Consider the following 57,671-nt stretch of genomic DNA (forward strand, 5'->3'; position numbering starts at 1 on the left):
AATGGGACCATTTTTGCTCCTAGCGATTCATGTACTTCAGTTAAGGCTGTATTTTTCATTTTTATTATAGTTCTTTTGGTTACACAAATGTATGAAAAGGTGGCAGTTTGCGAGGTAAATAAAAAGTAAATTATCGATGTAATACCTCAATAAACGACGTCTGTGGCAATATGGGCATTAAGCATATATAGCATCTTCTGTTATTTAATTAATAATTAAATTTGATGGTTATGCTACAGTAATGATTATGAGAAATATAACCGTTCTTTTTTTACTTGTCTTGATACCAGTTCTTGCGTGGTCACAAGAAGGAGTTATATGGGAGAAAAGACTTGATACTTACCCTGTAGATAGAACAACAGAGGCTCAATTAACTACAGACGGTGGTTACATTATAGGTGGGCATACTAATAAAAAAACCACATTAGATCAGTATGCAACTGCAGAGACCGATGTCTGGATGGTCAAGCTAGATGGAGAAGGCGCTGTAGACTGGGAGAGACTCGTAGCTTCAAGAAATAAAGCCGTTCTTAAAAGAATTTTTCAATCGGCAGAAGAGGCTAGGCTTATTAGATCCACAGTAATAAACGCAGATAGTATAGCATCCATAAATACAGACGAATTTGCTATTTCTCAAAATCCTGAACCACCACAAAAGATTCAATCTAGAATGGTGCGTTCAAGTAGATCAAGTTATAAAACGCTAGAAGATAGCTACAGTGACCCTACATTTTTAGAACAAGAAGTTACAGAGATTAAAATCACAGCATCTCAAGATGACTTGTGGAGACTACATCTTGACCCAGCTTTACAGATGAATTGGAATAAAAATAAGCTTGCTGGTACAGAGCGTAAATTGCGTAGTGTTACCATCTCGGCAGCCGGAAGTACACTAGCTGCAGGATATACGACCAAAGCTATAACTGACGACGCTACTACCTTAGGTGATAAAGATTTTTATGTAGCAAGTTACGGGAAGACAGGAAATCTAGAATGGTCTACCACTATAGGTGGAGCAAAAGACGATCAGATTGTTAAAACCATTGCCACTCAAGATGGAGGTTTTATACTGGGTGGTATCTCTGAGTCTGGAATAGGTGGAACAAAAACAACTAAAAATTTAGGAGGAACAGACTGGTGGGTTGTTAAGATAGATAGTCATGGTAATATATTGTGGCAGCGTAGTTTTGGAAATTTTACAGATGATAAGCTTACCTCCCTACAGGAGCTAGATAATGGCGATATTCTACTAGGAGGTACAAAAGCAATTATAGCAAAAAATCAATACCGAACTACTCAAAATGGCGGAGTTACCGAAGACTTTTCTATCATTAAAATTAATAAAGTAGGTATCGTAAGATGGGAGCTAGAACTGGGTGGCTCTGGTAAAGAATATCTCACAAGTGCTTTACAAAAAGAAAATAACGAAGTAATCATCTCAGGGATGAGCTATGCCGACTTAGACAGTGGTGATGGACAAGAAGAGGAGGTAAGTGATATCTGGGTGATTAATTATGGAATTAAGAACCTCGAATCTTTTGATGAAATTTTAAAGAAACGATTTGGAAAAAAGCGTACAGTGTTTAGATCAAATGCTGCAAAACGTTTCAACCGACTTGAATACTATGATGAGCAAGGTAATCTTCTAGATACAAGATATACCTATAAAATTAAGCGTCTTGCCCTTAAACACGCAGAGATCGTAAAGGGCACAAAATACATACGAGTACTCTCTGGGAATACAGCAGCCATTGTAGATTGGGATTAATAACCTAGTCCGCTTATGATTTTATAAGACGTTTGCATGACTGTCGTGAGAACGCTTCAATATTGATGCTATTGGCTATAATTATTTTAAAAGATAGTGTTCTTCTTTAATTGATATTAGATTATTAATGCTTCCTGAAAAGAATTCTGGACGATTTTCGCGAAAGCGAACTATTCCAACAAATACGTCTTTAACTCTTCATAATGCTTCACGGGGATGGTATCCATCTTTTTATTCATTAACTCTTTGATTTGTTCGGGGAGATCAATGTTACCTACTACAGGCGTAACTGCTGGTAAAAACTTTACGGGATGTGCGGTTTCTAAAAAGACTCCATAAGCTTCTGGATGATCTTTTAAATAGGCCTTGACTCCTAAGTATCCCACGGCGCCGTGAGGATCTGCTATGTAATTATGATTTTCATGCAAATCGAGCATCGCACCACGTGTTGCATTATCACAATAGGAGTATGATGAAAACTTTTGAGACAATAACTGTCTGTCGTTTTCAAATAACTGTAGTACTCTAATAAAATTGCTAGGGTCACTTACATCCATGGCATTACTTATCGTTGCAACCGTTGCCGTAGGAGTATACTTTCCACTTTGCATAAACCTAGGAATCGTAGTATTACTATTTACCGCTGCTACAAATTGGTGCACCGGCATTCCCATCATATGCGCTACCATACCGGCACATATATTACCAAAGTTCCCGCTAGGAACAGAAAACACGAGGGAATCTGCTTTTCCTTGCTTTTTTAATTCTTTATAAGCAAATAAATAATACAATGACTGCGGAAGCCATCTTGCGACATTAATACTATTTGCAGAGGTGAGTTGTTTTGTACTTGTAATTTCTTGATCTATAAATGCCTTCTTCACCATTGCCTGGCAATCATCAAAAGTACCATCAACTTCAAGTGCGGTGATATTTTCTCCTAAGGTGGTGAGCTGTCGCTCTTGCACATCAGATACTTTACCAGAAGGGTAGAGGATTACCACTTTTATACCTGGCACTTTATAAAAACCTCTAGCAACAGCTCCACCGGTGTCACCGCTGGTAGCTACTAGTACGGTAACTTCTTCTTGTTGATTACGTTCTTTTAAGAAGTGACCTAGACATCGCGCCATAAAGCGAGCTCCTACATCTTTAAAGGCCATAGTAGGTCCATGAAAAAGTTCTAGCGTTGCCACATTATCTTCTATAGGAACTAGCGGGAAATCAAAAGAAAGTACATCTGCTACAATTTCTGTAAGCGTAGCCTCGTCCATACTATCACCTACAAAAGGTTTCATAACTTCTACAGCGATCTCTTCTTTAGATAAATGCTCAAGATGTTCCCAAAAGGTAGCAGGAAGTACTGGGATGTTTTCAGGAAAGTAAAGTCCTTTATCTGGAGCAATTCCTCGTATTACTGCTTCATCAAAAGTGACCGTTTGCGCTTGCTTATTAAGGCTGTAGTATTTCATATATAGATAACTAGCTAACTAACATTATGCATTTTGTTTGTAAAGTAAATCTAATAGATTTTAATCAGAAATAGGACTAAATAGCACTAAGATGCAGTATGCTGATAGTAATAGATTAGGGTTTTTGGTTTTGATAATCAGTAAGTTGTGGTAAAAATAAAACGCCATTCATTTAGAATGGCGTTTGTTTATATTTTGTATAAGATGATTATCTACTCTACAAGTACTCCACCTTCAGGCTTTGAAAAAGTAGCAATATCTAGTTTAGTCGCAGTTGCTGTAGGATTTGTAAAATTCATAGCATTTCTCATTTCTGTAGGCTTGCCATCTACTACCTTGTACCATTGTAGTTCGCTAGGTAACTTAAGACCATTTACATTTTGCCATGTTGCATATTTAATAAAGCTGTAACGTTCACTTGGTCCATCACTACCTGCTGTCACTGTATACGCTAGCCATGCCATTTCATTCGTAGTAGGATCATTATATAGGATGTAATTATCATCAGGACTATCCCCTACGTCGCTACCAAAGCTAATTTTAGTCCCAGGGTAGCTTACACCATCCATTTCTAAAGCAGGAACCTCTGAGTATGTGATTCCTTCATCACTTAGTACAAATGGCATTGCATAAAAATAAAACATCAAATTATGATAAAAACGAGCTCTCTCTGGTTGGAAAGCGATGGTATCTTGTTTTAACCATAAGTCTTTACCATCATATCCTAGTACAAAATCTTTAGTCTCAATACGTATTTTACGAGATTTAAGATCAACCGTGTGTATTTCGTTTATGTCTCCTTTAGGTAAGGTAAAACATAAGTTATTCATGTTATTCCAAGTGTCAATACCTCCGTGCGCTTCAAAAACTTTAGAAATTTGATCTGGGTACACTCTTGATGGAGTTTCTACGACAGCAACTTCTTCGGTGTTTACGGTTGGTTCATTTTTACAACTTGCAAAAGCAATAAGTCCAGCAAGCAATAGGATAGATTTGTTCATAATATATTAATTGGTTAGAATTTGTAAGGTAGTCGTATGGAATTTATAGTCTTACAAAACTCGTCAATCATTTTCAGATAAAGAGAAAAATTCATTTACCGGTTTTTCAAATAACTCAGAAAGTTTTAGAGCAAGTACCGTAGAGGGAACATAGCGATTTTTTTCTATCGAATTAATGGTTTGCCTTGAGACACCTATTTTTTTGGCAAGATCATCTTGAGTGAGGTTAAGAATGGCACGTTCTACTTTAAGTGTATTATTCATCTGCACCACTTTTAAATAAATGAAAAAATAGAATCTGACAGAACAACAACACCCATAATACAAAGAAGTCATTCACAGGCTTGAGAGATGAGCCACCATTTATTAAAGCATCTGCTCCTAGATTTATAAAAGGCATCACAAGCGTTTGTAGCACGCCTACAATAAAAGCAATCATATAATAAGACCTCATACGTATACTTCTTATAAACTCATCTTCTATAGGTTCTTTTGATAGCGATACTACAAGAAGACCTATGAGCATTGTATATTTTACAATAACAATAATGGTAGACTTTAGGGAATCATCTGTTACGATAATACTTGTTGCAATTAGAGAGACAAAAGAAGCAATAAACAAAACCCAGCCTATTCTTTTGAATTTATGTGGTAATTGAAATTTACTAAGCTTCTCAAGGCTCTTGCGCTCGCAGGCAATTATTTTTTTAAAATTCATAATAATAACGTTTAAGTGAAAACAACCTAGCTTTACTTTATGGAAAGTTAATTTGTTATAATGTCAAATATACTTTACATTATTGAAAGCGGAACTATTTTCTTCTAGTTTTTCTCTAATCTTCAGAATATTCTACATTTGTGCTATGTCAAAATATATTTCTAGTATCCAGAATCCAGCTGTAAAAAGGCTGTTACAACTTCAAGATAAGTCACGCGCACGTAAGAAGGAGGGTGGTTTTATTATAGAAGGTGTGAGGGAGATAGAACTTGCTATTGCCGCAGGATACGAGATTACAGAGGTTTATTTTAATGAAGCTGTAATTTCAGAAGATGAGGTTGCTGGGATGGTAAATGGCACAGCGATGATGACAAGTTTATCTACCGAGGTATACCAGAAAGTTGCTTATAGAGCAGGAACGGAGGGAATTATCGCTTTCGCGAAAGCGGAAACTAAAACCTTACAAGAGTTGGCGCTACCTGAAAATCCGCTACTATTAATTGCCGAAGCACCAGAGAAACCAGGAAATATAGGCGCACTACTAAGAACAGCAGACGCAGCTGGGGTAGATGCAGTAATTATCGCAAATCCCAAAACAGATTTATACAATCCTAATATCATACGATCAAGCGTGGGCTGTGTGTTTACCACACAAATTGCAACAGGAACAACTGCTGAGGTGATTTCATTTTTACAAGAAAAAGGAATAGCGGTTTACAGTGCTATTTTACAAGAGGCGGTAGATTATGCAGCACAAGATTATACAACGCCTACAGCAATAGTGGTAGGAACAGAAGCTACAGGGTTATCTCAAGAATGGCGCACTGTAGGTACAAATATTAAAATCCCGATGAGAGGTAAAATAGACTCTATGAATGTCTCAGTTGCTGCGGGAATCTTAGTTTTTGAAGCACGGAGGCAACGCGGATAGAATGTGTGTAAAGAAGAAAAAGACGCTTAATCAATAAGGGCAATTTTCATATATACATTTGCAACTGGCCACTCGCTGCCGTCCACTTTTAACTTATTAATTTCATCCACAACATCCATTCCCTTAGTCACTCTGCCAAAAACAGTGTGATCCCCATCAAGGTGATGCGCTCCACGTTCTGGTTGCACAATAAAAAACTCAAAAGGAGCAGTCGCATTACTCACATTTTGCTCGGTATACTTAGCCGATGAAAATGCTCCTCGCGTGTGCGTATGGCTAGGATTTGCTTCATTTGGTATTAAATAACTCCCAAAACTCGCTCTGTTGCGCGCAGTGCCTTGCGTATCATTATTACCTCCTTGTACCACAAAATTAGGTGACACTCGGTGGAACTGCGTCGTATTAAAATAGCCGTTTTTTACGAGCATGATAAAGTTTGCTCTGTGTAGCGGAGTATCTGTAAAAAGCTCCACTTCTATTTCTCCAAAACGGGTGGTAATCTTAACCTTAGTCTCAGGATTCTCTTCTCCATAAGCCGTAAGAAAATCAATGACCATTTCTTGACCAGAAATTGTAGGCTCTTTTATAGTACCCATTACCAGTGATGGATCTACTTTTTTGATGTCTTTTTGTTGTAGTGCTAGCGTGTCTTTTTTTGCCACTTCTTCCTTTACAGAATTAGGTGCAGATTTCTTATCTTGACAACTTGTGCTCGCTAGCAGCGCTATAATAATCCAGAGATACGTACGCATAAATGAAATTTGAATCATTTTTAGAATTAGCTTCAAAAATAGGAAATCTCCCGCTTCCAGGGCGCGATGTGCAACTAGAGATGGCACCCACAGAACGACTTAAAGAACTCGAGGAACTAGAAATCACAAAGCGCAACCCAAGACAAGCTGGTGTGATGTGCTTATTTTATCCTACGCCAGATGGTGATACGGAGTTTATACTCATCTTACGTAAGACCTATGAAGGTGTACATTCTAATCAAGTAGGCTTTCCTGGAGGAAAGGTAGAACTTACAGATAGAGACCTCGCACATACAGCGTTACGAGAGACAGAAGAGGAGGTGGGCGTACCCCAATCTCGCGTTGCAATCACTCGCGAACTCACAAATATTTATATACCACCTAGTAATTTCTGGGTACAATCTTTCATAGGACATCTAGATCATACTCCTGCATTTATTGCTCAAGAAAGCGAGGTTGAGTCTTTGATCCCCGTGCCACTATCTGAGTTCCTCTCTGACGATTGTATAACAACGCAAAAACTCTCTACCTCCTATATGGATGATATGGAGGTACCAGCATATAAATTGCAAGGTCATATTGTTTGGGGAGCTACAGCAATGATGCTCAGTGAGGTACGATCGCTTCTTAACACTTCTTTAAAATTGTAACGCCTTTTGTATCTTTACAGGCTGTTTGTAACCAAGTACGCTTTCGCGAAAGCGCACTCAAACGCATCCAACTTTAAACTAAATAATGGGGATATTTAAAAAAAATCCATTTGGACATATACTATTCTTAAAACGCTGGCTCATAAGAATTGCTGGTGCAATGACGCATAGACGTTATCGCGGGTTTAATGAATTACAGATAGTAGGTTCTGAAATACTGACTAATCTTCCAGATAGGAACGTATTATTTGTTTCAAATCACCAGACATATTTTGCAGACGTGGTTTCCATGTTTCACGTCTTTAACGCGAGTTTAAGTGGTCGTACAGATTCTATAAAAAATATAGGATATCTGTGGGATCCAAAACTTAACCTATACTACGTTGCCGCTGGAGAAACGATGAAGGCTGGTTTACTACCGCGCATACTGGCTTATGCAGGAGCAATTACAGTAAGTCGTACCTGGAGAGAAAAAGGTAAAGAAATAGATCGCCAGGTAAACCTTAAGGATACTGAGAATATAGGAATAGCGCTAGATGATGGCTGGGTAATTACGTTCCCGCAAGGAACTACAAAACCATGGAAACCCATTAGAAAAGGAACTGCTCACATTATTAAGAACTATAAACCTATCGTTGTGCCTATTGTGATAGATGGTTTTAGAAGGAGTTTTGACAAGAAAGGATTACGTATTAAAAAACGTGGTATTCTTCAATCTTTTGAAGTAAAAGAACCGCTAGTAATAGATTACGAAAACGACTCTGTAGAGAAAATTGTAGAGCAACTAGAATATGCAATCGAGCAACATCCATCTTTCTTAAAGGTCATCCCAACGGAAGAGATAGAAGCAGAAGAAGAACTTAATAAAAAGAGAAAGTGGGAGTATTAATATGCTCACCTTACTAAGAAAAAAAAGCGAGAGCGACCGTAAGGTCGCTCTCGCTTTTTATATGCTTAAAAGGCAACAGCTTGACCTATTGCCTTAATCAGAATTCAAACCCCCTAGATTTAAAGTTCCAATTTTTTAAGTTGATTGTAATTTGCTTTGAGCCTCCTTAAAAGACGACCATATAGTAGTCTATATATAATAAGGAGAATGCCAATCGCTAAAGCGAGCATAATAATCAAACTTATTACAGCTAGAAAGAGACTATCTGTAGAAAGGAACTCTGGATGCGTTGCCTCTATCAAAACAAATGCACCTACAGTCCCAAGTACAAGAAACGCAAGGTTAAACCATATATAATATTTTACGGTTTTACGTGTGTTTAAAATATTTTGCATTAGTACTCTTGGAGAGTCCGTGTTTTCAATTTTTTTATAATTTTTATAAAACCAGCCAATGAAGAATATAAGCGCTGCTAGGTGAATTCCTGTTGAAATATATTCTACTGAATCTCCTATTACAGTTTTTACGTTTGAGGCGTCGTCTCCAGAAATTTTAATTCCGAAGCTGAGTAATATCCATACCGCAAACTCTGCAATACTTATAAAAAGTATCCACTTCACTACTGAAGAAGACTTCTTAAGTAGCATAGGGTACAAGTCTGCCTTCGTATATTTAGGAAGTGATCCTTCCTGCTTTTGCCAATCTTTCTTTAGCATTTCTAGTTCATCTACCATAGCTTATGGATTTAATATTTTTTTGAGCTTTTTCTTCACTCTGTTCATCTTCACTCTTGCATTTACCTCTGATATACCTAGGGTTTCAGAGATTTCACTGTAGTTTTTATCTTCTAGATATAAAAAGACGAGTGCCTTATCTATATCATTAAGCTCTTTTACTGCACTATACATCAACTTTAATTGCTGCTCCACGGTATCATCATATTCTTCTGATGATATACGAAACATGACAGAATCAAAATCTTGAGTCTGCACCGTTCTCTTAGATTTACGATATAAAGTGATGGCGGTATTTAATCCCACGCGGTACATCCACGTACTGAACTTTGAGTCTCCTCTAAACTTAGGGAAGGCACGCCATAATTGTATCGTAATCTCTTGAAAAAGATCATTGTGTTGATCCCGATTGTTGGTATACAAACGGCATATCTTATGCACAATGTTCTGGTTCTCTTCCAGAAGGTTTACAAAATTATCTTCGACTGTTTTATCCAATGGTTGGTGGCTTAGTTAATGGTAAGTAGAGATTTCTTACAAAGTGTTACAGAATAATTCTAAAAGTTTTAGTCTATTTCTGGTAACGTCCAAGTTACTCTATATAATTGACGCTTGAGATGATCAATTAGTAGATGCCTAAAAGAAAAAAACCTCTGCTCCCTAATTGCAGAGGTTTTTTCTTACTTGTTAAATTCTTGAACTTTCAACGGGATAAATATAGATATAATAGTTGTGTAAGCACATCCTCATATGTTACGTTTTAGTAAAATCAATCACTAAATATTGCTTGTTGTAGCTTTAGTAAACACGTTTATAGTTCATTAAATAATTAATTTTAGTTTGATTTTTTTTTGAAATTTTTTACTTCTCAGATAAAATCAAATGTTATGGTCATTACGCAAACGTTATAAATATTTTTCTTGCTTTAAAACCTTCTTAAACTTCTATGTGAAAAAAATTTTTTTAGGACTTCAACCTTATGATTTACAACTGGGAACTCTAAAATGACGGTTGGGAGTATTACGCTTTCGCGAAAGCGTAGTTCGCTCCATATTTGCTCAACAATCAATCAACCGAACTATTTATGAAATCACTCTTACACATTCTCGTTTGCCTATTATGTTATCAATTAGCTGCCCAGACCGTCGTCTCGGGAAAAGTCACAGACTCGAAAGGAATTCCCATAGAAGGTGCAAACATTTTTATAGATGGCACTTATGATGGAGCCAGTACCACAGCAGATGGATCATTCTCTTTTACCACAAGTGAAGAGGGAACGAAGTTACTTAAAGTCACCTTCTTATCATACGAACCGTATGAGTCATTTATGGAAGTAACGACTTTTAAAGACCTTAAAATCACATTGCAGGAAGATGTAAACTCACTAGATACAGTTGTACTTTCGGCAGGGACCTTTGAGGCTAGTGATAATAGTAAAGTCTCTGTGCTCAAGCCGCTGGATGTTGTGACTACGGCAAGTGCGCTAGGAGATTTTGTAGGTGCTTTACAAACGCTACCTGGTACAACTACCGTTGCAGAGGATGGTAGACTCTTTGTGCGTGGAGGAGATGCCGGAGAAACACAGATATTTATAGATGGCATACGTGTCTTTACTCCGTATACACCAACCGCAAATAATACGCCTACTCGAGGCAGATATAGTCCTTTTCTTTTTGACGGGATTACGTTTTCCACGGGAGGATACTCGGCCGAGTATGGAGAGGCTTTGTCAAGTGTTTTATTACTGAATACCATAGATGAGCCAGATCAAAATAAGACAGATATCTCCCTAATGTCTGTGGGCGGCGGACTAGGAATTACTAGAAAATGGGAGAAGAGTTCCCTCAGTGTAAGTACGTCCTACATAAATCTTGCTCCCTATGTGGCATTGTTTTCTAATCGTAATAATTTTAATAAGCCTTTTCAGACCTTTTCTGGAGAAGCGGTCTATCGCTACAGGACAGAAAATGGTTTGTTTAAATTATATGCAGCAGGAGACAAGACAAGTTTTGACATTACGCAAGAAGATATTAATAATCCAGAAGGATTCACGCTAGGCTTAAAAAATACAAATGTCTACATAAACACGAATTATACTGGAATGTTAAGTGACACCTGGAGTATACAAACGGGAGGAAGTTATACGAGTGCACAAAATGATACATCCCTACAATCGGCTACTAACATCGATAACAAAGAAAATAGCGCACATCTTAAAGTAAAAATTAAAAAGCGTTTTTCAAACAGACTTAAATTAGCATTTGGCGCAGAACATTTTATAACAGATTTTCAGGAGGATTTTAATGGAGTCTTTGATGATCAGAACATTGTAGCTGCCTACGATTTTAAGAGTAATATTACTGCGGCTTTTGTTGAAAGTGATATCATCTTCTCTCGCAATTTTGCAGTGAAGCTGGGCGCTAGGGCGAGTTATACAGATTATATGGAAGGAGTCACATTTTCGCCTAGAGCGAGCGTAGCCTATAAAACAGGTAAAAACAGTCAGTTTTCTTTGGCTTATGGTGACTTTTATCAAAATCCGCTTAATGACTTTTTAAAATTTAGTCTTGATCTTGATGCTCAAAAGACTACGCATTACATAGCAAACTATCAGTATAGCAACAATGGTCGGATCTTTAGAGCAGAGGCGTATCGTAAGAGTTATAGTGATTTGATTACTTCTAATACTGTGTTTAATAGTCCAGAGAGCGTTTTTGCAAATGAGGGAAAAGGTTATGCGCAGGGAGTGGATGTTTTTTGGAGAGATAATACCAGTATAAAAAATATGGATTACTGGGTGAGCTATTCCTACTTAGATTCAGAAAGGAAATATCTCAATTTTGAGGAACAGGCAAGACCATCTTTCGCGAGTCCTCATAATATATCTGTGGTGGGAAAGTATTTTGTAGAAGATTGGAAATCGCAAGTGGGTGTAAGTTTTCAGCATAGTTCTGGGCGTACCTATACAGATAAGAATAGCGCTGGCTTCTTACAAGCAAACGCAAAGTCCTTTAATAGTTTAAGTATAAACTGGGCGTATTTATTATCGCAGCAAAAGATCCTGTATTTTTCTGTAAACAATGTACTTGGATTAAGAAACGTAAATGGATATCAATATGCAGATGCTCCTAATCCTGCAGGTACCTTTGACCGTAGAGCATTACGCCCAGCGACTGATCAGTTCTTTTTTGTGGGCTTTTTCTGGACAATAAGTGATGATAAAAACAGCAACCAGCTAGATAATCTATAGTGCACATATTCATTTTGAAGTAGTAAAGAAGTATCTTAGTATAAAATAATTAGAGTCTATGAAATATTTACTTGTTATATGCTGTCTAGTAATGTTTATTTCCTGTGGTGATGACGATTCACCTAGTCCAGCAGAGGTAATTTGTACTACTGAGGTGGTCCCTTCTTTTAGAATTACGGTTAGAAATACAGAAGATAATTCTTTATTAGAAGGAGTAAGTATCGTTGCTAAGGATCAACAGTTTGAAGCTGCGCTTACAGAAGAAAGTTCTGGAGTGTACGTAGGACCAGATGAGCGAGCGGGGAGTTATTTTTTAATTATTCAAAAAGAGAATTTCCAGACCATTATAACAGAGACTTTTAATGTTGAAGAAGATGAGTGTCATGTAATCACAGTTTCTAGGTTATATACTTTACAATCCTTGTAATTAAAAATTATTTTAAAATTAGGCCCGAAGATATCTTTGGGCTTTTTCTTTTTTAAATCAGTGTAACAAGATTGGGTTTATAGCTACCTATAGCTACAATCAAAAAATCAAAAAGAATGAACGCACATGAAATAGACTACGAGATCTTTGGAGAAGAGATGCAATATGTAGAGGTAGAGTTAGATCCGCAGGAAGGTGTTATTGCAGAGGCTGGTAGCTTTATGATGATGGAAGATGGTATCCGCATGGAAACCATTTTTGGCGATGGCTCTGCAAAGGATACAGGTTTAATGGGTAAAATTTTTGGAGCAGGAAAGCGTTTACTTACTGGAGAAAGTTTATTCATGACAGCTTTTTATAATGATGTAATAGGTAAGAAGAAAGTAAGCTTTGCTTCTCCATATCCAGGTAAAATAATTCCTATAGATCTTGATAAAATAGGAGGGAAGTTTATCTGCCAGAAAGATGCGTTTCTTTGCGCAGCAAAAGGTGTTTCTGTTGGAATAGAATTTTCGCGTAAGCTAGGTAGGGGCCTTTTTGGTGGAGAAGGATTTATCATGCAGCGTCTAGAAGGCGATGGTATTGCATTTGTACACGCAGGAGGAACAACTCTTAAAAAAGAACTTGCTCCTGGGGAGCGTTTAAAAGTAGATACTGGATGTATCATAGGTTTTGATAGTACGGTAACGTATGATATAGAATTTGTAGGAGGTATTAAGAACACCATTTTTGGTGGAGAAGGGTTGTTTTTTGCCACATTAAGTGGTCCTGGAACTGTTTATATACAGTCACTTCCTTTTAGTCGTCTTGCAAACCGTGTGCTAGCAATGGCTCCAAAGGCAGGAGGCAAACAAAGGGGTGAGGGCTCTATACTAGGAGGCTTAGGAGATTTACTTGACGGTGATAATCGATTTTGAGAAATCTTGCAACTACTTATTTAACAAGTATTTAACTTTAATTTAAGATGTTAAAAAGTAGTATGATAGAGGTTGTATTACTCTTTATATCTTATATTTATAGAGTTCAAAAATTTAAATCATAGCCTATAGCATCAAACTACTTTTAATAATCTAACCCTATAAAACCCTTCGAATATGGCGAGAGCAATGTTTGAATACACAAAAACTATTTTAGATAAGGTAAGTTTTGATAGCACACTATTTTGTAAAGAACTAGAGAAAGCAATTAAACGACTATTACCTTATGAAATAGATGAACTTAGAATCTGGATTAATGCTTTGGTAAAAACCAATCCTGATCTTGGTCATTGTCTAATTTATTTAAAACAATAAAAAAAGCCCCAGTAATGGGGCTTTTTTAGTGTTAAATGAGCGCTTATTTTGAAATAGGGCTTATTATTTGCACATTTTGAAATGTAATTGCACCTTTTACCACTCCAGCGATTGTAGATCTTAAGGCCTCTATAATTTGTATTTTAAGTTCGCTCTTATGATAGATAATACTTATTTCTCTAGCAGGAGAAGGTTCTTTAAATGATTTAAAAAGTTGTTTTTCTTTTACAGGTATATCAAGTGTATGTAGATACGGTAAAAGCGTCATGCCTAAACCTTCATTTGCTAGTTTTACGAGCGTTTCAAAACTTCCGCTTTCTAATGAGAATTTCTCATTATTCATATTTCTAGGTGTTGCACAGAGATTAATCACACCATCTCTAAAACAATGTCCGTCCTCTAGCACGAGCATATCTTGCATGTCTAAATCTGTAGTTTCCAAAATATCCTTACTACTCAGTCTATGGTTTTGTGGAACGTATGCTACAAAAGGTTCGTAATAAAGAGGTCTCTCTTTAATCATAGGGTTCTCAAGAGGAGTTGCCGCGATAGCGGCGTCTAGATGTCCTTCCTCAAGTTTTTCCATGATTTGATCTGTATTGAGCTCTTCAATTTTGAGCTTAACCTTAGGGTATTTTTTTATAAAATTAGTAAGAAACATCGGGAGTAGCGTAGGCATTACCGTTGGAATAACTCCTAGTTTAAACTCACCTCCTATATACCCCTTCTGTTGATCTACAATATCTGTAATACGGTTTGCTTCGTTTACAATATTACGGGCTTGGTGTACAATTTTTGACCCTATTTCTGTAAGTTCAATAGGCTTCTTGCTACGGTCAAAAATAAGGATGTCTAGCTCATCTTCAAGCTTTTGTATTTGCATACTAAGCGTAGGCTGAGTAACAAATGTCTTTTGAGCTGCTCTTGTAAAATTTTGGTGCTCTGCCACCGCAAGCACATATTTAAGTTGAGTAATAGTCATGTTCTAATATATAACACAAAAGTAAGAAAATCATTGAGTGTAACTATGTACAACATCAATTTATAAGTTTTTTCTTATAGCAAAAAAGCCAGCAGATTACTGCTGGCTTTGTAATATGTAGAAAGTAATATTACATTTTAATTTCTAGTTGAACATCTTCTGTACCTACTGTAAATTTTGCATTGTTCCAGCTAGGCGGTCCAAAACCTGTACCACTACCAGAAGTTGCATAATCCTCCTTAGGCATCCCGTTTGCTTCAAAATCCATGCGGTTATTTCCATTTTGATCATGTAGCGTTATAATCCCATAATCTCCAGGCGCTACATTTTCAAAAACTAAGGTAACCATATTGTTTTCTGGCGTTGCTGCCTGAGAATCTATTGGGGCAGCTTTCATAAAGGTCGCCTCATTATATAGCGCTGCAGAGGCAGAACCATCATTATTAGTTAAGTTAGGAATGGTTACCGTGATGGTAACTCCTTTTGTTTCTTGTCCAAAAGAAATTGTTGAAACAGCTGCGAGTAATAAAAAGATAATTGTTCTCATAATTGATAGTATTAGATAGTTATTGTTTTTTGTTGATGATGTAAATATATCATCACGCTTTCGCGAAAAAAATCTTCCATTACCCAACTGTAAAAATCAATGACCGAACTGTGATAATTTGTAATCTAAATCCGTTTGTAGTTTTTTATCAGTACACTAACCCAATGTTTTTTCTAATGGTATCTAGCATTTTAATAAGATCTGTACTCTTATCAAAAGTCATAATATCACTTTCCGTCTTATTGTTTTCAAGCATTTTCTGGCAGTGCAGTATCTCATAATGATACCCATTCACACCTTCCGGAACTGGGAAATCATATGTTTTTGAAGTACCATTGGTAATGATTGTCACATTAGTTGGCTCATGAAAACGGCTGTTTATCAGTATTTCTCCATGTTCTAAAGTGATGTGACAAGTAGTGTCTGTTTTTTCATCAATAGCCGAAAATAAATTTGCTTCTACTTGATTAGGATATTCTAATTTCATGGAGCAATGATGATCTACACCTGTGGGACCCAATAGAGCCCGAGCACTTATATTTTCAGTATATCCCAAAAGTGTTAGTGCTGCAAACACTGGATAAATACCAACGTCTAGTAAACTACCGCCACCGAGTGACTTATTATATAAGCGTGCATTTACATCGTAAACTGCGTCAAAACCAAAGTTTGCACTGAGATTTGTGATCTCTCCGAAATCTCCACTATGAACAGTTTCCAATACAAATTGATAATGAGGTAAGAAGTGCGTCCACAGTGCTTCCATTAAAAAGGTTTGTTGCGCTTTCGCGAAAGCAATCATTTCCTCAACTTCCTCAAGATTCATAGCAAAAGCTTTCTCGCAAAGAACTGCTTTTTTATGTGTGAGACATAAAAGCGTTTGCTCTTTATGAAACATGTGAGGTGTAGCAATGTAAACAATATCTACTTTAGGGTCTTGAAGCATCTCTTCATAGCTACCATATGCAACAATAGCATTATGAGTATCCTTAAAAGCTGCTGCATTGTCAAGATTTCTACTTGCTACAGCATAAAGTTGTGCTCCTTCAGTAAGTTGCACATCATTTGCAAATTTGTCAGCTATCTTTCCGCAGCCTAGTATTGCCCAGTTAGTTTCTTTAGTCATGTAGATCGTATTTAATTATAGCGATACTAATTAGTTGTTTCACATTTTCGCGAAAGCGTAATAACCCATTATTAATCATCCTGAGAACCTCCAAAGCTTACTTGTAGTAACAGGGCTAGTCCCATTACGAGGGCGCATCCTACCACGTTGAGCCATAGATATGGGAATTCTATAATCTCAAAATGTATGAGTCCGTAAACGATGATAATGATTACTTGCGTAATGAGTGCTGCTATGAACACGGCATTACTTTTTACAAATTTGATAAAGAATGCAAGTAAAAATATCCCAAGAATATTACCGTAAAAAATAGAACCTATGATATTTACAAGCTGGATTAAGTTTTCAAATAGACTTGCCGTACAAGCTACAATTATGGCGAGCACTCCCCACATAAGTGTAAAGCCTTTGGTGCTGCGCACGTAATGTCTGTCTGTCATAGTTCCTTTATAATTACGTTTATAAAGATCTACAGAGGTAGTTGCGCCTAGCGCATTAAGTTCTGACGCAGTAGATGACATTGCAGCGCTCAGTATTACAGCAAGTAATAAGCCTATTAGTCCGTTAGGAAGGTTATTGAGTATAAAGTGGATAAAGACGTAATCTTTGTCATTATTTTCTACCTCTGGAGCTGCTTTTGCAATGAGCACTTTACCCACAGATCTTATTTCCTTGTCAATACCTTCGTATTTATCTATTAAAGATTTTTGAGCTCCATTCTCTTCATAAATATCGAGTGTAGGATCTTTAGCATAATTAAAGGCAGCTTCTTTTTGGTTGTTTTGGTTTTGAGCGAGTTGTTGTTCGAGGGATTCAAATTCGCTCGCATATATAGAAGTCTTCACGGCTTCTGTCGCGGCAGGATTAAAGTGTAGCGGCGCACTATTAAACTGATAAAAAACAAAAACCATCACTCCCACAAGGAGGATGAAAAACTGCATCGGGATTTTTAAGGCTCCGTTAAAGAGAAGACCCATTTGCATTTCCTTTACATTCTTCCCAGAAAGGTAGCGTTGCACTTGACTTTGATCTGTACCAAAGTAGGAAAGCATTAAAAAAGTTCCTCCTAGTAAGCCTGTCCATACCGTGTATCTATTGCTTAAATCAAAAGAGAAATCTAACAGATTCATTTTTTCGCCAGCACCTGCGATACTCAAGGCATCTGTAAAACTGATGTTCTCCGGAAGTTTATCAAGAATAAGGTAAAAGGCAATTGCCATACCAGCAAAAATCACCGCCATTTGCTGTTTCTGAGTAATGCTTACGGCTTTTGTACCACCAGAAACGGTATATATAATCACCACAATCCCTATAATAATATTGAGCGTAGTGAGGTCCCAACCCAATACTGCCGAGAGAATAATAGCTGGTGCATAAATGGTAATCCCTGCAGCGAGACTACGTTGTATTAAAAATAAGATAGCTGCGAGTGATCTCGTTTTTAAATCAAAACGACTTTCTAGATATTCATAGGCTGTAAACACCTTTAGCCTGTGATAAATAGGTATAAACACCAAACAAATCACAATCATCGCAATAGGAAGCCCAAAATAAAACTGGACAAATCCCATACCGTCATAAAATCCCTGACCTGTGGTAGATAAAAAAGTGATGGCACTTGCTTGTGTAGCCATTACAGAAAGGCCTACCGTCCACCATTTTGAGGTATTACCACCTCTTATATATTCTTCTGCATTCTTACTTCCTTGTGTTTTATAGGTTCCGTAAACAACTATAAAAATGAGCGTAAATGCTAGTACTGCCCAATCTATTATTTCCATATTAAGAGAATGAGGTCATTAATAGATAAAACACGATAATGTAAGCTAGATTGACCAGCAATACTATGGTATACTTCTTTTTCCATGGGTATTTGGATACATTTTTCATTGCTTTATCTCGCTCTTTTCTTGCTTTCCTATACTTAGCATATTTGCAAATAATTTATAAGCTCCAGACACTCCTGCTGGTAGTTCTCTAAAAAAGCTTAACCCTGTATATATGTAGTGCCCGTCACCATATGGAGCGACTAGCAAACTACCATCCTTTGCCGTTTCTCCTTTATCATTCATAGAGAGAATAGGAGTATAGGCATCATCCCACTTGTTTGGAAAATAAAGGCCACGTTCTTGCGTCCAGCCTTTAAAATCCTTTTGAGTGAGCTTATTTGGGAAATTCATGATTGGATGATTTTCGGCAAGGATTCTCACTTCGCTATTCTCATCGGTTACACGGTCTCTACTAAGTTGCATCTCATAAGGAGCTCCTATTTTTGTATCACCCCAGCGACCCGAAGTATTGTACTGCGCGATAAGCGTACCGCCGGACTTTACGTAATCGAGTAAAAGTGGCTGCTTTGCTTGCATCTCATCCACTACATTATAAGCTCTTATTCCTACTACCACCGCGTCAAATTGTGCAAGCAGTTCTGGTGTGATAGTGCTAGGTTCTATAATAGCTACTTGGTAGCCTATCTGTGCGAGATTATCTGGCACTGCATCTCCAGCACCTTGAATGTACCCTATATAATCCCCTTTACGCTCGATGTCAAGTCTTACAATTTTTGCTTTGTTAGGCAAGAAAAGTGATTGCAAAGGAATATGCGCATAATCTATTGTTACAAGCTCCTTGGTGTACGCTTTATTTCCGGCGGTCACTACGGGAGTGAGATCTCCTTCACTATCAGTGCTAGGAGGTGTTACTGAGAATATGACTTTCTGTTCTGTACCTTTTGATGCTATGGATACGTTTACACTTTTCGGTGTGATGGTCCATCCACTAGGAGCAGTGAGAGATACGTTTCCGCTAAAATTATCTTTATGTGCTGTTACCGTTACGGGAATGTTTTTTGATTCCGCTTTCGCGAAAATTATAACCTTCGAGTCTAGCTTTGATGAAACTGCTGGTACTATTTCAAAAGGCTCATACACTTCGCCTTTCACACGATCATTGTATTTAAAAACAATTGGTTTTTCTATCGAAATAGGTACTCCAGCAATGGTAAGATCAAACTTTACCGTGTTTTGTTGTGGAGTTTCTGGCTTTCCTATCATGGTAGGATCGTCTACACGGTACATTCCCAAAGTTCCTTCCTCACGTAACCAGTATGCAGAGGTATCTTTAAAAGAATCATCTATGGTAACTGTTGCTTCTGTAGTAAGTATGGTGTTGTTAGTTAGCGATTGGTTGCTAGCTAGTCGCTGATTGCTTGATGTGATAAATGCGCTGTTGAGTACAACAGATTGCATACTCCTGTTTATCGCTTCAATTTTTAAGGTTACTTCGCTTCCTAAAGTTGCATATCCAGTATTTGCAGCTGCTTCTAAGTATATTCCTGCACAGGCAGTGATGATATCTTGTAGTTCTTTGGTTTTGATTGTTTTCCAGTGGGCATCTTCTAATTGTTGTACAAGTGCATACGCTTTAGCTAGCTCAGGAATACTTTTTTCTGGAGCAGTAAAATCATAGTCGGCAACGACCTGATCTAATATTGCTTTAATGGCTTCACCTCCCTTTACACGTGTCCAAGTAGTATTGATTCCTTGAAAAACGTCGTTATTAGTTGGCATCTCACCGCGTAATAATTCAAAATAGGTGTCTTCTGTACCGCGGCTTCCCGTATTTCCAAATCCTTGAGACTTGTGCTGACTTCTACTAAGGGAAGAGATTTCTGTATTAGAGAGTCCGAGACTAGGGTAGTAGGTACCTACGTCTACTTGAACCAATTTAGATTTATCTGCCTCATCAAATTTTTCTTTGCTTCCGTAAAACCACCAAGAGGTATTAAAAAACTGTCTGCTAGGCTTCCAGGTGTCTGTGTATCGTAACTGGTCTGTATATTTTGAGGTATCACTCGCAAGATCAAAAGCTTCTACAGAAAGCATGGCGCTTGATGTATGATGACCATGTGTACTTCCCGGTGTTCTGTGATTAAAGCGGTTAATAATCACATCTGGTTTAAAAGTTCGTATTGCCCAGACTACATCTCCCAGCACTTCTTCTTTGTTCCAGATAGCGAGCGTTTCATCTGGATGTTTTGAATATCCAAAATCGTTTGCTCTTGTAAAGCGCTGTTCTCCACCATCTGTTGCACGAGCAGCTAGAAGCTCATTAGTACGTATTACTCCTAGTAATTCTCGTAATTCTGGACCTATAATATTCTGACCACCATCACCTCTCGTAAGCGATAAATAGGCAGTTCTTGCCTTGACAGTGTTTGCGAAATAGGAAATAGCCGTAGTATTCTCATCATCTGGATGTGCAGCGACGTAGAGTACGGAGCCAAGAAAGTTGAGTTTTTGAAGGTCTTGATATATTTCGCTAGCTGTTGGTTTAACAGGTTGAACGGTAAAACCTTGAGCATATATTTTCGCGAAAGCGAAGACAAATAAAAAGGCTAAAATCGCATAGGATTTACGCATAATAATGAGGAGTTTGATACTTCTCAAATATACCGATTATGAAAGGTAGCCTAAGTCCTTTAAGGTTTCTTTAACAACCTAAACCGCTTTATTAAAGGGATCATCCTCGTCCATTTGTTGATTTTGCTCTAAGATATTTGTAGAGATTCCTTCCTCTACAAGTGTGATTCCTTTTTGAAGAATTAAACTGTTAGGGTAGGTGTGTAGTCCGCCATCAGAAGTACGTAGATTAGTGTGAAAAGCCTTAATGTCCTCTATAATTGCAATAATAGGAAAGTCTTTATCATGAATTTTGATACGATCGCCTATTTTATATGGGAGTGTAAAAAATATGATTACTCCAGAGGTAAGATTACTTAGCACTGACCACTGCGCAAAAAATGCAACACCTATAATAGCAAAGACAGAGCTAGCAATGACTCCAATATCCTTTATTTTAATTCCCCAGATGAGTATACTTATAATAAATGCAATTATTAAAAGCACTGCATCTACATATTTCATAATTAGGTTTGCACGTTTCTTTACTTTGTTTTTACGCTCAGAAAAACGACGTACAAAATAAGAAGTGATGATACGTAAAACGATAAGAATCCCTAGCGTTACAGCACTGTGTATGATTTCTGGTCTAAATAATTCCATAGCTTACAACCATTTTTTGCGCTTAAAATAAACAAGAGAGGCAACAAAAATAACAATCATAGCTCCCCAGAAATAATAATAACCATCCTTGATAGCTAGTTCTGGTATATGCTCAAAATTCATCCCATAAATTCCTGCAAGAAAGGTCATAGGTATAAAAATGGTAGCGATGATGGTAAGCACCTTCATCACTTCATTCATACGGTTTGCAATGTTTGTCGAGTTCATATCCATTAACCCAGCAATCGTATCTCGGTATACCTCTACGGTCTCAATTACTTGGATTGTGTGATCATATAAGTCTCTTACAAATACCTGTGTTTTCTTAAGAACAAGGTGATTTTCTACTTTTTCGAGCTTGTTTACTACCTCTCTGAGAGGAAATATAGATCGTCTTACTTGTATCACCTCTTTTTTGAGAGTTTGAATTTCTTGAGAGTAATTTTGAGAGTTGTCTGTATAAATTTTATCTTCAAGCTCTTCAATTTTGTTACTTAGTTGCTCGATGATTATAAAGTAATGGTCAATCACGGCATCCATAATTGCATAGGTAAGGTAGTCTGCGCCATTAGAGCGCACTCTTCCTTTTGCATGCCTTATGCGTTCACGCACTCCGTCAAAAACGTCACCATCATATTCTTGTAAACATATCAAATAGGTCTTACCTAAAATTAAACTTATGTGCTCAACATTCAGCTGATTTTGATCATCATAATAGAGCATTTTAAAAACGATAAATAAGTGGTCGCTATACTCGTCTAGTTTAGGTCGCTGGCTAGTGTTTGCAACGTCTTCCATTACTAGTGGGTGCAATTTGTAACGCTCTGCAATTTGTGTAAGAGCAACAGTATCACTTAGACCATTAATATTAATCCAGGTTACTGTTTTCTCGTCGGTATCTTTATGGTATTCTTCTAGTCGGGCTAGCGTTTCTTCATCCAGATAGTCGTCGTTGTAATCAAAGACGTCAATACTTACAGCCTTTTGCGCTTTATTACCTGTGTAGATTACATGACCAGGAGCGTGAGAGAGTTTTTCTTTTACGGTCTCCTTGGTGATATTATTTCTCACTAAAGCGTTTACTTTACTTTTAATTTTTTTTCTGATCATTATAAGCCAAGTTCTGTGCGTAATGCTTCGTCTTCTTTAGTTTTTTTACCCCAGTATGCACTTTTGATTGTTTTCATTTTTGAAGCTGTTGTGGTCATTTTCTCTCCGCCACGACCGTCTGGATAGGTCTCTTCCCAACCTTCAATCTGGTGTGGAAAATCATTAGAAAAGTTTATTGTAAGTGTTCTGTCTAATGACGGATAGTATAGTGTGTATGAGTTGGCAGACAAGCTTCCTGTGACTTCATAAGCTTTTATAGGTGTATGCGTCATCGCTGCATAAGAAACATCTGGAATGCTTGTAAAACTTCCAGTAGGTAACAAGGTAGGATCTATGCGCAATAGTGCCCATAGTTCATTTTCCAATACTACTTTTTCTAAGGTATATTCCTCATCTGCTCTGCTTTCAAAATAAGAGTGAATCTGCACTTCAAATTGATCTCTGTTATTGAGTTGCGTGTACGTATTACCACACCATTCTTGCATACTTTGTGAGACCTTAATAGCGTGCAACTCCTCATTTACTGGTAAAAATGTGCTACTCATGATGGAATACGGATAAATACCTGTCACAAAATTTTTAGTAGCATTTAACTTGATAATAGGGATATTATTGTTGTCTTGGTTATCTGCTTTTACTTGTTTTTCTGGCAAAAAATCTTCTGTTACAAAAATGAGCGCTGCTGTTCCTTCTCTTAATTCGCCATAACGAGCTTGTTGCAACTCGTAGCTGGTGATTTCGGCAGTTCCTGCATACCAATAGTCTTTCCATTCTTGTGAGATGGAGCGCTGTGCTATTGGTGGCGTATTAATGCTTGTTGCAGTGTCCGCTTTCGCGAAAGCGGTGTTATTTTTATCGTTATTCTTACATCCAAAAATCATAGTAACAATGACTAAAGCGCTACCTATTAATAATGTACTTCGATATGCTTGATGTTGTTTTATGGATATAGACATGATATAAATTTTAATATTAAAATTACAGAAATACTATGAGTCTGCTAGCAGCATTAACGTTTCATAAACTTTGTGAAGCGGCATTCCCATGACATTGAAGTAAGAACCTTCTAAACTCGTCACTGCAACGTAGCCAAACCATTCTTGAATACCGTAACCGCCTGCCTTATCATACGGCTGGAAGTTTTCTATATAATAGTCTATTTCTTCATCAGTGAGGACTTTAAACGTCACTTTTGTGGTATCATTAATAACTGTTTGTGCTGTAGCAGTAGTAAATGCAACAGATGTGATTACCTCATGTGTACTGCCAGAAAGCGCAGATATCATGGCATATGCTTCATCTCGATCCTCTGGTTTATTTAAAGCAACTCCGTTGAACCAGACAATGGTATCACTAGTAACTAGGATATCTTGCGCTTTCAAATTTGAAAATGCAGAAGCCTTGAGTCTAGCGAGATGATCCGTAATATCTGATCCTTCTAGCGCTTCTGGAAAAATCTCATCTACAGGTTTGATATCTATAGTAAAGTCGAGTCCTAGTTCTTTAAAAAACTCCTGGCGTCTAGGAGATCCAGAGGCAAGTATGAGGTTGTAATTTTTAAGTTTTTCTTTAAGCATAGCGTTCTATAATTAGTATAAGTGGAAAAAGGAGAATGCCTAAAAGCATTATTCCTTTAAGTAGTCTAGCAATATATTTATAATCTGATGTTTTTTCTGCATTCCAGCATTGGGAGGCAACATGCCCTAATGGTAGTATTGTAAATGCAAAAAGTACTACACTAATAAGTAGTGGCCCACGTGCAAATATAAAGGTGAATAATGCACTATTAAACAACAACCCTAGTGCGATTAGAGCGCATAATAGCATCGTACGTTTACTGCCAATTATTATAGGTAAGGTGTGATACTTCATGGCATAATCCCCATTTATGTCTTGTACGTCTTTTACTAGTTCTCGCAATACATTAATCATAAAAGCAAGTACTACAACAAAGGTGAATAGGATGTGACCTTCTTTTGTGAGTACATGTTCTACTCCAGAAAGTTTAAGAGCTTTGACTTCAAACAACCATATAATGACAAGCGAAAAAGCAACCAGCCCACTAGTTACAACGTTTCCTAGAATAGGGATTCTTTGCAAGTATGAGTTATATGCATAGAGCGCTACACTCACTCCTATAAACAGTAATGAATAGTCCCAATGTCCTAAAATAAACGAACTGTAAATCCCTAAAATAATTCCTATGGTCCACAGTGAGATAAAGTAGGTGTAAGCAGCACGTAATGATATGTTATCGACTACATAAACCTCATTAGGCTTGTTGATACGATCTGCTTTAATATCAACTATGTCGTTATGAATATATCCTGCAGCCGCTATACAAAGTGTAGCAAAAGACAGTGTCGCAAACTCTAAAAAAGAGAGCTGAGTGCCTACATCTCTTAAATAACTCAAAGACAACTTTAAAATAAGCTGAGCTATAAAAATCATAAACAGATTAAAAGGTCTTATGATTTTTAAATATGCCACAAGTCTATTATTAGTGTGCCGAAGCATCCATTTCTTTCATCCAGTTGTTTTGCACTTTAAGTACTTGTTCAATCACATCACGCACACAACCGTGACCACCTTTTTTGTGAGAAATATACCTAGATATTTCTTTGATTTCTTTTACAGCATCTTGAGGACAACAAGGTAATCCTACTTTTTTCATCACTGGAAAATCAGGAATGTCATCGCCCATGTAGAGGATGTTTTCTAGGCGTATATTTTTCTTATCTATATACGCTTGTAGGTGTTCCATTTTAAGGTGTGCGCCTAGTGCAATATCTTCTATGCCCAGTTTTTGAAGTCTAGAGCGTACACCTTCGTCAGTACCACCGCTTATGATACATAGGTTGTAACCAGCTTCTAGCGCAGCCTTCATAGCATAGCCATCTTTTACATTCATAGTACGATGCATATGGCCATTTGATGTAATGTGTAATGACCCGTCAGTAAGTACTCCATCTACGTCAAAAATAAATGTAGTAATGTGGTGTAGGTATTCCTTATAACTCTTTTCCATAGAAATGTGTAATCGCTTTTGTTATGTTTTTATAAACCGCTGTATGATCAGGATCAGTAAGCAATTTAATTTGTTGGTCTATGACCTGCTTGTCATCACGTTTTGCAGGACCTGTCTGACTGTTTTTAGGTCCTTGTTGTAACGCTTTTTCGGTAGTTTTCTGTATAAGAGGATACAAGGTGTCAAAAGGAACTCCGTGTACGTCACAAAGTTCTTGAGCAATGGTGTAACAGTGATTTGTAAAATTATTTGCAAATACTGCAGCAAGGTGCAATTGCCTGCGCTGCTCACTGTTTATTACTTGTACATTGTTTGATATAATCGAAGCTAAGGTCTTTAAGGTTTTTTCATCTTTTTGATCAGCGGCTTCTATGAGAATAGGAATCTCGGTAAAGTCTATCGATGTATCTTCTTTAGAAAAACTTTGCAGCGGATAAAAAACTCCTTTGTTATGCTTTCGCGAAAGCGTACTCATCGCAGTAAATCCAGAAGTATGTACCACCAGGGAGTTATCAAAGGGAATCTGCTCAGAGATACTTTTAATCGCATCATCGCTTACAGTAATAATGGTGACATCTGCAGGCTTAAGATTATGTATTGAGACAGTTTCTCGAGCAATATTGTTAAAGTTTTTGAGCTTTTCAGGAGAGCGACCTGCAACCTGCATGAGTATTGCTTGATTTTGCGAACCCAAAGCCTTGGCTAGATGCCAAGCTACATTACCAGTACCGACAATATTTACTTCAATCATAGATGCAAAAATAGGCTTTTTTAAATGTGCTCAGCTTTCATTTTTTATGAAGCGTCTCTCTAAGGTTTTTCGAGCCTCGTAGGTTATCTTTGCACTCGGTAAAATTGGCCTATATTATGCAAAAGAAAATCGCCTCTATTTTATTCTCCACAAGACTGATGGGGATATTGTTTATAGCTTACTTTGTCGCAATGGCAGTAGGTACCTTTTTAGATCAAGGGCAAGAAACTTCTCCTACACCTTACTCCAGATATTGGATTTATGATGCATGGTGGTTTACACTTATCCACATCATGTTTGTCATCAACTTTGTAGGGAATATTTTCCGTTATAAATTATTACGTAAAGAGAAGATAACCACGCTTATTTTTCACGCTTCTTTTATCATTATTTTAATAGGTGCCGGAATCACAAAATATATTAGTTATGAAGGGGTCATGCCTATAGAAGAAGGTGCGTCAGAAAGCTCTTTTATGAGTGAAAAAACTTATTTAGAAGTATTTGTAGATGGTGAACGTGACGGAGAGCCTATGCGTCGACCGCTAGAAAAGGAATTATCATTATCGCCACGCCTTAATAACGATTTCTCCTGGACTGAGCGCTTTAATCATAGTTCTACAGATCGTAGTGATTATACAGATATTTCTTTCAACTTTAATAAATTTATTGATGGTGCAGAAGATGGTTTCGTAGAAGATGAAAACGGACTCTGGCATCTTAAGATTGTCGAAACAGGAACAGATAATCAACGTCATGAGCACTTCTTAGTAGAAGGGGAGCTCGTAAATATTCACAATGTGTTGTATGCTTTTAATAAGCCTACAGATGGTGCAATAAATATTAGTTTTGATGGAGAAAATTATACGTTTTCATCACCATTTGCTGGTGATGTAACTGTGATGGCAACACAAGCTAAAAGCGAAGTGCCAGAAGCGGTAGAACAACCACTTAAACTTAGAGCATTATACAACTTAGGAGGAAAACTTCTTGTCATTCCAGAGCCTGCAATACGTGGCCGTACAGGTATTGTCGCAAAGGAAGTGCCAGAAAAGAATCAAGAAGATGCTTTATTTGTTGATGTTACTGTTAAGGGTGAGACTAAAACGGTAGGTCTTTTAGGTGGTCGCGGTTATAGTAATGACAAGAAAAAAATTGAAGTAGGAGGTCATACGCTGTATCTATCTTATGGAAGCAAAGCGATGCCATTACCATTTGCTATAAAACTTAATGACTTCGTTGCAGAACGTTATCCTGGTACAGAAAACAGCTATGCATCTTTTGAGAGTAAGATAACTGTAGAAGATGCAGATGAGAATTTTGACTACGATATTTATATGAATAACGTACTCGATCATAAAGGGTTTCGCTTTTTTCAAGCTAGTTTCTTCCCAGATGAGAGTGGAACAATTCTTTCAGTAAGTCATGATTTTTGGGGTACGTGGGTTACATATATTGGGTATTTCTTATTGTATCTAGGGATGATGTTGATTCTATTTGATAAGGGTTCACGTTTTGGCGAACTCAAAAAGCGTTTAGGAAAAATCAAGATTAAAAAATCAAAACTAGCTGCGGTGTTGTTGTTTTTCGCTTTTGCGAAAGCGGGATACGCACAAGACGATTTATCTAATAAAGCACCAGAAGTCTCAAACGGAAATGTAGAGGTGCGCGACACGATTGCTACAGACGGTGAGAATATTGAGGATATATTAGGTCTAGACGGACACAGTGAGGTGACGCACCAGCAAACGATGCCTACACAAGAAGAAATCAAGAAACTTATTGTTGAGAATGCAGTGCCTCTAGAGCATGCTCAAAAGTTTGGTAAACTTGTGATTCAAGAAGATGGTGGGCGTATGATGCCTGTAAACACATTTTCTAGTATGCTGCTTCGTAAGTTGAGTAGAAGCGATACGTATGAAGGTCTTACAGCAGATCAAGTAATGCTTTCTATGATTGAGAACCCGCAAATATGGACGTTTACAGAGCTTATCTATCTCAAAAAGGGTAATGACAGTCTACGTAATATTGTAGGAGTACCATCAGACAGAAAGTACTTTAAACAGATGGACTTTTTTACTCCAGATTTTAAGTATAAGTTAGGACCATTTCTTGCAGATGCATATTCTGAGATCAATCAGACTAAGATCTCAAAGGAACTTACAGAAATGGATCAGCGTCTAGGGCTGCTAGATAGAACATTAGTAAAAGAGATTTTAAAGATTTTTCCTAAGCCAAACGATCCAAATAATAAATGGATATCACCCATAGAAGTTAAAGATGCAGCTTACAGAGCAACAGACTCGGTAATTGCAAATCAAATATTTCCTGCATACTTACTCAGTTTACAAAAAGGAAGACAGTCTGGAGACTACTCTGATGCAGATAAAGTACTTGCTGGGATAGAGAAATTCCAGCGTACGCATAGCAATGATATCATGCCTTCTAAAGAGAAGATAGATGCAGAGGTATATTACAACGAGCACGATGTATTTACAAAGCTTTACTGGATGTATATGCTTGCAGCTGTGTTTATGATGATTTTTGTGATTGCTGCTATTTTTAATCCTAGTAAGTTTATTACGTTTATGGGTAAACTAGGAGCGGCTATTATCATAGTGTTATTTATAGTTCATACTGGAGGTCTTATATGGCGTTGGTATATTGCAGGTCACGCTCCTTGGAGTGATGCCTATGAGTCTGTACTATATGTAGGATGGGCAACGGTATTCTTTGGTTTAGCCTTTGGTAAAGACAGTATGCTTACTATTGCAAGTACTGCTTTTGTAGGAGCATTTATTTTGTGGGCAGCTTCGTTAAACTGGATGAATCCAGAGATTGCAAATTTACAGGCGGTTTTAAATAGTTACTGGCTTATGATTCACACAGCCGTAATTGTTGCGAGTTATGGCCCTTTTATACTTGGTGCCATTTTAGGTATTGTCTCTCTGTTTTTAATGATATTTACTACAGAGAAGAATAAAGAAAGAATGGATCTCAGTATTAAAGAGATTACCATTATTAATGAGCTTGCGCTTACTGTAGGTATGGTGTTGCTCGCTATAGGTACCTTCTTAGGAGGACAGTGGGCAAACGAGAGCTGGGGGCGTTACTGGGGTTGGGATCCTAAGGAAACTTGGGCGCTTATCTCACTCATTGTATATGCCTTTGTCATACACATGAGACTTATACCAGGATTAAGAGGAAGATGGTTGTTCAATTTTTCATCTATTATTGCACTAGGGAGTATTCTCTTTACTTGGTGGGGAGTGAACTATTACCTATCTGGGCTTCATGCTTACCAAAGTGGAGGCGACATCGCTACTCAAAAGATATTTGTTACTCTAGGCGTATTGTCTGTGTTAGGGTTCTTCTCTTACAGAAAATATAGAAAGTTTTACGTGGGTAAAAGTAAAGCGTAGCAAACTTCATAAAATGATCCATATTACAGCCATTAATTCTACATTGAATTAGTGGCTGTATTTTTATAAGGTTGAATAGTACTCATAAGTGTGTTTTCTAATTAACTTATCTAAACAATAAGAGATAATTTATGTCTAGAAATCTTTTATAAGTTTTCCTAAGCTGTTTTAAGTACTGCAGAGTAAGAGTGTTAGAAGAGAATTCACTTAATACTTTTGTGTATAAAGTCTATATTAGAAAGATAATTCTTGTAAGTCTGTCCCATTATCAAGCCCGAGCTTTGAATAGAGGCTAGTAGTAAGTTGTTGCAGTTTGTCATCAGATAGACTGTGTTTTAAGGCAATCATTTCATTGCTAAGCCCTTTTGAAATATCGTTTAAAATACGCACCTCCATATTCTCAAGATCATACTGGTATATTAGAGATTCCATATAATTGTCATCTGCGTCTTGGACATTTTTGTAGGCACTGAGTTCTTTTAATTCTTGGACTTGAAACATTAACTTTTGTTTCATTAGGACCCCTTTTCTTTGAATATCTTTAAAAGAAGCAAGAAGCAATATAGCAATTAAAGTAAAGTTTAAAGATGCAGCTATAGCTACTTGTGCAGGAGTATAATGTATAAACGATAGATTAAAGATGTGAAGTATAAAATAGTCCGCAAGAAATAAGATGTCAATACTATACACTAGTATTAGGATTGTTTTTCTTGGGCCTTTTGCTATCATAAGCATCAAAGCCCACATGAGAATCACTGTTGAAATCGAGGTAATGTCTACACCTGTGAAACTAATAATGTTCTGAGTTACAAAATAAATTATCAGAAATAGAGTGGACAGACCGCTTATGATAAGCATAAGATACTTTATCCATAGCTGGTGTGGTCTTACTTTCAAATAAAACATCATGAAACCTGTAGCCGAAAGACCTACTAAATAATGTCCAAATATTTCAAGAGATGTAGATATGTCACTACTAACCCCAAATAAATACAAGACATTGTCTTTTGTTAGGATACTTAAAAGGACAGCAAACACTAAAAATGCAAAAAATAGAAATTGCGTATTTCTAACTATAAAGTAAAAAACTAAAATCGCTACGATGAGTGCTATCGCTGTACCATAAAAGAAACCAATGCTTAATAAGCTCCTTTTTTCATTGCTAGCAAAAGAAGATTCATCAGATAAATGAATAGGGAAGTAGGCTTCTAATGGGAAATTTGCTTTTAGGTAAAGTGGGAATTCAAGATTTCTTTTGACTAGGAAATAGGAAGGAAACCGTGTGTCCTTCATAATGTTAAGTTCTTTACCATTAGAATCGTATAATTCTAGGTAACTAACGTGCGAAGATTTCAATTCGAGAATCTCTCTATCTGCAGTTATATCATCTATTTTAAACCAGTATGTGCCATTCTCAGCTCCGAGATTATCTGAACTGGTAGAAGTGAAAGTAGCATTTTTCACTTCATCAATAGTAAGGCTTCCGTTTGTGTCTCTTAGATAGTAAATAGATTCAAATGGAGTGCCCGCACTTACGCACAGCAAAGCCAAAAGAAGCATTAATATCTTCATTATTTCTAAAATTTAATACACAATAATACGTTAAAACGCACTAAGTTACAACTTTATCGTACTCTTAGTGCATTTTAACGATATATTATGGTACAAAAATTAGACCATATCCTCAGGACGTACCCATTCGTCAAATTCTTCGGCAGTTACATATCCTAGGTTAATAGCTTCTACTTTAAGTGTAGTTCCATTTTTGTGAGCAGTGTTTGCAATCTCTGCTGCTTTATAGTAACCTATCTTAGTATTTAACGCTGTTACTAGCATCAAAGAATTGTCTAGAAGCTCTTTAATACGCTCATTGTTAGGCTCTATGCCTGAAGCGCAATGATCTGAAAATGACAAGCAAGCATCACCTATAAGTTGTGCAGACTGTAATAGGTTTGCAGCCATCATTGGTTTAAATACATTCAGTTCATAATGTCCTTGCATACCTCCCACACTTATAGCAACGTCATTACCCACTACTTGGGCGCAAACCATAGTTATGGCTTCACATTGCGTAGGATTTACCTTACCAGGCATTATAGATGATCCAGGCTCGTTTGCTGGAATCGATATTTCGCCAATACTACTACGTGGTCCTGACGCTAGCATTCTAATGTCATTTGCTATTTTATTGAGAGATACGGCTAGTTGTTTAAGCGCTCCATGAGTTTCAACAATAGCATCGTGAGCAGCAAGTGCTTCAAATTTATTTTCGGCAGTACGGAAAGGGTGACCAGAAAAATCTGCCATATAAGAAGCTACAAGCTCAGCATATCCTTTTGGAGTGTTAAGTCCAGTTCCTACTGCTGTACCACCTAATGCAAGCTCAGAAAGGTGGTCAAGCGTATTGTCTAGCGCCTTTAGTCCGTGATCAAGTTGTGATACAAAACCAGAAAATTCTTGACCTAGTGTAAGTGGAGTAGCGTCCATTAAGTGCGTACGTCCTATTTTTACTACATCTTTAAAGGCAACCGCTTTCGCTTTAAGCGTGTCTCTTAATTTACGTACTCCTGGGATTGTAGTTTCAACTACTTTTTTATATCCTGCGATATGCATTCCTGTAGGGAATGTATCGTTAGAAGATTGTGATTTATTTACGTCATCGTTAGGAGCTAGTGTTTTTTCACCTTCACCTATTACTTTTCCTGCTAGTTGGTGAGCACGATTTGCAATCACCTCGTTTACATTCATGTTACTTTGAGTTCCAGAACCTGTTTGCCAGATTACTAGTGGGAACTGATCATCATGCATCCCTGTGAGGATTTCATCACAAGCTTGTGCAATAAGATCTCTTTTTTCTGTAGAAAGGACACCTAGCTCACAGTTCGTGTAAGCAGCTGCTTTTTTAAGAATGGCAAAACCGTGTACAACCTCGATAGGCATAGATGCAGGAGCACCTATTTTAAAATTGTTTCTTGAGCGCTCTGTTTGAGCTCCCCATAGTTTATCTGCGGGTACTTTTACCTCGCCCATCGTATCTTTCTCGATTCTATATTCCATAATTGAATGTGTTAAAATTGGTACACAAATTTAAACATTTGGCTTCATTTCACATCGTTGATAAGCTGTCAATAAATGTGTTTTTTCTCTTGTGAAAAATAAATAATATCAACTATCTTTGCTTCAAACTAGAAAAGACACGATCCTATGTTCGATTTTGACCAATATTTAGGTTTTCTCGCATTCTTAACCATCCTTACTATAGGATTTTGGTTAATGATATTCCTTCTTACATTTGTAATACCTTACTGGGTAGGAGGTTCATTTATTGAATTTATGAAAGAGAAAAGAGAAGAGCGCAAGCTTAAAAGAGAGCAAGAAAATAGCTAAGATATTTTTTACGCATACGCGAAAATATATAAACCTTCAACACAAGCTGTTGAAGGTTTTTTTATGAATTCTTTATTTTAAATTTCCTTAGTTGCTAAAAGCAATATGATCTCTCAAAGTTGTAGATCTAATACAGTCAGCCTCAGAGGTGTCACCAAACTCATCTACAAACTTTGTACATTGCATTCCATCTGGTAAGCAAGCTTCACCAAAGGTAGTTTGTGAGGTGCACATCGTTGCTCCCGTGCTGTAAGTTCCTTTTTCATCTAGCTCTAAGGCAAAAGTCGACACGTAGTTATCGTTGCTAAATACTCGTAAATACTTATTGCCTTCTACATCTATCACCTTTAAGGATGATGGAACAAGCTGCAGGCCGAGCGTCCGTGCTTTTGCTTGAAACGCATTTAAGAAGGAAACTTCAGATATAGTAAATACAAATGATTCTTTTTCTAGCAGTCCTACAGCTGTAAGACTTATTTCATCTACACTAGGTAAATGGTCTGTACTAGCGTTAAATCTAAGGTTGTCGTCACAAGACGTAAGGAGGACAGCTGCGACTAAACAAGAAAACAAATACTTTTTCATAATACATTATACGTTAGTTTATAATTTACAAGCATTCGGTAAATGGGCTAAATTTATTCTAATTATGAATTGGTAATTTTCTTTTCTAGTTAAATTTTTCAGGTGTTTTAGTTAATTTTTTGTGGTTCATATTTTCGCGAAAGCGTATCCATTATCACAAAAAAAAGAGCCTCCGTGTGGAGACTCTCTTTAATGAAATTCACTGTACTTCTATTCACATTATTGCTTGACGTTCTTAAGATCTACTTCATTTCCATCTTTGTCTAGCATTTTCACTTCGTCAAAGCCCATTTTTTTAAACTGTGCAAATTGTGTTGCGGCGTCACCTACTACGAGGTAAGCCATCTTGTTTTCATCAAGATATTTATTTGCAAGCGCTTTGTGCTGCTCTAACGTCATATTACGTATTACGTCTTCCTCTTTCTCAATGTAATCTGTAGGAAGATCATATGCGCTACGCTCTTGTAACATTCCTAATAAAGCAAATTGCGTCTCAAAACGACGTGCATTAGATTTAATCAGCGCATTTTTTGTAAAAGCAAGATCCTCCTCAGAGATTCCTTCTTTGTACTTTTTAATTTCATCTCTAAAGATTTCAACAGATTCTCCAGTTGTGTTAGTACGTACACTAGAAGAAGCAGTAAATGTACCTGGAAGTTTAGATCCATTAAAGTAGGTACGGGCTCCATAAGTATATCCTTTTTCTTCACGTAAAATAAGGTTTACAGCTCCAGAGAAAGATCCTCCTAGTTTATAATTCATTACTTCGGCAGGGTAAAAGTCTTGGTCTGTACGAGCCATTCCTATGTATCCTATGTTAATCACAGATTGCTTTGCTTCTGGAATGTCTACAAATAATAAAGAAGATTTATCTCTTGTATTTGCTATTGGGTATGCTGGGATTGTAACTTCTTTTGCTTCCCATTTAGACTCAAGATCTGCAAGTGCTGCTAGCGCATCTTCTTTTTCAATTTTTCCTACGATATGGAAACGGCTCACAGAAGGTGAGAAGTTTGTTGCGTAGAAATCCTTTAGATCCTGCATCGTGATACTATTTACAGACTCCTCTGTACCACTTGTAGGGTAAGAAAAGATGTGGTCTTCACCGTATAATACTTTGTTATATACATTACTTGCTACTGCATTAGGATTTGCAGCGCTACGCTTAATACCGTTAATAGTAGCGGTCTTGATACGTCCTAGTTCTTCCTCATCCCATCTAGGCTCAAATAAAATCTCCTCTATAAGGTCCATGGTAGCGGCAAAGTTACGAGTAAGCGTATTTCCTTGAATAGTAATCGCCTCACGAGATGTATACATATTGATACTTGCTCCTAGTAATTCTATCGCTTCTTCTAGCTGTTCTGGTGTTTTATTTGCAGTACCCTCCATCATAATATCTGTCATAAGGTTTGCAACCCCATTTTTTTCCATACTATCAAGCAAGTGACCGCCTTCTATCACGAGGTTAAAGTTTACTGTAGGAATCTCATTTTGAGAAATACCATACACTTCAATACCATTAGATAGCTCTGCTTCCCATGAACTTGGAATTTTAAGCGCTGGTGCTTCTCCTACAGATGGAGGCGTAGCGCGATCAATTTTAGATGGTGTTTTTACTACTTCTGTAACTTCGTCTTCTACTACCTTAGTTACATTCTCTTTTATTTCTTCTTCAACAACGTCTGCTTTTACAGAGTTTTCTACAATAAGATTAAGTTGGCCTTTAGGTACAAAACTCGTTTGCACGTATGGCTTCCCTTTTACGTAAGTGTTATACACACGCATTACATCTTCCTTTGTAACTGCTTTGATATTCTCAATATCTTTTTCAATAAAATCTGGCTCACCAGCAAATACATTATAGCTTGCTAGTTGGAACGCTTTACCGTTAACACTGCTTATGCCGTTATAAAAACCAGTCTCAAGACCTGCTTTGATACGTTCTACATCTTTATCTGTAACGCCTTCTGCTTCAAATTTTGCAAGACCTTCGTCTATTGCCGCTTCAATCTGATCAAGATCTACACCGCTATTTGCAGTGATAATCACGTGAAATTCTCCTGCAATTTCTTGGCTATTGTTGTAAGCTGTTGTTCTTGAAGTAAGATCTTTTTCTTTTACGAGAATCTTATATAAAGGAGCTTTCTTTCCGCTAGCAAGAATTTCAGCTAAGAAATCTAATGCGTAGGCATCATCTGTATACTGCTGCACTGTTGGGTACACACGGTGTAATTGTGGTGCTTGTGCAAAGTTATCTTCGTGGTACAGTTTCTTTGTTTCGGCAATGGTTACTGGCTGTGGCTCAAGTGGAGCTACCTCTTGGCGCTTTTTAATCTCACCAAAGTACTTCTCAATAAGCGCCTTTGCATCTTCTGTTTTAAAATCTCCTGCAAGTACGAGTGTCGCATTGTTAGGACCATAAAACTTATCGTAAAATTCTTTTACGTCTGCTACCGTAGCGTTTTGAAGATCTTCTAGCTCACCAATAACTTGCCAGTTATATGGGTGACCTTCTGGATATATGTTTTTATCAAGTACCCATCCCGTGTGACCATAAGGATTGTTGTCTACACGTTGTCTTTTTTCGTTTTGAACCACCTCTTGCTGGTTTTCAAAAGCAGATTCTGTTACCGTATTAATCAAGAATCCCATGCGGTCAGATTCCAACCATAATACTGTTTCTAGTGCATTATTAGGCACTGTTTCATAATAGATAGTTCCATCTTTCCAGGTACCTCCATTTAATGTTCCTCCGGCATCTTGCACCGTTTTAAAGAACTGATCTTGTGGTACATTTTCAGATTCTTGAAAGAGCATATGCTCAAAAAGGTGTGCAAAACCAGTGCGTCCAGTCTTCTCACGGTTAGAACCTACGGCATATTGTATAGCAAGTGATACAATAGGATCACTACTATCTTGATGCAAGATAACGTCTAGTCCGTTTTCAAGTTCGTATTTTTCATAGTCTATCGAGAGTTTTGCATCTGCTGCTTGTGCCTTGTCACCACTGGCATTGTCTTTACACGAGGTAACAACAAGGGCTCCTGCCATAAGGACAAACGCAGCTGTTTTTAAGTTTTTCATGATCTGTGTTTTTTGATTTTTTAAGATTCTGTAAGATAATCTGCAACTTGATACCCTTTTCATAAAATTATGTTAATGGCAGATAATGAGATTGTTAATAATATTTTCGTAGCGATATAGACTTCATTTAGTATCACAAATTCTCATTTTTTTTGAATTTTTAATCCTACAGCATTTATTTAAGTCACGTCTCATGCTACGGTATTTTCTGTAAACGAACAGAAGAATAGTATTTTTGCAGCGCATCCATCAAGGCAGCATTCATGAAAAAGCTCAAAAAACCATTGATTATACTATTTATTGTTGCAAACCTATATGCCATTCTCTGTGGAGGTTTATACTTCTTTCAAGACAATCTTATTTTTCATCCGCAGCAGTTGCCGCAGGATTATGACTTTGATTTTGAACATCCGTCTGAGGAGGTTTGGCTTGATGCTCGAGATGGAGCACGCTTACACGGACTTAACTTTCAAGTAGACGATGCAAAAGGAACCATTTTATACTTTCACGGTAACGCTTCAAGTCTTGCTCGCTGGGGAGAGATTGTACAGTTTTTTGTCAAAAAACAATATAATGTTGTGGTAATGGATTATCGTCAGTATGGAAAGAGTGGAGGAGCACTTACTGAGCAAAATTTATATGATGATAGTTTGCTGTGGTACGCTTTCGCGAAAGCGCAATATCCCACAACTCCAATAATAAGCTACGGTAGAAGTCTTGGGACAACATTTGCGACTTATGTGGCTTCTAAAGAAAATGTGAGCCAACTCGTATTAGAAACTCCTTTTTATAGTATTGAAAATGAGGCAAGCTCAAGATTTTCTATTCTTCCAGTCAAGAAATTACTCAAATATGAATTCCCTACCTATCGATTTATAAATGATGTAGCATCTCCTATAACAGTGCTTCACGGCACAGAAGATGATGTGGTGGCATACGATCACGGAAAGCGCTTATTTGACAGCATTGAGCAGGAAGAAAAGATGCTAATTACGATTCCAGAGGGCGGACATAATAACCTCATTGAGTTTTCTGCTTATGAGGAAGCTATAGATAAGGTGCTTAATTAATTATCGTATTGTTTCTTCCTTAATCCACTTTGCAATGAGAGCTAGTGCTCTTGGAGCCATGGTTTGCTCTATTTCTGAGTATTCTGTTAACGCGCCAGTGGTGCTTTCTTGAAAGAGATGATTAAGCCCTTCAAAGGCTACCGTTCTTGTACGCTCATTATTACTAGATGTAAAAGCTTCTTTTATAGCTTCTAGATTCTCTTCATAAGGAACTTGAAAATCCTTTTTGCCATTCATTGCGAGAATTGGAGTCTTAATTTTATTGAGATACGTACTAGGTCTTGTTCTCAGTAGGCTTATAATTTCGGGAGTGGTGATTTGATTTGTGATGGATGCTACTTGCTGTGCAGATACAATAGGGCCAAGTTTGTTGAGTAGAGCTGCATTTACTTCGTTTTTCAAATCTTTATGATTTTCTGGAGCATTTACAATAATCTCATAAGCAAGTCCCACGATTTCTAGTCCTTGTTGTATTTGAGCTTCTGGCACATTAAGTAACCGTTCTAGCGCTGCTTTTTGTGAGAGCATGAGTTGGTCACCATCTATTCCAGGTCCTGCTAGCATGACTGTAAAATCTACATCATCATTTGTTGCCGCAATTTGCGGAGCGATAATCCCTCCGATGCTATGACCTATAAAACCAAATTTAGACTCCTTGAGATAAGAACGTTTTTTAAGATACTCAAGTGCAGCCGTTGCATCTCTCGTAAACTCGGTGATACCTGCAGTTTTAAAAGCTCCTGTAGATGCACCCACGCCACGCTCGTCGTATCTAAAAACCGCAATACCTTGGCTTGTAAGGTAATCTGCAAGGACGTAGTATAACTGGTGGCCAAACATATCTCCATCTCTATTCTGCGGGCCGCTACCACTTATGATAATGGCTACGGGAGGATTCTTTATATAATTAGGAAGTGTGAGTGTACCGCTAAGTTCGATATCGTCCTCCTTATTTTTAAAAACGAGATCTTTTGTGGTGTAGTTAAAGGGCGCCTTCGGTTGTTGTGGTCTGTTTAGTGTAATCACACCACGCTCGAGGTTGAGTGCTACGGGAACGTTATTTTGGATAATATTACCCGTAAAGCTATCATTCTCAAAAGCACCTTTGTAAATGATATTGAAATCTGGAAAAGTCGCGACGAGTGTGTCATTTGTAAACGTAGTAGTTGCTGCTTTTCCCGCCATAAGTCCTTGGCTTGGGATATCCATTGTGGTGGCAAGAGCGCTATTTTCTTCTTGAATGTGAAAAGCAAAGTCCAGCTTTTTTCCTTGAAAGTTTACGCTGCCTGTCCAGTCTCCTGTAATTTCTTGTGAGTAGGAGGTAAGCGCGATTAAAAAACCTAGGATGAGTGTGAATAAAGCTTTCATAATGTACTAGTAAAGAATATATAGAATACTAAGATACTTGTAAATGTATGGATTGAGGGTAAAGTCTTCAAATTTTGGCGAAAGCCTAACAAAAAGAAACCCGAGGCTTGCGCTCTCGGGAATCTAACCAACCAAAGTTGTCTATGGCTGTTGTATCATGCGTTACTTCTTAAAATTTAGTAGAAGTTGGCGATTTTTTAATTTTATATGTTACTGTCGTTACAGAGTCATCATCATTGTTATACTCCTCAGAGACCATATTACCATCCTCATCAAAGTAGCTTACAGAAATCCCGTTTGCTGTTTTAAGTAAGTACACGTCACCTTTTGCAAGTTGGCGCATAGTCCCATATTCAGAAGTATTATTATCACGAGTTCTCATAATAGTATATCCATCTTCAGATTCTTTAAGGTCGAATTCAGAATCATTATAAGTATACGTCACCTCGCGTTTTACAATCGTATTTCCTCGTTGTAACGTTTGGTTTAATTGTCCTTCCTCTGCAGGATCAAGTTGTGTAGGCGTTACTGTAGATACTTTTTCTGTTTTATAAACAGTCTCGTTACCTAGTGAAGATTTTACCGTCGTTCTTGTCGTTGTTGTTTCTTCTATCGTTTCTTGTGCTTGTGCTGCGGTGATTGTAAAAAGTGCTGCACATACTGTATATATTAACTTCTTCATGTTGTTTTGTTTTGGTTCTATACAAAAGTACTTATGCAATCCGTCTATGATGCTTAAGGCTATGGTAATGCTTTGCTAAGTCTTTGCCAAAGTTTAAGTAGCAACCTCCTCTTTCTCTTAAAATATCACAACTTTCGGATGTTTATATAAGCTTGGTCTGGCAGTCGGTAGATCTATAAATAAGAATTATCTTTGCATCCTGAAAAAAGAGTGGAAAGGTATTTTTTCCGCTTTCGCGAAAGCGTACTATTAATACACATTATTTTATGAAAGCTGGAATCGTAGGATTACCTAACGTAGGGAAGTCAACCCTTTTTAACTGTCTGTCTAATGCCAAAGCGCAAAGTGCAAACTACCCGTTTTGTACTATAGAACCTAACGTAGGTGTGGTAAATGTACCAGATGAACGTCTGTCAAAACTTGAAGAGCTTGTAAAGCCTGAGCGTGTAGTCCCTGCTACGGTAGAGATTGTAGATATCGCAGGTCTTGTAAAAGGAGCAAGTAAAGGAGAAGGACTAGGAAACCAATTTTTAGGTAACATACGTGAGACAGATGCCATTATACACGTACTACGTTGTTTTGACAATGATAACATTGTACACGTAGATGGAAGCGTAAATCCTATAAGAGATAAGGAAACGATAGATATCGAGCTGCAACTTAAAGATCTTGAGACTACAGATAAGAAGCTTGAAAAAGTAAAAAGAGCATCGCGCACAGGTAATAAAGAAGCGCAAGCAGAAGAGGCAGTGCTTTTAAAAATAAAAGCAGGACTAGAAGCAGGTGTGTCTGTACGAGCAATTGAGATTGATGATGATGCGAGAGACGAATTTGTAAAACCATTACAATTTATAACAGACAAGCCAGTGATGTACGTATGTAACGTAGATGAAGGCGCTGCGGTAAACGGGAATGAGTATGTAACAAAGGTACGTGAGGCTGTAAAAGAAGAAAATGCAGAGGTAGTGGTACTTGCGGTAGGTACAGAAGCAGATATTACAGAGCTAGATGATTATGAGGAGCGCCAGATGTTTCTTGCAGATATAGGTCTCGAAGAGCCAGGAAGCGCTGTTTTAATACGCGGAGCTTACAAGTTATTGAACCAGCAAACATACTTTACTGCAGGAGTAAAAGAAGTACGTGCATGGACGGTAAACATAGGAGCAACTGGGCCACAGGCTGCAGGAGTAATCCACACAGACTTTGAGAAAGGCTTTATACGTGCAGAGGTAATTCAATATGAAGATTTTGTGACCTATGGGAGCGAGTCAAAAGTACGCGAGGCTGGAAAGCTAGCAGTACAAGGAAAAGAATACATTGTTAAGGATGGAGATGTTATGCATTTCTTATTTAACGTATAAGTACAAGCATCATTAAGAAAAAAGCCTCACTGTGAAAACAGTGAGGCTTTTTTTATGATGATTGGTTAATGTACTTATTAGTCTAGAATTACAAAAGATCGTAAAAGTCTAGATAGCTTATCTGAGGTAGTAGATTGTATGGAATGAAGCTTTAGGTAGGCTTTAACCTCATCTAGTTGCTCTCTATTTTCAATAGTTTGAAAACGCGAGTTATATTCTTCAAAAAGTGATTTAGGACTTTCTTTATTAATGACTTCAAACACGTTGCTGTGACGTGTATCAGGTTTGATTTTAGTATTGTACAAGTTAGTAAGATACGCTTCGTCACCTTCTAGTACTTGAAAGAAATTACCAAAAGAGTGTAAAAGTATGCCGCGCACACCACGCTCATTATTACGTTTATTAGTATGATCAAAAATCTCGTGAATTTCTTCTTCAGATAGATCCTCAGCGGCTTTACTAAAATAACAGATGGTGTACACAGATTTCATAACTAGGGATGTTGCGGCAAATATAAAAAGATTATGATAAATGTTTAACTCTTTTTAAAACTAGAGGGACGTTATTGGAAATTGGATGAACAGAATTGCGCGGTGGACGTTTGTTGTTTGCTTACTGTTGTTTTCTCACTGTTGTGTGCTTACTGTTGTGGGACATCTCTCTAAATCTCTCTTCGAAGAGAGACCTCATTTTTTTCCCCTAGCGGGGAAGTGGTGGGGTGGTTTTCTTCCCCTTGCGGGGAAGGGTTTTTTGTTGTTGTTGCTTACTGTTGTTTTCTCACTGTTGTTTTCTAACTGTTGTGTGCTCACTCTTGTGAAACATCTCTCTAAATCTCTCTTCGAAGAGAGACTTCATTTTCTTCCCCTTGCGGGGAAGTGGCGGGTGGTTTTCTTCCCTTGGCAGGGAAGGTTTTTTTGTTTTTGTTTTCTCACTGTTGTGTGCTTACTGTTGTGAGACATCTCTCTAAATCTCTCTTCAAAGAGAGACTTCATTTTTCTTCCCCTTGCGGGGAAGTGGTGGTTGGTTTTCTTCCCTTGGCAGGGAAGGTTTTCTTGTTGTTGCTCACTGTTGTTTTCTCACTGTTGTGAAACATCTCTCTAAATCTCTCTTCGAAGAGAGACTTTTTTGCTCCTTCCCTTTGAAGGGAAGGTTGGGTTAGGATGTTAGGTGTTGAGGGAAGGTTGTTTTAAATTTTTTAATATTAAAAGTGCTAGGGTAGTGGGAGTTATGTGGTGGATTAAAAAAAACTACAAAAAAGTGTTGTTGTAAAGGAAAAAGCACTGTATATTTGCACCCGCAATCAAGCAGATAGCTTGATGAGGCACTCTAGGAGAATTGGCAGAGTGGTCGAATGCGGCAGTCTTGAAAACTGTTGAGGGTCACACCTCCGGGGGTTCGAATCCCTCATTCTCCGCAAAAGAAACCCGCAACCTTGTTGCGGGTTTTTTGTTTTATAACCATACGTCAAGCTCCGCTTGTAAGTAGGGGTAGAAAACAAAAAACCTAACGAGCTGTGCTCGTTAATGGTTTCACGCTTGCCCAGGATTCCCCCTTGGGATCACCGCAGGTAATCCTTTTTTATCTAATTATTTAGCTGGTGCAATGATATTTAGCTATCAATTATTTGATTGATAGTTACTTTTAATAGGTCTAAACTTTCAGTAAGAATTTGACGATCAATATTTGCCGACAAAATTTCATCACTACTGCGCTGTACAAGCAGTAGTGATAATTGCTCTCTTATAAATAGACGAACGTCTTTATGGGTGTTTTTTATTTCAGAAACAATGTCGCTATTATTTAATAATACGTAAAGTATATCTTCAATATCGTGACTGGTGCGGTAATCTGTACCTCTGCTATTAAATGCTTCAAACTTAGTAGCTATAAATATCGATGGACTAAAAATTTGAATCTCTTGCGTGTTGACTTTTGCTTTGTGGATGTCCTTAAAGCCATATGCATACCATTTGTTATTACCATTTACAGGGTTATCAATACCATCTGGAATTATATCTACAGGTACTCCTTTAAATATTTTACGCACAATAGAGGTGCTTACTAGGTCTGGATAAAATTTTTGATTCCGTAATTGCTCTTCTATTTTTATCCAATCACTATAATTCTTAACTTTAATAGTAACATCTATATCTTCAGTTACTCTTATTTCATTAATTGCGTGATTATCTGCGTATAAACTCACCACTGCACCGCCTACAAACACCGCTGTCTCCTTGAGTTCCTCAAGTCCAATAGCTACTTGCTCAATTGCTTCTCTATTTTTTTCCTGACTTATCATTTATAGTACCAATAATTTCGTACCATCATTAGTGCTTTTAGCATCAAAAAATAAACGTTCTAAGGCTTTAATAGCCATAGCTTTTTCCCTTGCCCTGCCTACGCGTAAAGTATCTACTAAGGCTAACAATTCATATAAGATTGCGTCACTTTCTACCGCCTTTATAACCGATGGATAAAGAGGTTCTATAGCTTGTCCTCTTAAAGTACCACGGGCTGAGGGCCACACATAATGCTCATTACTCACAATCTGAGAGTTAAGCGGTAGTGCAGAATGTGCTGTTGGTATTCCTTTAACTAATGACCCGGGTTTCTGCGGAAATACATAGGTAATACCACTCTTTAAAAAGTCGAGTAGTGCCAGTTTAAATACCTTCTTTCCAGAAGGGTCAATCAGGCCCGCATATTTTGAACGTACAATAGATTTACTCACCTCAGACTGGCTAATGCCTAATGTGTGTGCCAAATCTAGCTGCTGCCATTTTTCATTATTTATGGCAATAATCTTTAATAAGATCACAATGTCTTGCGGACTCATTATTTGTTGTTTATACCTCATAACTTATTATTCCATATTCGAATATGCAATAATAATGAATATATAATTAAAATTCAATAAGTTAATACATCATATTCCATATTCGAATATAGAATGCGTTACTTAAACTATGCTACTACCAACTACCAACTACCCCCTAATTAAGCACCTCCTTATGCGCTCCTTTTCTATAGCAACGTTCTTCACCTAGGTATAGCGGATTACCGTGTTTTTCTGACCAGAAGCCTTCTAGTAGATCTTTGGTGATGCATTGATAGACCACCACACCTTTGTAGATGGTCTCGTCATCGCCCTCGTAGTTAAAATTAATCACCAAGATGTTATTTTTAAAGAAACCAGTTCCTTGTTGGAGTTGATCACCACTTATTAGCCACGTAGCAACGATTCTTTTATGCTCATCTAGTGCTAGTGTGAGTTCGCCCTCATAGCCAGCTGCATCTTCACTTTGGTTGCTTCCTGTGATGGTGTATGTGCCTGCTAGGTCTTCTATGGTCATTGGTGGGTATACTTTCAAAGAGTATTTTCTTCTTTATTTAAATGTTAAGTAAGCTCCTTGTTTTTATAATTTAAAAGTCATGCAAAATGTAACTCAGTTAATTTACCCTGTCATCCCTTGTATAAATACCTCTACAAATTCTTTCATCTTCTCTAGTATTCGTTCTCCTATTTCCCTGGCTTTTAAAATACTTGGACGATTATCTAGACATTTAAAAACTTCATCTCTTATGGGTTCTTGACCGCTATAGATGTATGCGTCAATTAAAGCCTTAAACTGTGCTTTATCTAAATGTTCTTCTTCACAGAGCTTTCCTAAAGCCAATACTTTTTGATCTTGCCAGTACTGCTCAAACTCTTCTTCAATGGCATCTTCATCTTTTATGTGAGGAAGATTTTCATTGATGAATTTCTCAATGAGTTCGCGTTTACTGCGAAGCTTAATATCTCCACCTAGTAAATCAATAATTGCTTTTTTCTGCGCCTGAGCTTCGCTTGTATTTGCGTCTTTGAGTTTAGCGAGTAGTTTTAATATATAAGCAACATTAATTCTATCTCTGTGTATTAATTCTAATTCAAAATCAATATCATCAAGGATAGATGTCTTTTCCTTGGCTGTATCACGCTTTACCTTATCATATAAATCTAAATACTTGCCTTTATAATCTTCAAACTCTTTCTCGCTTATATGTAAATCATCCCACTCAAAAGCTGTATAAGATTGCAACACATTCATGTTTCTAAGCAATCTCCTAAAGGCTTGTACGAAGGCGGCCTCGTCTTCTTCACTAGCCAAATCATTTACACTTTGATATGTTGGAGTAATATCTCTTAGATTTTTTAATGCTTCGTCAAACTTGACTGCGATTGCCTCATAATCTGGCATAGTAACTACTTCTATGGCATCTTTGTTTGAGAATAGAGTAATAGCATCATCTGTCGCTTTTTTAAGGTTACGGAAGCACAATATGTTTCCTTGTGACTTCTGATCTCCTAAAGTTCTATTCGTGCGAGAGAACGCTTGTATTAAGCCGTGTTGTTTTAGATTTTTATCAACGTAGAGCGTGTTTACCTTTTTCGCATCAAAACCAGTTAACATCATGTTTACCACAATAACGATATCAAGTCTATCTTTTTCGTCATCAAAGGTGATTTTCTCACGTTCTTTTAGTCGCTTACTAATGTCCTTAAAATAGTTTTCAAACTGTTGTTGGTCTTTAGTAGTAAAACTCGTGTTGTACATTGCATTGTAATCTGCAATGTAGCTTTCTAATTTATCTCTTGTATGGCTTAATGTATAAGCAGAAGCAGGTTCTGCAGCTTGCAACATTTCATCGTCTGGGAGTGCATCTATAGCAAAGTCACTATCTTCATTTGCACCATACGTAAATATCGTAGCAATGCGCAAATCGTGTTCTCCAGCTTCTTTCTTTTTCTGGAAGATGTCATAATACTTAATAGCATTATCAATACTACTTACAGCAAATAGACTAGAGTAGTCTTTATCAAAAGTTTTTTGTGAATGTCGAGCAATGATGTAATCTGCAATTTTTGAAAGTCGTTTGGGGTCATTAAAGACCTCTCTTTTATCAATGTCTTCGACTTCAATATCAAAAAAGGCATTACTCTTGTTTTTGTATTTACCTACATATTCAATCCCAAAGCGAAGAACATTCTCGTCTTTAATCGCGTCTGTAATCACGTACTTGTGTAAACAATTTCCAAATAAATCTTTGGTTGTGCGCTTACCTAAGTCATTTTTTGACGCATTATCTGCGAAAATCGGCGTTCCCGTAAAACCAAAGAGTTGACTATTGGTAAAGAACTCGGTTATTTTATTATGAGTTTTGCCAAACTGCGAACGGTGACACTCATCAAATATAAATACGTAACGCTCATTTTTTATAGGCTCCAATTTATTACGATAGTGCCCAGAGATTGCATTATTTAATTTCTGAATGGTCGTAATAATTAAATCTGAATCTTTAGGAACACCCTTTTTATCTTTAAAGGTGCCTAAGAATTGATTTACTAAACTATTGGTATTATTTGTGGTGTCTACGCTACCTTCTTTAAAGGCATTAAACTCCTTCATGGTTTGATAATCCAGATCTTTACGATCTACTACAAACACTACTTTAGTCACTTCTGGAACTTCCATTAAGATCTGGCTAGCTTTAAAGGAGGTAAGCGTTTTTCCAGAACCGGTAGTGTGCCAGATGTAACCGTTATCTGTTGTGGTTTGAACTTGTTTAATAATGGCCTCAACAGCATAGTATTGATACGGACGCAATATCATCATTATTTTATGCGTCTCATTAATTACGATATACTTTGCTATCATTTTACCCAAATGATTTGGGTTTAAGAATTGAGAAGCAAAATCAATAATTTCGGTAATATTTTTATTGTTAGTATCTGCCCAAAAGAACGTTTGTTTTACTGATTGCAGTTTATTATTGGCTAAATACTTGGTGTTGCCTCCATTACTAATAACGAAAAGCTGGACATATTGAAATAAGCCATGATTGCTCCAAAACGAATGTAGTTGATAGCGATTTATTTGATTAAAAGCTTCCTTTATCTCAGTCCCTCTGCGTTTGAGTTCTATTTGAACTAGAGGTAAACCATTTACAAGGAGAGTAACGTCATACCTATTTTTATATGAACCTTCTTGTGTAACTTGATTAGTTACTTGAAAAAGGTTGTTATTCCAGTTTTCCGAATCAAAAAAGCGAACGTAGATAGTTTCTTCTGCTTCTCCAGTTGCGCTAGTACGTATGAAGCTAAAACGGTCTCTTAGTTTTTTAGCCTTTTCAAATACATTGCCTTTAGCTAAATCATTGAGAATCGTATCAAACTCTTTATCGGTATAGCTATCATTATTGAAAGCTTCTAGTTGTGATTTTAAGTTAGCAACTAGTGCATGTCCATCAGCTATACTCACTTTAGTGTACCCCAGGCCAACTAATTGCTTGATGAGCTTATTTTCTAATATCGCTTCAGATTGATGCCCCATAACTTACTTATATTTTCTAAATGCTTGTATCGTTTGGTAAATACCATAACCTATAAAAATACGGCCTATAAAATCCCAGATAAAAAACCATTGTCTTGGGTTTTCATCCACTAGTTTCATGTAGTCTGTTCTATGTGTTGGATTGATGAACTGCACAAAGTATCGCCATTGCCAATTTTCATAATTCCAAGTAAAAACAAAATCGCCTATGTGAGACAACGCCAAATTAAAAAAGATACTAGCGATGGATGCGGTAAAGACTAAGCCAAGAAGATATGATGATCCAAACCAATTAGATAAAGCATTTAAGACAAGTACAATTATGTTAGAAATTGGTCTCCAGAATGTATGCCCATTAGCAAGCTTTTTTACTGATTCCTTTAATAAAGTTTTATTCTCCATTACTCTAAAAGGGACTGCATCAATATAATTTTTTTGAGATTCAAGTTGACTCTTTAAGATTCTATATGTTTCTCTTTTGTTCTCTAAAGGTATTAGATGTTCATTTGAAACCGCATTCTCATAAACTGTTTCATAGGCTTTTTGATAACTGTAATTTTTAGGATGCTGTTTTAACTCAGCAGAAAGATCCTTATAGATTTTTCCATACGCAGAATAATCATCAAACTGAAAATCAAAAACGCTTAATTCTCCAGCGATAATTGCAAGAGATAAATCAAAACCTTTTTCGGGATCTGTGCCTCGTAAAATCATTAATTTTTCAATTAAAGTATATGTAAATAATACATTTTCTTTAAAATTAACAGCAGAGAAGACAACGATATCTCTAAAATCCGTCTTGTAAAATGTAGTAGGTTTATAGAATGTACAGCTCCAAAAATCTGCCAAGTTATTAAATGTGGTATTTCTAAAGTTAACGTCACCTTTAAATTGACAATTGCGAAAGCGTACTTTACCATCCATTACTGAATCTTCTCCCCACACATCTTTCTTAAAAATACAATCAACAAAAGTTACAACGCAATTTTTATTATGATCACTCGATACATATAGGTTCTCATCAAACGTACAATCATTGAATGTCATATTGTATCCCTTTAAAGCAGGCAAACTTCCACCAGAAACATCAGTTAAAAGTTCAGCATCTCTCGTATCATTTTTAAACGGAACATTCACAATACATTCAAAATGAGAATCATCAAATGTATTACTATCGCTAACACTAGTTAGTAAATTTATTTGACCTGTAATAACATTTCCTCTCTCCATAACTAAACAAACATTTGCTGCAACAACCCTTTTTTAAACGTTTGCGTTTGGGTTATTTGAGTATGTACACTCTCTATTTTAGTATCAATACTTGATAAGTAGGTAGCGATTTTTTGTTGTTCTTCAAGGCAAGGAATCTTTTCTTTAATTGTTAAAACAGCTGATTCGTGAATTTTCCATTGCCCATATACTACACCCTGTCTAAACCTGAGCATTTTATTAATGAAGCTTTTCCGTACTAAAAACCTGCTAATAAATTGATAGTCATATAATTCCTTAATCTGAAAAATACTGTAAACAGGTGAAATACATGCCGACCCATAACTATTCAGACCTATAGAGCCTGTATCAAGGTTGTTCGAACTATAAATAAAATCTCCATATTCTGTTTTCTTATACTTTTTCCCATCTCCATCGTTAACTAAAAACTCTCGATTATATCTATCACCCTTAGGTGCTACACCCTTATGTTTGATGAATGCCATTAATGGATATTGTTCACTTTTGGGTGCTTGTTCATTTCTAACAGCCAAAATATCTCCCATTTTCTTCTCCTCCCAGTCTGGGTAGGGATTTCCGTTTTCGTCTTTGAAGCGCAACTGGCCAGAGAAGAGTTGTTGCATTACGCCTTTTTTGTATTGCTCCAACAATGCCTTCTTTTTGGTGAGCTGCTGTATTTTTTTATCTACCGCACTTAAAAAAGATGCTATTTTTTGTTGTTCGGGGAGGGATGGGAATGGAAAAATTGAACTTGAAATGTAAGCCCAATCCGCTCTTGGCATTTTAGAGCCTGATGTAACTAGCGTACTTGAGTGAAATTTATTGGTTTGAATCAAGCGGAATAAAAACTCATTACTCAATTCTTTACCATTTAAAACCCAAATTTCAGATGAACATACACCGTCAAATGGGGCTATGATATACTTTTTGAGATTTGGACGTAGTTTTCCAAACAATATTTCTCCCTTACTAAATTTATTCTTTATACTTAATTGATCCTTTGAGTTGAACACCTCCAAAAGTATACTGCTTTCTTTAGCAATACTTTCCATTTCAATACAAGGATATTCTTCTTTTGATTTTTTAGGGTTGTGTTTAGCTTTAGCTTTTTCTACAATTGTACCAAAGTCTTTTTTAGTCCAATTTTCTTCAAATTCCTTAAATCTTAATGCAGGCACTAGTTTACTTCGTCTTCGCTCAGCAGCGCTCTTTTCGGTGTTTTCAGCTATTGTAGTAGTACTCATAATTGCACGAAGGATAGAACGGTTTGTTTGAGCTCATCCCGATGGTAATCGGGATAGCGAGTAGTGATAGCCTGACCTGAAAGGTCGTGCCCAAATAGTATAAAAGCTTGTTTTTCCATTAAAAAGGAGTGTCTATGCCTAGTTCCTTACAAAAATTTGCTATGGTAGTATCTGTCGTTGCCATGTCTGTGTCTATCGCTTTAAGCGCTTTTGATACTGCAGTAAGGTCTACCGCTTCTTCCTCTTCAAAGGTGTCTACATAGCGAGGTATGTTAAGGTTATAGTCGTTTTCTGCTATTTCACTTAAAGTAGCTACATAACTATACTTGTCAATAGTAGCGGGAGATCCTTCGGCAGGCTCAGGATGACTGGTGTATGATTTATAGGTGTCTATAAGTTTAGTAATGTCTTCCTCACGCAAGTAGTTTTGCGTTTTTACCTTTTCAAAATGCTGACTCCCATCTATAAATAAGATGTTGTCTTTATGAACGCGCTCTTTTTTTAGCACTAAAATACAGGTAGGGATACTGGTGCCGTAAAAGATATTTGCCGGTAAACCTATCACCGCATCTAGGTAGTTGCGGTCTTTAATGAGGTACTTACGTATGTGACCTTCTGCTCCTCCTCTAAAAAGAACGCCGTGTGGTAACACTACCGCCATGGTACCGTTATCAGCTAGCTGGTGTACCATGTGTTGCACAAAGGCAAAATCTGCCTTAGAGCTAGGGGCTAGTTTACCATAGTTTGCAAAACGGTCGTCACTCATAAACAAGGGGCTTGCGCTCCACTTGGCAGAAAATGGTGGGTTTGCCACAATCGCTTCAAAACGCTGGTCTAGGTGTTGTGGTCGCTCTAGGGTATCTTCATTCTTAATATCAAACCGCTTGTAATGCACATCGTGCATAATCATATTCATACGGCACAAGTTATAGGTAGTAGGGTTCATCTCTTGCCCGTAAAATGCACTTACTTCTTTTACCTGCTTTGCAACGCGCAATAACAAAGAACCCGACCCACAGGTAGGGTCATACACAGATTTAAGTCTGTCTTTACCTACGGTAACTAGTTGTGCAAGGATGTTTGATACTTGTTGTGGAGTATAAAACTCGCCTGCCTTCTTACCTGCACCAGAGGCAAACTGACCTATGAGATATTCATAAGCATCACCTAGTAGGTCACTTTCTGTATTTGCAATATCAAAATCTATCTCATCAAGATGTGAGAGTACCTTTACAATCAGTTCGTTTTTATCATTTTCTGACTTTCCAAGTTTTGAACTCGTTAAGTCTAGATCTTCAAAGAGATTTCCAAAATCTTCCTCACTCTCAGACCCCATCGTACTTTGCTCTATGTGTGTGAGCACTTTTGCTAGGTCACCTAGGATAAACTGGTTTTTGCAACCCGCGTTTCCTCTACGTGCAAGCTCGGAAAAGAGTTCTGAGGGTAATAAGAAATAACCAAGTTTATCAAGCGCTGCATCTTTAATAGCTTCCATATAGGCAGCTTCTTGCTCATGACCTTCTACTTGCTGGAAGGTGAGACCGTCTGGTTCAAGTATGCGGTTTGCATACATATCCATTTTTGTACTCAGATATTTATAAAATATAAAACCTAATATGTAGTCTCTAAAGTCGTCTGCATCCATTTTCCCTCGTAGGGTGTTTGCAATGTTCCAGAGTTGTTGTTCAAGTTGTTGTTTAGCGTCTTCGGCCATAAGTATTGTTATCGGTAGGGTGATGATTTTTTAAAGCTAGCGGTGCGTGATATTATCAAAAACGAAAAGCTCCTCAACTTCAAAAATAGATAATACCATAATTAATAAGCAAGATACTCTTTCTAGTTTGTAAGAAATTACGGTTTTTCCCATAATGGATAAATTTTAAGAAAATTGAGGTATTATTTTATTCAATAACCTCACTCCTCCCCATCACGCCCCACATACAACTCCATCGCTTTCTTATATTTTATTGCACCTTTCATACTCAGATCATTAATAAAATTATCTAGCTCAGGATGATTGCGGGCGGTCCAGGCTACTAGGGAGTCGCGTTCTTGTTGCCACACATCCCAGTTTACATCGATGCAGGTGATTTCTTCTAGCTTAGTGATTTTGCCTTCATGTAGGTATATTTTATGACTGCAGGTGAGTGGGTTATTCTTTAAAAATTCGAATCGTAGCGAGCTCACGGCTACCGTAGCGATAACTTGCGCCCTGTCACTCTCTATGGCGACCACCTCGTAGGAGGGCTTAAATATGGAGTCCCATTTAAAGTGCTCGTAGTAACTTTCTTTGTCAAAAGGCATCACATAATCTCCCGCCGTGATGGTGATGCTATCGCTTATCAAGCTGCTTATTTCATGGTAATTCCCTTCGGCAACGGCCTTGTAGTAGGCAGCGACGGTTTGTTGTGAGGTCGCTTCTTTTTGTGTGCATCCCGTGAGTATGCAGAGTAGAGTGAGGAGGAATAGGGTATATTTCATAGCGCGTGATTATATGAATACTGCCCTAAATATACCATCTTTTATAGTGCCGTAGCTTGCAAATGAGGTGCTGTTTATGAGGTGTTTATGGTACGCTTTCGCGAAAGCGTGAAAACTCCACACACCATGAGTCTACAACTATTAAAGGCTTGCATAAAAATAAGCCTTCACTAGCGTTGGAGAACTAGGAAGGCTTACAGTCATTGGGTAAAGAACAGGGTGTTGCTACCTGCTAACCACAATAAAATCTGAACGTCTATTTTCTAAATACTGCACCTCTGTACAGCTATCGTCTGCCTCATCACAAATGTGTATGGGCCTTGATTCACCAAACCCTTTGGCGCTCTCAATGCGCGAACTCGTGATACCGTTTTTAATCAAATAGTCACGCGTAGAAGTCGCTCTGTTTTCTGATAAGGTCTGGTTATATGACGCTCCTCCACGTTGATCTGTGTGGGATTCTATCTTGATGATAAGCGCCGGATATTCGTTCATAATATCAATAATGCGCTGGAGCTGTTGTGCGGCAAATATGTTAATCGCATAACGATTAGACTCAAAATTAATAGGGTTGATTTTAATCTTTTCTATCTCACCATCTGTAACAAAAATGTCTGAAAGGTTAGCCAGTTTAAAATCTACAAAGTTAATAAGCCCATTAGGCTCTGTGCCTGTGTTTAAGTCCAACTCATCTTTTGAGTAGCCTATTTTTGATGCCTTAATATTGTATTTGATATTGCAACCCATCTGTAGGGTGTAGGTTCCTGCCGCGTCAGTAAGTGTTTCGGCTACTTGCTTATTACTTGTATCATAAGCGATGATAGTCACTGCTGGTAAAGGTGCGCCTGTTTGTGAGTCTGTAACGGTTCCTTCTAAGGTCTGGAAGCACTCACCGCGATCATATACAAAGGAGTAAATATCATCATCACCTTTACCGCCTTCTCTGTTTGAGCTAAAATACCCTTCATTTTTAGTGTTACTTGCCACATACGCAAAGTCGTCTGCATTGCTGTTAATCCCAAGGCCGAGGTTGCGGGCATTACTGTAAATGCCGTCTCTAAGCTGCGCCTTGTAAATATCAAGCCCGCCAAAACCTACGTGACCTTTAGAAGCAAAATAGAGTTCTTTATTTTTTACAAAAGGGAAAAAGTCATCATATGGTGTGTTTACTGCATCACCTAGATTGCGAGGTGTGGAGAGTGAGCCATCTGCTCGTATGTCACACACATAAATATCTGCACGGCCATAACCACCAGGCATGTCTGATACAAAATACAGCTGACTACCATCTATAGTTACAAAAGGCTGCCCTATGGAATAGCCGTTCCCGTTAATAGGGAGTTCTTCTTTATCAAACTTATCATCGTTAATCTGCACACGGTAGAGCTTAAAGAAGTTTCTCTTATTCTTTGTATAAATCTTGCGAGATCCAGATTGTGCACTTGAAGCATAGACCAGCGTTTGATCATTATTATAAAAAGTAGCCGTGGCATCGTGATACTGGGTTTCTAGCTCTTCATTAAAAAGCTTAACATTTGAGTAGGTACCAGTACTATCTATTGTGGCTTCATAAAGCGATAGGTAAGGGGTGTTATCTCTTTTATAGAGTTTATTTTCTTCATCATTGCGAGCCGTTGAGAATACTAGTTTATTCTTATACAAGGATCCGCCAAAATCTGCATAGCTAGAGTTAATATCAAGATTTGTAATCTGATAGAGCGTGTCATTTGCTATGATGTCATTAAACCTAGACTTTTCTTCATAGTATCTATTGAGCTCTTTGTCTTTTTTGGATAGTTTTAAATAGCCTACATAAAAATCATCTGCTGTATCATACTTTTTTAAGAAGCGTAGTACATCAAAATACTGCCAGATATGTGCAGGCTCCATCGTGTATCCTTGTGCGTCAAAAGTTTTTTTATAGGCAATTTCTGCACGCTCATAATTCTTAAGGTTATAATGCGTGTCTGCAATATGCTGCCAGGTAGTAGGCGCTATCTTTTCTGAGTCATTGAGGTGCTCATCATAAAGCACTGCAGCATCTGCATACATATGTCTGTCATAAAGCTCATCTGCTTTTTTTAAATCATTCTGTGCATAACTAAAACATACACACAACATGAATAAAATATATAGTGATTTCTTCATAGTGGTTTGATGTTAAAAGAATCTAGGTGAGAATGACATTCCCTTTTTCTTGAATAAAGAGAACTTTAAAATAACTTCATGGGTTCCATCATTGTAATTTGTAAAATCTGTAGTGTTATAATCAAAGGAATAGCCTAAAAATAGATTGTCTGAAATTTGAAAACCAGCCAGCGCACTTACCGCAGCATCCACTTGATAACTAGCACCTACGGTGAGCTTATCATGAAATAGGAAATTGGCCGAAAGATTATATCGCAGCGGACTACCATTTACATAATTTACAAGTGCAGCTGGTTTAAAACGGATGTTATCACTTATGCCAAAAACATAACCAGCAGTAAGGTACGTTTGCAACTCATCTGCCACGACAGCTTCCTCCACATTATCATAATACTCATCACTAAAAAAGTCAGGCACCGAGACTCCTACATACCAATTATATTTATACAAAAAGGCACCAGCTCCTAGCGTAGTTAGTAGTCTATTATCAATGTTATTTGTGAGTAGGGGATCACCTTGGTTTACAAACTCCCCTTTTGAAAAGTCAACATTGAGTAACTGAGCACCTCCTTTTATACCAAAAGCCAAATTAAGATCCCTATCCAACTGAATATTATAAGAGAAATTACCATCAAAGTTGAATCTCTCTGCAGGACCGTTTACATCTTTTGTCACATTTACACCTATACCAACGCGATCAGTAAGCGGCGTCTCAACACTGAGGTTATACGTCTCTGGAGCCCCATCAAAACCAGCCCACTGAGAACGATATATTCCCACCACATTTAACCCCTCTGAAGATCCTGCATATGCTGGATTTATAGCCATGGTATTATACATGTATTGTGTATAGTTAGGCGCTTGTTGTGCATTGATATGTATGCTTACACAACACATAATAAGTACTAAGTAAATCTTATATATTTTAAACATATTCGTCGTTTTTAAGTTAGGTTATTAAAGTGCAATGTATACCCAGCCAGTAAGCGGCTCACTACCATCTTTTAAGTCTAGAATGTAATAGTAAGTAGATGATGGAAGGCCGTCATTTTTATTTACAGTACCGTTAGAAGTAGAAGTTCCTCTCCACACATTTGCATACCCATCCATCTCATACACCATGTTTCCAGCTCGATTGTAAATTTTCAAGTTGTTTTCCGGGTAAGATTCGATGCAGCGTATGGTAAAAGTGTCATTAAAGCCGTCACCATTAGGTGAGAATTCATTAAACACTTTAATGCAACTAGGCGCGATATCAACTTGCGATACATTGTTAGTAAGGTCACTATCCATAGGACTAGACTGCGTGATGGTTGCGATATTTAGGTAATCTCCGTCCTCAAGTACTACAGCCGTTATTTCTAACACCACAGTAGCACTGGCCATCACCTCAGGAATTATCCAAGTACCCGCTGCATTATCAAAAGTCCCGCTATCTGTCACCGCAGATATAAATTGCAGTCCGGATGGTAATATATCTTGAACCTCAACATCTGTAAAATCTGTGTCACCTACATTAGTCACAGTAATGGTATACACAACCTCTGTATTAAGTTGTGGCAGGGCATTATTTACCGTTTTAAGAATCGTAAGATCAGAACAAGTGGCAACTTCCACGTCTAGAGTAGCATCTGCTAGAGGCATACAGCTATTAGTAGATTCATAATTTACAGCAACAGATTGCTCACCAAGTTCGTTCCATATCACGGTAACAAAATCGTCTGTGAGATCACCACCAGTGATGATTGTCCCACCAGAAGAAATAGTCCATAAATAACCGCTCATGTCAGATTCTGTCTGGTAAGTAATTTCATTACCCACACAAGTCATTGCAGTACTGCTCGTAATGCTTGCCGTAGCAGTCTCATCTATCGTAATACTCACTTCTAGACGAGTGCTACTCTCACAACCATTATTTACTAAAGCTCCGTAATAATTACCAGTAACTAGAAGTGCATCTGCAGCTAGTGGAGTACCTCCTGTTGCTTGAGCATACCATATTACATCAGGTTCATTTACGTCGATATCACTTACGGTAGCCATAGCATCTATACAAAATGATTGCATACTAGCGGTGGTAGTAGGCGTAGGCGTACTGATAATAGTAACAGTAATAGCTAGCCTATTTGCACTCTCTATTCCGTTTGTAACAAGCGCCGCATAGTAAATCGTGTTGTTCGTCAATGCAGTATCGGTAGTTAAAACAGTTCCACCAGAAGCACTGAGGTACCAATTTACAGAGGTTTCATTTACCTGAATATTTGCAATTGTTGGGTTTTCGCTTTCGCAAAAAAGTTGCTGCTCATTTTCTGTCGTTACGATACCTGACTGTATAGTAAGCTCATCTACCGTAGTATCTGAAGCCATATTGCCTGCTAAATCCTCAGCAGTAGCATCTACATCGTAAGATCCATCTGCTAATTCACTTCCATCAGGAATTTGTAAAGACCACGTATCATCACCATTATCGGTAAGGTTTCCATCACCTTCGGTGTAGGTAACTCCATTTATAATCACTGTCAGCTCATCATCAGAATCTGCTGTACCTGTAATTATTGGCGTGGTGTCATTGGTAGTTTGCGCAGTAACCGTAGGCGGAATAGGAGCAGTAGTATCAACCGTCAACTCATTAGTAGTTACATCTGACGCCGAATTTCCAGTCATGTCTTCAGTGGTGGCTTGCACATCATAAACACCATCTGCAATATCATTAGCTCCTGGAATTTGCAGGCTCCATGTATTATCAC

The 57,671-nt window shown here is 37.5% G+C and carries 50 protein-coding genes and 1 tRNA gene (2 of these 51 running past the window's edge); 13 read left to right on the forward strand and 38 right to left on the reverse strand.

Annotation, left to right across the window (positions count from 1 at the left end):
• Positions 1–59 carry the start of a glycine cleavage system aminomethyltransferase GcvT gene (gene gcvT, locus KRODI_RS11435; protein WP_013751758.1) on the reverse strand. It extends 1,033 nt beyond the left edge of the window, so only the first 59 of its 1,092 coding nucleotides appear in the window; it begins with the start codon at positions 57–59; its stop codon lies off the left edge, out of view.
• Between the two features lie 188 nt (positions 60–247).
• Here gcvT and KRODI_RS11440 point away from each other — a divergent pair, with 188 nt between their 5' ends.
• Complete coding sequence (locus tag KRODI_RS11440) at positions 248–1,768, forward strand: hypothetical protein (protein WP_041295691.1); 1,521 nt, start codon at positions 248–250, stop codon at positions 1,766–1,768.
• 170 nt (positions 1,769–1,938) lie between these two features.
• Here KRODI_RS11440 and thrC read toward each other — a convergent pair whose 3' ends face one another.
• From thrC to KRODI_RS11460, 4 genes are all read right to left on the reverse strand, one after another.
• Positions 1,939–3,240: a threonine synthase gene (gene thrC, locus KRODI_RS11445; RefSeq protein ID WP_013751760.1), complete on the reverse strand. Its 1,302-nt coding sequence runs from the start codon at positions 3,238–3,240 to the stop codon at positions 1,939–1,941.
• A 212-nt stretch (positions 3,241–3,452) separates the two neighbouring features.
• The gene (locus KRODI_RS11450; protein WP_013751761.1) at positions 3,453–4,241 is read right to left on the reverse strand and encodes a DUF6503 family protein; all 789 of its coding nucleotides are present in this window, start codon (positions 4,239–4,241) and stop codon (positions 3,453–3,455) included.
• Positions 4,242–4,304: 63 nt separating this feature from the next.
• Positions 4,305–4,505 carry a helix-turn-helix transcriptional regulator gene (locus KRODI_RS11455; protein WP_013751762.1) on the reverse strand — a complete coding sequence of 67 codons (201 nt, stop codon included), beginning with the start codon at positions 4,503–4,505 and terminating at the stop codon, positions 4,305–4,307.
• Positions 4,498–4,959 (reverse strand): hypothetical protein, encoded by a 462-nt coding sequence (locus tag KRODI_RS11460; RefSeq protein ID WP_013751763.1) that lies wholly within the window; start codon positions 4,957–4,959, stop codon positions 4,498–4,500. The genes KRODI_RS11455 and KRODI_RS11460 overlap by 8 nt, the downstream gene beginning before the upstream one ends.
• 145 nt (positions 4,960–5,104) lie before the next feature.
• Here KRODI_RS11460 and KRODI_RS11465 point away from each other — a divergent pair, with 145 nt between their 5' ends.
• Positions 5,105–5,890, forward strand: coding sequence for a TrmH family RNA methyltransferase (locus KRODI_RS11465; protein ID WP_013751764.1), 786 nt, complete (start codon positions 5,105–5,107; stop codon positions 5,888–5,890).
• A gap of 26 nt (positions 5,891–5,916) precedes the next feature.
• Here the strand turns inward: KRODI_RS11465 and KRODI_RS11470 are convergent, their stop codons facing one another.
• A complete protein-coding gene (locus tag KRODI_RS11470; RefSeq protein ID WP_237699370.1) occupies positions 5,917–6,660 on the reverse strand; it encodes a peptidylprolyl isomerase in 744 nt (247 codons plus the stop codon).
• Here KRODI_RS11470 and KRODI_RS11475 point away from each other — a divergent pair.
• Both KRODI_RS11475 and KRODI_RS11480 read left to right on the forward strand, forming a co-directional pair.
• Entirely contained in the window at positions 6,645–7,292 is a 648-nt protein-coding gene (locus KRODI_RS11475; RefSeq protein WP_013751766.1) for an NUDIX hydrolase, read from the forward strand. The two genes, KRODI_RS11470 and KRODI_RS11475, sit on opposite strands and share 16 nt — an antisense overlap.
• Before the next feature lie 85 nt (positions 7,293–7,377).
• Complete coding sequence (locus tag KRODI_RS11480) at positions 7,378–8,181, forward strand: lysophospholipid acyltransferase family protein (RefSeq protein ID WP_013751767.1); 804 nt, start codon at positions 7,378–7,380, stop codon at positions 8,179–8,181.
• A gap of 119 nt (positions 8,182–8,300) precedes the next feature.
• On the opposite strand, the gene KRODI_RS11485 is transcribed toward KRODI_RS11480, so the two are convergent.
• A complete protein-coding gene (locus KRODI_RS11485; RefSeq protein ID WP_013751768.1) occupies positions 8,301–8,915 on the reverse strand; it encodes a hypothetical protein in 615 nt (204 codons plus the stop codon).
• Positions 8,916–8,918: 3 nt separating this feature from the next.
• Positions 8,919–9,413, reverse strand: a complete 495-nt coding sequence (locus KRODI_RS11490; RefSeq protein WP_013751769.1) for an RNA polymerase sigma factor — start codon at positions 9,411–9,413, stop codon at positions 8,919–8,921.
• 586 nt (positions 9,414–9,999) lie between these two features.
• Here KRODI_RS11490 and KRODI_RS11495 point away from each other — a divergent pair.
• From KRODI_RS11495 to KRODI_RS11510, 4 genes are all read left to right on the forward strand, one after another.
• Positions 10,000–12,165, forward strand: a complete 2,166-nt coding sequence (locus KRODI_RS11495) for a TonB-dependent receptor (RefSeq protein ID WP_013751770.1) — start codon at positions 10,000–10,002, stop codon at positions 12,163–12,165.
• A 58-nt stretch (positions 12,166–12,223) separates the two neighbouring features.
• The gene (locus KRODI_RS11500; protein WP_013751771.1) at positions 12,224–12,592 is read left to right on the forward strand and encodes a hypothetical protein; all 369 of its coding nucleotides are present in this window, start codon (positions 12,224–12,226) and stop codon (positions 12,590–12,592) included.
• Between the two features lie 116 nt (positions 12,593–12,708).
• The gene (locus KRODI_RS11505) at positions 12,709–13,509 is read left to right on the forward strand and encodes a TIGR00266 family protein (RefSeq protein WP_013751772.1); all 801 of its coding nucleotides are present in this window, start codon (positions 12,709–12,711) and stop codon (positions 13,507–13,509) included.
• A gap of 177 nt (positions 13,510–13,686) precedes the next feature.
• Complete coding sequence (locus KRODI_RS11510; RefSeq protein ID WP_013751773.1) at positions 13,687–13,884, forward strand: hypothetical protein; 198 nt, start codon at positions 13,687–13,689, stop codon at positions 13,882–13,884.
• 43 nt (positions 13,885–13,927) lie between these two features.
• On the opposite strand, the gene KRODI_RS11515 is transcribed toward KRODI_RS11510, so the two are convergent.
• From KRODI_RS11515 to KRODI_RS11570, 12 genes are all read right to left on the reverse strand, one after another.
• Positions 13,928–14,866, reverse strand: coding sequence for a hydrogen peroxide-inducible genes activator (locus KRODI_RS11515; RefSeq protein ID WP_013751774.1), 939 nt, complete (start codon positions 14,864–14,866; stop codon positions 13,928–13,930).
• Positions 14,867–14,996: 130 nt separating this feature from the next.
• Positions 14,997–15,413, reverse strand: a complete 417-nt coding sequence (locus tag KRODI_RS11520; RefSeq protein WP_013751775.1) for a DUF2141 domain-containing protein — start codon at positions 15,411–15,413, stop codon at positions 14,997–14,999.
• 148 nt (positions 15,414–15,561) lie between these two features.
• Entirely contained in the window at positions 15,562–16,539 is a 978-nt protein-coding gene (locus tag KRODI_RS11525) for a Gfo/Idh/MocA family protein (protein WP_013751776.1), read from the reverse strand.
• Between the two features lie 71 nt (positions 16,540–16,610).
• Entirely contained in the window at positions 16,611–18,320 is a 1,710-nt protein-coding gene (locus tag KRODI_RS11530; RefSeq protein ID WP_013751777.1) for a sodium:solute symporter, read from the reverse strand.
• A gap of 105 nt (positions 18,321–18,425) precedes the next feature.
• A complete protein-coding gene (locus tag KRODI_RS11535; protein WP_013751778.1) occupies positions 18,426–20,960 on the reverse strand; it encodes a PIG-L family deacetylase in 2,535 nt (844 codons plus the stop codon).
• A gap of 78 nt (positions 20,961–21,038) precedes the next feature.
• Positions 21,039–21,602 (reverse strand): mechanosensitive ion channel domain-containing protein, encoded by a 564-nt coding sequence (locus tag KRODI_RS11540; RefSeq protein WP_013751779.1) that lies wholly within the window; start codon positions 21,600–21,602, stop codon positions 21,039–21,041.
• Positions 21,603–21,605: 3 nt separating this feature from the next.
• A complete protein-coding gene (corA, locus tag KRODI_RS11545; protein ID WP_013751780.1) occupies positions 21,606–22,712 on the reverse strand; it encodes a magnesium/cobalt transporter CorA in 1,107 nt (368 codons plus the stop codon).
• On the reverse strand, positions 22,712–23,668 hold the full coding sequence (locus KRODI_RS11550; protein WP_013751781.1) for a hypothetical protein: 957 nt from the start codon (positions 23,666–23,668) through the stop codon (positions 22,712–22,714). The genes corA and KRODI_RS11550 overlap by 1 nt, the downstream gene beginning before the upstream one ends.
• 33 nt (positions 23,669–23,701) lie before the next feature.
• Positions 23,702–24,289 (reverse strand): Maf-like protein, encoded by a 588-nt coding sequence (locus KRODI_RS11555; protein ID WP_013751782.1) that lies wholly within the window; start codon positions 24,287–24,289, stop codon positions 23,702–23,704.
• Positions 24,282–25,202, reverse strand: coding sequence for a geranylgeranylglycerol-phosphate geranylgeranyltransferase (locus tag KRODI_RS11560; protein WP_013751783.1), 921 nt, complete (start codon positions 25,200–25,202; stop codon positions 24,282–24,284). The genes KRODI_RS11555 and KRODI_RS11560 overlap by 8 nt, the downstream gene beginning before the upstream one ends.
• Positions 25,203–25,212: 10 nt before the next feature.
• On the reverse strand, positions 25,213–25,740 hold the full coding sequence (locus KRODI_RS11565) for a KdsC family phosphatase (protein WP_013751784.1): 528 nt from the start codon (positions 25,738–25,740) through the stop codon (positions 25,213–25,215).
• Entirely contained in the window at positions 25,724–26,491 is a 768-nt protein-coding gene (locus KRODI_RS11570; protein ID WP_013751785.1) for a Rossmann-like and DUF2520 domain-containing protein, read from the reverse strand. Before KRODI_RS11570 ends, KRODI_RS11565 begins: the two co-directional genes overlap by 17 nt.
• 116 nt (positions 26,492–26,607) lie before the next feature.
• Between KRODI_RS11570 and ccsA the strand changes: the two genes are divergently transcribed.
• Entirely contained in the window at positions 26,608–29,910 is a 3,303-nt protein-coding gene (gene ccsA, locus KRODI_RS11575; protein ID WP_013751786.1) for a cytochrome c biogenesis protein CcsA, read from the forward strand.
• Between the two features lie 234 nt (positions 29,911–30,144).
• On the opposite strand, the gene KRODI_RS11580 is transcribed toward ccsA, so the two are convergent.
• Both KRODI_RS11580 and fumC read right to left on the reverse strand, forming a co-directional pair.
• On the reverse strand, positions 30,145–31,482 hold the full coding sequence (locus KRODI_RS11580; protein ID WP_013751787.1) for a 7TM-DISM domain-containing protein: 1,338 nt from the start codon (positions 31,480–31,482) through the stop codon (positions 30,145–30,147).
• A gap of 99 nt (positions 31,483–31,581) precedes the next feature.
• The gene (gene fumC, locus KRODI_RS11585; RefSeq protein ID WP_013751788.1) at positions 31,582–32,967 is read right to left on the reverse strand and encodes a class II fumarate hydratase; all 1,386 of its coding nucleotides are present in this window, start codon (positions 32,965–32,967) and stop codon (positions 31,582–31,584) included.
• A 147-nt stretch (positions 32,968–33,114) separates the two neighbouring features.
• Here fumC and KRODI_RS11590 point away from each other — a divergent pair, with 147 nt between their 5' ends.
• Complete coding sequence (locus tag KRODI_RS11590) at positions 33,115–33,297, forward strand: hypothetical protein (protein ID WP_013751789.1); 183 nt, start codon at positions 33,115–33,117, stop codon at positions 33,295–33,297.
• A gap of 87 nt (positions 33,298–33,384) precedes the next feature.
• Here the strand turns inward: KRODI_RS11590 and KRODI_RS11595 are convergent, their stop codons facing one another.
• Positions 33,385–33,882 carry a hypothetical protein gene (locus KRODI_RS11595; RefSeq protein WP_013751790.1) on the reverse strand — a complete coding sequence of 166 codons (498 nt, stop codon included), beginning with the start codon at positions 33,880–33,882 and terminating at the stop codon, positions 33,385–33,387.
• Between the two features lie 219 nt (positions 33,883–34,101).
• Positions 34,102–36,969 (reverse strand): M16 family metallopeptidase, encoded by a 2,868-nt coding sequence (locus KRODI_RS11600; RefSeq protein ID WP_013751791.1) that lies wholly within the window; start codon positions 36,967–36,969, stop codon positions 34,102–34,104.
• A gap of 263 nt (positions 36,970–37,232) precedes the next feature.
• Between KRODI_RS11600 and KRODI_RS11605 the strand changes: the two genes are divergently transcribed.
• Positions 37,233–38,039 carry an alpha/beta hydrolase gene (locus KRODI_RS11605; RefSeq protein ID WP_013751792.1) on the forward strand — a complete coding sequence of 269 codons (807 nt, stop codon included), beginning with the start codon at positions 37,233–37,235 and terminating at the stop codon, positions 38,037–38,039.
• Here KRODI_RS11605 and KRODI_RS11610 read toward each other — a convergent pair whose 3' ends face one another.
• Together KRODI_RS11610 and KRODI_RS11615 are read right to left on the reverse strand one after the other, a co-directional pair.
• Positions 38,040–39,407: an alpha/beta hydrolase family protein gene (locus KRODI_RS11610; protein ID WP_013751793.1), complete on the reverse strand. Its 1,368-nt coding sequence runs from the start codon at positions 39,405–39,407 to the stop codon at positions 38,040–38,042.
• Between the two features lie 169 nt (positions 39,408–39,576).
• Entirely contained in the window at positions 39,577–40,089 is a 513-nt protein-coding gene (locus KRODI_RS11615; RefSeq protein WP_013751794.1) for a hypothetical protein, read from the reverse strand.
• A gap of 266 nt (positions 40,090–40,355) precedes the next feature.
• Here KRODI_RS11615 and ychF point away from each other — a divergent pair, with 266 nt between their 5' ends.
• A complete protein-coding gene (gene ychF / locus KRODI_RS11620) occupies positions 40,356–41,450 on the forward strand; it encodes a redox-regulated ATPase YchF (RefSeq protein WP_013751795.1) in 1,095 nt (364 codons plus the stop codon).
• A gap of 77 nt (positions 41,451–41,527) precedes the next feature.
• Here ychF and KRODI_RS11625 read toward each other — a convergent pair whose 3' ends face one another.
• Positions 41,528–41,941 (reverse strand): BLUF domain-containing protein, encoded by a 414-nt coding sequence (locus tag KRODI_RS11625; protein WP_013751796.1) that lies wholly within the window; start codon positions 41,939–41,941, stop codon positions 41,528–41,530.
• Between the two features lie 838 nt (positions 41,942–42,779).
• Between KRODI_RS11625 and KRODI_RS11630 the strand changes: the two genes are divergently transcribed.
• Positions 42,780–42,864: transfer RNA gene (locus KRODI_RS11630), tRNA-Ser, on the forward strand.
• A gap of 195 nt (positions 42,865–43,059) precedes the next feature.
• Here KRODI_RS11630 and KRODI_RS11635 read toward each other — a convergent pair.
• From KRODI_RS11635 to KRODI_RS11685, 11 genes are all read right to left on the reverse strand, one after another.
• On the reverse strand, positions 43,060–43,749 hold the full coding sequence (locus KRODI_RS11635; protein ID WP_013751797.1) for a nucleotidyl transferase AbiEii/AbiGii toxin family protein: 690 nt from the start codon (positions 43,747–43,749) through the stop codon (positions 43,060–43,062).
• Positions 43,750–44,307 carry a hypothetical protein gene (locus KRODI_RS11640; RefSeq protein WP_013751798.1) on the reverse strand — a complete coding sequence of 186 codons (558 nt, stop codon included), beginning with the start codon at positions 44,305–44,307 and terminating at the stop codon, positions 43,750–43,752.
• A gap of 136 nt (positions 44,308–44,443) precedes the next feature.
• On the reverse strand, positions 44,444–44,803 hold the full coding sequence (locus KRODI_RS11645; protein ID WP_013751799.1) for a hypothetical protein: 360 nt from the start codon (positions 44,801–44,803) through the stop codon (positions 44,444–44,446).
• 102 nt (positions 44,804–44,905) lie between these two features.
• Complete coding sequence (locus tag KRODI_RS11650; RefSeq protein WP_013751800.1) at positions 44,906–47,821, reverse strand: type I restriction endonuclease subunit R; 2,916 nt, start codon at positions 47,819–47,821, stop codon at positions 44,906–44,908.
• 3 nt (positions 47,822–47,824) lie between these two features.
• Positions 47,825–49,051 (reverse strand): pentapeptide repeat-containing protein, encoded by a 1,227-nt coding sequence (locus KRODI_RS11655; protein ID WP_013751801.1) that lies wholly within the window; start codon positions 49,049–49,051, stop codon positions 47,825–47,827.
• A gap of 2 nt (positions 49,052–49,053) precedes the next feature.
• Positions 49,054–50,295: a restriction endonuclease subunit S gene (locus tag KRODI_RS15140; RefSeq protein ID WP_013751802.1), complete on the reverse strand. Its 1,242-nt coding sequence runs from the start codon at positions 50,293–50,295 to the stop codon at positions 49,054–49,056.
• A gap of 118 nt (positions 50,296–50,413) precedes the next feature.
• Positions 50,414–52,009: a type I restriction-modification system subunit M gene (locus tag KRODI_RS11665; RefSeq protein WP_013751803.1), complete on the reverse strand. Its 1,596-nt coding sequence runs from the start codon at positions 52,007–52,009 to the stop codon at positions 50,414–50,416.
• A 200-nt stretch (positions 52,010–52,209) separates the two neighbouring features.
• Positions 52,210–52,776 carry a hypothetical protein gene (locus KRODI_RS11670; protein WP_013751805.1) on the reverse strand — a complete coding sequence of 189 codons (567 nt, stop codon included), beginning with the start codon at positions 52,774–52,776 and terminating at the stop codon, positions 52,210–52,212.
• Positions 52,777–53,001: 225 nt separating this feature from the next.
• Positions 53,002–54,924 carry an OmpA family protein gene (locus tag KRODI_RS11675; protein WP_013751806.1) on the reverse strand — a complete coding sequence of 641 codons (1,923 nt, stop codon included), beginning with the start codon at positions 54,922–54,924 and terminating at the stop codon, positions 53,002–53,004.
• A gap of 12 nt (positions 54,925–54,936) precedes the next feature.
• Positions 54,937–55,857 (reverse strand): type IX secretion system membrane protein PorP/SprF, encoded by a 921-nt coding sequence (locus KRODI_RS11680; protein ID WP_013751807.1) that lies wholly within the window; start codon positions 55,855–55,857, stop codon positions 54,937–54,939.
• A 24-nt stretch (positions 55,858–55,881) separates the two neighbouring features.
• Positions 55,882–57,671, reverse strand: partial view of a T9SS C-terminal target domain-containing protein gene (locus tag KRODI_RS11685; protein WP_013751808.1) — the 3' portion only. Its footprint extends 6,991 nt past the window's final position; the window shows 1,790 of its 8,781 coding nt (coding positions 6,992–8,781); its start codon lies beyond the right edge, outside the window; it ends in the stop codon at positions 55,882–55,884.

Origin of the sequence: Dokdonia sp. 4H-3-7-5 (genome assembly GCF_000212355.1) — a bacterium.
Taxonomy (GTDB): domain Bacteria; phylum Bacteroidota; class Bacteroidia; order Flavobacteriales; family Flavobacteriaceae; genus Dokdonia.

Bases quoted from the DNA above. Each gene is read 5' to 3' on its own strand.
- KRODI_RS11510 (WP_013751773.1), top strand. From the start codon at position 13,687: ATGGCGAGAGCAATGTTTGAATACACAAAAACTATTTTAGATAAGGTA.
- KRODI_RS11580 (WP_013751787.1), bottom strand. From the start codon at position 31,482: ATGAAGATATTAATGCTTCTTTTGGCTTTGCTGTGCGTAAGTGCGGGC.
- KRODI_RS11680 (WP_013751807.1), bottom strand. From the start codon at position 55,857: ATGTTTAAAATATATAAGATTTACTTAGTACTTATTATGTGTTGTGTA.
- KRODI_RS11535 (WP_013751778.1), bottom strand. From the start codon at position 20,960: ATGCGTAAATCCTATGCGATTTTAGCCTTTTTATTTGTCTTCGCTTTC.
- KRODI_RS11595 (WP_013751790.1), bottom strand. From the start codon at position 33,882: ATGAAAAAGTATTTGTTTTCTTGTTTAGTCGCAGCTGTCCTCCTTACG.
- KRODI_RS11570 (WP_013751785.1), bottom strand. From the start codon at position 26,491: ATGATTGAAGTAAATATTGTCGGTACTGGTAATGTAGCTTGGCATCTA.
- KRODI_RS11530 (WP_013751777.1), bottom strand. From the start codon at position 18,320: ATGGAAATAATAGATTGGGCAGTACTAGCATTTACGCTCATTTTTATA.
- KRODI_RS11520 (WP_013751775.1), bottom strand. From the start codon at position 15,413: ATGAGAACAATTATCTTTTTATTACTCGCAGCTGTTTCAACAATTTCT.
- KRODI_RS11625 (WP_013751796.1), bottom strand. From the start codon at position 41,941: ATGAAATCTGTGTACACCATCTGTTATTTTAGTAAAGCCGCTGAGGAT.
- KRODI_RS11665 (WP_013751803.1), bottom strand. From the start codon at position 52,009: ATGGCCGAAGACGCTAAACAACAACTTGAACAACAACTCTGGAACATT.
- KRODI_RS11670 (WP_013751805.1), bottom strand. From the start codon at position 52,776: ATGAAATATACCCTATTCCTCCTCACTCTACTCTGCATACTCACGGGA.
- KRODI_RS11465 (WP_013751764.1), top strand. From the start codon at position 5,105: ATGTCAAAATATATTTCTAGTATCCAGAATCCAGCTGTAAAAAGGCTG.
- KRODI_RS11455 (WP_013751762.1), bottom strand. From the start codon at position 4,505: ATGAATAATACACTTAAAGTAGAACGTGCCATTCTTAACCTCACTCAA.
- KRODI_RS11495 (WP_013751770.1), top strand. From the start codon at position 10,000: ATGAAATCACTCTTACACATTCTCGTTTGCCTATTATGTTATCAATTA.
- KRODI_RS11505 (WP_013751772.1), top strand. From the start codon at position 12,709: ATGAACGCACATGAAATAGACTACGAGATCTTTGGAGAAGAGATGCAA.
- KRODI_RS11550 (WP_013751781.1), bottom strand. From the start codon at position 23,668: ATGTCTATATCCATAAAACAACATCAAGCATATCGAAGTACATTATTA.
- KRODI_RS11460 (WP_013751763.1), bottom strand. From the start codon at position 4,959: ATGAATTTTAAAAAAATAATTGCCTGCGAGCGCAAGAGCCTTGAGAAG.
- KRODI_RS11590 (WP_013751789.1), top strand. From the start codon at position 33,115: ATGTTCGATTTTGACCAATATTTAGGTTTTCTCGCATTCTTAACCATC.
- KRODI_RS11525 (WP_013751776.1), bottom strand. From the start codon at position 16,539: ATGACTAAAGAAACTAACTGGGCAATACTAGGCTGCGGAAAGATAGCT.
- KRODI_RS11600 (WP_013751791.1), bottom strand. From the start codon at position 36,969: ATGAAAAACTTAAAAACAGCTGCGTTTGTCCTTATGGCAGGAGCCCTT.
- KRODI_RS11480 (WP_013751767.1), top strand. From the start codon at position 7,378: ATGGGGATATTTAAAAAAAATCCATTTGGACATATACTATTCTTAAAA.
- KRODI_RS11650 (WP_013751800.1), bottom strand. From the start codon at position 47,821: ATGGGGCATCAATCTGAAGCGATATTAGAAAATAAGCTCATCAAGCAA.
- KRODI_RS11485 (WP_013751768.1), bottom strand. From the start codon at position 8,915: ATGGTAGATGAACTAGAAATGCTAAAGAAAGATTGGCAAAAGCAGGAA.
- KRODI_RS11470 (WP_237699370.1), bottom strand. From the start codon at position 6,660: ATGATTCAAATTTCATTTATGCGTACGTATCTCTGGATTATTATAGCG.
- KRODI_RS11640 (WP_013751798.1), bottom strand. From the start codon at position 44,307: ATGAGGTATAAACAACAAATAATGAGTCCGCAAGACATTGTGATCTTA.
- ccsA (WP_013751786.1), top strand. From the start codon at position 26,608: ATGCAAAAGAAAATCGCCTCTATTTTATTCTCCACAAGACTGATGGGG.
- KRODI_RS11635 (WP_013751797.1), bottom strand. From the start codon at position 43,749: ATGATAAGTCAGGAAAAAAATAGAGAAGCAATTGAGCAAGTAGCTATT.
- KRODI_RS11475 (WP_013751766.1), top strand. From the start codon at position 6,645: ATGAAATTTGAATCATTTTTAGAATTAGCTTCAAAAATAGGAAATCTC.
- KRODI_RS11610 (WP_013751793.1), bottom strand. From the start codon at position 39,407: ATGAAAGCTTTATTCACACTCATCCTAGGTTTTTTAATCGCGCTTACC.
- KRODI_RS11645 (WP_013751799.1), bottom strand. From the start codon at position 44,803: ATGACCATAGAAGACCTAGCAGGCACATACACCATCACAGGAAGCAAC.
- KRODI_RS11605 (WP_013751792.1), top strand. From the start codon at position 37,233: ATGAAAAAGCTCAAAAAACCATTGATTATACTATTTATTGTTGCAAAC.
- KRODI_RS11440 (WP_041295691.1), top strand. From the start codon at position 248: ATGAGAAATATAACCGTTCTTTTTTTACTTGTCTTGATACCAGTTCTT.
- KRODI_RS15140 (WP_013751802.1), bottom strand. From the start codon at position 50,295: ATGAGTACTACTACAATAGCTGAAAACACCGAAAAGAGCGCTGCTGAG.
- thrC (WP_013751760.1), bottom strand. From the start codon at position 3,240: ATGAAATACTACAGCCTTAATAAGCAAGCGCAAACGGTCACTTTTGAT.
- ychF (WP_013751795.1), top strand. From the start codon at position 40,356: ATGAAAGCTGGAATCGTAGGATTACCTAACGTAGGGAAGTCAACCCTT.
- corA (WP_013751780.1), bottom strand. From the start codon at position 22,712: ATGATCAGAAAAAAAATTAAAAGTAAAGTAAACGCTTTAGTGAGAAAT.
- KRODI_RS11615 (WP_013751794.1), bottom strand. From the start codon at position 40,089: ATGAAGAAGTTAATATATACAGTATGTGCAGCACTTTTTACAATCACC.
- KRODI_RS11540 (WP_013751779.1), bottom strand. From the start codon at position 21,602: ATGGAATTATTTAGACCAGAAATCATACACAGTGCTGTAACGCTAGGG.
- KRODI_RS11675 (WP_013751806.1), bottom strand. From the start codon at position 54,924: ATGAAGAAATCACTATATATTTTATTCATGTTGTGTGTATGTTTTAGT.
- KRODI_RS11555 (WP_013751782.1), bottom strand. From the start codon at position 24,289: ATGCTTAAAGAAAAACTTAAAAATTACAACCTCATACTTGCCTCTGGA.
- KRODI_RS11655 (WP_013751801.1), bottom strand. From the start codon at position 49,051: ATGGAGAGAGGAAATGTTATTACAGGTCAAATAAATTTACTAACTAGT.
- fumC (WP_013751788.1), bottom strand. From the start codon at position 32,967: ATGGAATATAGAATCGAGAAAGATACGATGGGCGAGGTAAAAGTACCC.
- KRODI_RS11500 (WP_013751771.1), top strand. From the start codon at position 12,224: ATGAAATATTTACTTGTTATATGCTGTCTAGTAATGTTTATTTCCTGT.
- KRODI_RS11450 (WP_013751761.1), bottom strand. From the start codon at position 4,241: ATGAACAAATCTATCCTATTGCTTGCTGGACTTATTGCTTTTGCAAGT.
- KRODI_RS11565 (WP_013751784.1), bottom strand. From the start codon at position 25,740: ATGGAAAAGAGTTATAAGGAATACCTACACCACATTACTACATTTATT.
- KRODI_RS11515 (WP_013751774.1), bottom strand. From the start codon at position 14,866: ATGACTATTACTCAACTTAAATATGTGCTTGCGGTGGCAGAGCACCAA.